This is a genomic window from Aliiglaciecola aliphaticivorans (genome assembly GCF_054782055.1).
The window spans coordinates 57,672-115,342 of the sequence record NZ_BAAGTF010000097.1 but is presented as its reverse complement, the minus strand read 5'-3'; the positions used below and the strand labels follow the sequence as shown (position 1 = coordinate 115,342).

Below are 57,671 nucleotides of genomic sequence, written 5' to 3'. Positions count from 1 at the left end.
AGTGCAATAATGCTCAGCCCCTTAAATGGAAAAGCCGCAAAAAGTTTAGAATTCTTAATCCAGGTGTGTCGCCAGCAATTAGACTATCAACAAGATTATCGTTTAAACGCCCTAGCACCAGTTCTAATTAGACAGCTACAAAATGAATTAACGCCTAATTCAAGGGAAGCTTCGGTACATGCACCTTTAGATAGCCAGGAAATAAAAGACTATTGGTTTAGTTTGATCGCACAATTTATTGCGGGTAAGCGCCCACTATATAGTGTTGAATTTGCAATATATAACTGGCTTAAAACGAATAAAATAAATTCACAACGCGTAGATAAACACTTGAAACAAGCTATTGCCTTTATTAATGATGTGATCATTGCAAAAGAATCTTATCCACAAATATGCAGGTTATACAAACTGGCAGGTAAGAAACAGATTGAGAGTCACCTGCGTGATCAACTGAGCGTATTGGTGGAAAAATATCCATATTAAATAAACCAAGATAACTCATCCCAAAGGAAAGCAATTTAGTACTTGGTATGACGCTTGCTGTTGTAAAAGCTTTTCTATTGCAAAAAGGTTTTTTCCCATATAAAAAAGGGCTCGATGTTGCTAGGCTGTACTGAAAGGTTATGCGAAAGACTATGTGGATACTGGATTAGAATAAATATGGCGAATTAATAAAGGTTAACAACAAATAAAAAAGGCTTCGATTAAGAAGCCTTTTAGATATTACGATATGAAGTAAGTCAAGTTAGACTTTGATACCGCGATTTTTCGCTTTTTCTTTGATATAAGGTTCCCAAGCTCTTGCTGTACGTTCCACGTTTTTATCTTTCTTCGCTTCACGAACATGAACCATTGCTTGACGGAAATTACCAGTATAAATATTTGCTTCCATCATCGCGATATGAATACGACCAGTCTGGTCTGCTCCAAAATCAAGCGCTTTCTGTAAAGCATTTATAGAACCTTTGTAATCTTCTGCTGCTAGCAACAAAATACCTTGCTTGCGATATAAATCGGCATCATTTTCTATCTTAGCTGCCTTTTCATAATAACTTGCCGCTGTCTTATACTCTCTAGCTTGATGATAAGAATTAGCCAGACTAGATAACGTCTGTTCAGTCTCTTCTATCAAACCCGACTTCATATGTTTTTCCAAAAGCACTGCTGCTCTATATGGAATCTCATTAGTCGCGTATAATTGAGACAATGCTTTTATCTCAGATTTCTTAGACAAATAACCCTGATTATATGCAATTTCAAATGTAGAGAGAGCTTTTTTGTAGTCCTCAACTAACATATAGAAAAAGCCTAATTGTGACCACCACTGTTTGTTGTCAGGAAATTTGCGAACTAACTCTTCAGCTACAGCCACAGTCTCCGGATACATTTTACGCTCGTAAAATGATTGCAATTTTAAAACATAAGGGTTTTTATTAGGTTTTTCATATAATGCAATTGCTTTATCAGCAGGCGGTACCATCTTTGGAAGATCTTTCAACTCGTAATAAGCTTGCGCCATACGAGTATAGATATCAGGATCTTCCTTACAAGTGAATTTCATCCACTCTTGATAATACTTAACTGCTTTTCCGTATTCCTTTTCTTGCATACTAAGGTCTGCAACTAGTCTTACGGTATTAGCATGTTCAGAATCATTTAGGGCTTTAGGGTTAACAGAACCTTCTAGATATTCAAGGGCTTTCGCGCCTTTGCCATCTTGTCCAGCTAACATCTTACCAATAAAATTATCAGCAAACGCACGATCATAACCGTCTTTAGCATCAACTTCATAAAGAATAGCTAATGCTTCATCGATAAGATCGTTGTTATACGCTTCGAGCGCCTTTTGAATCTTCTTACCAACGCGCTCACCAACGATGTTGGTTGTGCCACGCTTGTAATCTGCACAAGCAACGGGTGCCGACTGAGCTGCTGCTGAGTTTGATAGCAATGTAGCGGCACCTAGAGTTGCTATCGCAGTAACATTTAATACAAACTTTTTCATTAGCCTTGATCCAATTTAAAGTCCAATTGCACTTTCATATTGAACTGTTTTTCAGGTTTCCCATCGACGATTTTTGGCTTGTATTTCCATTTACGTAATGCGCGCTTAGCTTCACGGTCGAAGATACGTTTAGGATCTGCATCCAAAACATCTACATCTTCCACGCCACCTACCTCATTGATAGTGAAAGATAGTATTACCCATCCTTCTTTACCATCTCGTGCAGCTTGCACTGGGTATTTAGGTTCAATACGAACAATTGGAGTTGCTTCACCATCGCGTTGCATATTACCAACGCCACCAATATCAATTGACGCGCCACCAACATCTACAGCTGGCATATTAAAACTTACGCCATCAGCACTTGCATCTTCCACATCAGGTTCAACCGGCTGTATTTTAGGCGGTTGCTGAGGCGGAGGTGGAGGTGGAGGTGGAACACGTTGACGAGTCTGAGTTGATTCGTCTGGGTCCGACATTACGATATCAATAACAGGTGATTCAGGTACTTCACTTGCTGGTTGTGAAGAGTTTGCTACTAACTTAGCCATTACTACAAACAGGCCAAAAGCAATCACTGCACCAAGCAATATAGAGATAATTACTCGCATAATTAAGAAGCTCCTCTTGCTGCTACTGAGATTTGGTCGATACCTGCGGCTTTGATTTGATCCATCACTTTCACCACAATACCATGTTCAGCTTTTTCATCTGCTTGAATAATCACAACATCTGAAGGCTGTTCGGCCAAAAGCTTTTCAAGGTTCGCTTGAATAGATTCAACCTTAACTTCGCGCTTATCCATCCATATAACACCGTCTTCCGTAACAGCGATAAAGATATTAGCGTTTTTTGGTAAAAACGCTTGGCTAGCGCCGGGTTTATTTACTTGTATCCCTGCTTCCTTAACGAAAACAGTAGTTACAATGAAGAAGATAAGCATGATAAACACGATATCTAGCATCGGTGTCATATCAATCGCTGCATCTTCCTCTGGTGCACGTTCTTTACGAGCCATAAACTTCTCTCTTAATGGTGAGGAAGGCTGTCAATCAGCTTCTCTTTGGCGATTTTTACTTTTGATTCCAAACGAGAACTAAAGAAGACGCCAGACAAAGCTGCAACCATACCTGCCATAGTAGGAATTGTTGCCATTGAAATACCAGCAGCCATCAATCGAGCATTACCGGTTCCTTGTGTAGCCATAGTTTCAAATACGTTAATCATGCCCCAAACTGTACCTAGCAAACCAATTAACGGACACATTGCCACTAAGGTTTTAATCAGTAACATGTTACTGCCTAGTTTGTCTGAAGCTTGTGAAATCCAAGCATCACGGATTCTATGCGCATACCAGGAGGTGGTATCAGTTCTAGCATCCCAATCTTTGATGATGTTCTTTCTCATCTTAGGATACACAGAATTTAAAAACCAAAAGCGCTCTATCATTAACACCCACATGAGAAAGAGCGCTAAAGCGACGAGGTACAAAACCCCGCCTCCTGTCGCGATAAACTCCCTGACGGAATCCCATAATCCAATCAGGTCAGCCATATTATGCTTTCTCCGACTCTGCGTGAGCAGCTACGATGCCCGCAGTTTGTTCGTCAAGGATATGCACGATTGATTTACTACGACCAGCAACAATGCTGTGCATTAGAATTAGCGGAAGTGCCGCGATAATACCTTGAGCTGTTGTTACCAATGCCATTGAGATACTACCAGCCATCAATCTTGGGTCACCCGTACCGAACAACGTAATTTGTTGGAAGGTAGCGATCATACCAAGTACCGTACCTAGTAGACCTAGTAACGGAGCGATTGCAGCAAATATCTTAATGATGTTAATTCCACTTTCAATAGTAGGAAGTTCTTTAAGGATGGCTTCATCCAACTTCATTTCTAGATTTTCAGTGTCAGCAGTTTTATTTTCATTGTAAACCTTCAATACACGACCTAGAGGGTTAGACGATGAAGGTGAACCTGGATTGTTTAACTGTGAACGCATTTTGCCACTGATAAGGGTAAGGGTGATGATTTTATACAAACCAATTAACAGACCAATCACTAGCATTACTGTGATTGTATAACCAACTGGACCACCTGCATGGTAACGCTCTTCCCATGTTGCTTTCTGTTTCAATAGACCAAGAATAGCACCACTAGAAGGGTCAACAAACGTTGGAATAACACCTGAAGTAGACGCATATAATTCACGCGCAGTTTCAGCTTGGAATTCATCAGGTTGACGACCTAGAGGCTGAACTTTTTCTTCTTGATCATCATAAACTAAGTAACCTACTTCACCCACTAAGTTAAATGCACCTATGCGCACAACTTCTTGTTGTGAAGAACCACCTTCAAGGTTGATTACTTCAGTATTGAATCGAGCAATTTTACCTGACTCGGTCATTTCAGTTTGAAGAGCAATCCACATATCTTCTAATTCACGGATATTTGGAAGGCCCTCAGACTCCTCTGACATTCTTTTTAGGAATGCAGCACGACCAGGGAATTGTGCACTTACGATAGAGGTTGCGATACGACCATATGACTCAGATGCCGCTTGACGTACAACACCAAACATCTCACCAAGGTCACCCGTTGCCATATCTAGCTCGGTGCTTTTTTCAGTAAGGGTTACTTCGTTATCAGAAAATTGCTTGGCAAGACGATCACCACGAGCTTCTTCTGCTTTTAAGTTTGCCCTAGCGGTTCTAAGTAGCGCTTGTTTATCGGCACGAGCAGATTGGAATTCTGCTTCACGCTTCTTATCAAGTTTAGCTTCAGAAACACGATTCTGTTTCACTTCTTCTAACAATTGGTCAAGACTCGATTGAGCATGAGCGCCAGATGCTAAAAGGGTAACTGCTGTTGCAGCAAATACGGATTTAAATGTTAATTTCATTTCTTAATTACTCCGCAGCTGGAATGGGTAGTTTAACTAGATTAACTGGCAATTGTTTTCTTGCCATACGAACTGCAGCGATACTAGATTCAAGATATTCACTACCTAACTCTACCCAAGTGCGTTCAGCGGTATCCCACATCCAAGCATTCTTTTGGTCAAGAGATAGAGCAATTAATGCAGTACGACCAAGGTTAAAGAAGTCAACTGTAATATCAGTACCGTTATACGTCATGTTGCCTTGATAAGCGGAAATCTTTGAGCCGTAGTCCAACTCAATTTGGTAAGCTTCGATAACTTGGCGGAAACGCTCTGATACAGTTACATTTGAGTTACCCATTACATCGCGTAAACGCTCTACACGAGCACGGCGCTCTGCCATTTTAATTGGCACGTCGGCTTCGATGAATTTTTCAAGACTGTCGATCATTCTGAAAAGTAGAGGAACGATCCCACGCTTAGTTTCATCAATTTGGTCGATTTGTTTTTGTAGAGAATCGATACCGCGTTGTTGGTCAGCAACTAGAGTTGCAACATAATCATTGTAAACTTTCAGATTCTCTGTTTCGTCTACAACTGCACGATAATCTACTAAAAGTTCTTGTGATTGTTGAAAGAGATTATCAATTTTCTCTTGAGATTTTGCTGCAGCAACATGGATTTTAGCTTCTTCTTTATGAAGATCATTCAATGTATCTGCAGAGACTGCACTACTACCAAGTACAAATGCACCCATAACGGTAGAGGCAATAAGGGTTCTCTTGCTCATTTTGGACATAGTTCCCAACCAATTTTCTTGTTATGAATCCCAGTCAAGGTGAAAAGTTCCCTGACGAGGGGCTATATAATTATTTTTAGGATTATAGTGTTATTCCATAATCGATTTAACACTATTGCACTCGAATGGTCACACGGAAGTTATCGAGTTGTCAAGATATCGTGAGCCTCACTTTAGCATTTAATCGCTATCGGTAGTTTTTATAATCAAAGAAGGTTAAAAAATACTGATTGTCAATATAAATGAGACTTGAAGCAGTATTTTCATAATACATTTTCAGTGATGAATTCAACTATTTTATGAATAAAAATAATGTTTTTACGACAATTCATTCAAAATTAGCGACTAAGAGCTGGTATGACCATTTAGACAAAAGTATTTGATTTTAGTTTAGGTCACTTTTATCCTAAATGCACCATTCATTTTGACGAATTTAACGGCAACAAATCAAAGGCCACAGACATTCTTTCTTGGGAATCATCGAATGGTTCTGTTCCATGCCAAAAATACGAAGGGAATAAAACTAAATGACCTATTTCTGGCTTAATCCACTTTCTTGCTGTTAACGTGTTGGGCAGTTCAATACCTGGCTTCCCAAAATACAGCCAACCTTGTTTGCTTGTATCATCAATCACCGAAGGTAAACTGACATAAAATGCACTGCTTAACCAGCCTTTAGGATGCACGTGGGAAACATGGAAACCTTTGTTACTAAGTTTAACCGACCAATTCGCCGAAAAGTCGATGGCTTTTCCAGCGTGCTTGAAAAAAGGATGATTAGGATCTGGACTAAGCCCTGCTAATAATGAATCAATGGTCTTTTTAAGGGCTGCTCTTAATTCTTGAATAACCGGAATTTGATGGGCGAATAGATTTCCCATAGTTTGCGTACCATGACGCAAAGACTGATCCAAAGGGTTACGTTGGCTCACATGGATTTCGTTTAAGGCTGCACGCAACCCTAGACTAAATTGTTCGATATTTTTGTATTGCTTTGGTAATAATAATGGTTGCTCAAATACCATATTCTCGTAATCACAAAGCCGATCATATTCTGGACTTTGCAATTGTCTTAAAGCTGTTGTTTTCAATGCCCAAATCAACTGATCATCTGGGGCTACACGCAACATAGTATCAATTAGCGTATTCGCTTTTTGATTGTCACCTAAGGCTAGATAGGCTTTCGCTAATTTCTCATTTTCAGATTGCGACAAAGTGATATTTGAGGCAATTTTGTCCATATAAACGTCTACGATAGCCTCGTACCTATGCTCTTTTTCCCATAGAATTAACTGCAGGTTCTTAGCTACCGCTTTTTTGTTCTCATGGGTGTGAAGCTCATCCACTAGCTGTTTAGCCAGAGCCAGTTCATTAACTTTCACTAAACCAACAATGTAATCGACAATTAATTCGTCAGGCATTTTATCGATGGCCTGAGAACGATAATGAGACAAGTGATTGTCGTCATTCATCTCATACTTTAAGGCGCTAAGCAATTGATTGAGCTTACGATTTTGCGGCGACTTTTCAAGGCCTACCTTAAGAGTATCTAAGGCTTGACTAGGTAAATTCAGATCCAAATACACTAAGGCTAAATCTTCGTAAAACTCTGGATTATTCCCATCAATAGTGAGTCTTTTATGAAATAAATCGGCTGCCTGCTGGTACTGCCCCTGTTCCTTTTTCATCCAAGCCAGCTCAGATATAACGCGTAGGTTATTGGGTTCTGCTTTCTGAAGTGACACCAACAGGATTTCAGCTTTATCTATCTCATTGCGTTTCTGTAAAATACGGCTGCGCCCGAGCTTGGCATCAAGGGCATTGGGTTGCAAACTTTCACAGTTCAAAAACCCTTGCTCAGCCGAGTCTAAATCGTCTAAATAAAAATATGACTGACTCAACTTTAACCAAACCTGTGGGTTTTTATTATCAAATTTTAAACATTGTTTGAAGTAATTGATTGCTTGGTCAAATGCCTTAGAAAGGAAGGCTATTTTTCCTAGTGCATAGTATAGATCCGGTTGTTTTGGATTCAGTAACAAGGACTCTGAAAAATAACTTTTAGCTTCGGTATTATTACCCAAGCGTTCATAAGCAGACCCCATGGCTCTGGATAGACGAAAATCTTTGATGCCTACTTTTTTCAAAATCATGAAGTGATTTAAGGCTTGTTCGAATTGGCCTTTATGCATTAGCTGCATCGCCATGTTCAACCTTTGTTGCACGCTTAAATTTGGGTTTTGCATAAGAATCAGACAATAAAATCAGGTTACAAGTGGGTATGAACCAAGTTGCGAATCAAGGTAAGATACCACTTAATGAAATCCAACCCAAGATTAAATCTAGAGTCTATTTTGTCGCAAAGAATTCAACAACTATTACAAGACGCGCAGCAATTATTGGCCAGCGGTAAACTGACATCGAGCCGATTAGCAATAAATAAAATTTTGCGCAAAACTCCTCTGCATACAGATGCACTGATAATCAAATATCAAATTGAGGCTGCCGAAGGACAATTTGATGCCGCCTTCGATTTGTTAACCGCTTTGGTAGATGAACATGACTTAAGTGAACGGCAATTATTTATTGTGGCAGGACATTTAAATAAGTTAGAGCTGTATTTTTTATTGCATAAAGTGTTAAACAAACTCCTTGCTTTACATCCGCAAGATATGAAACTCAAATTCAATCAAAGTTTATGTTTAAGTAAAATAGGAAAAATTCAAGAATCACTCGACCTAGCCTTAATTTGCGAACAGAACAATTTTGATAACCCCTTACTACTATTAAACATTGGGCATCATTACAAAGCCTTTAGTAATACGCAAAAAGCGGCTGAGTATTATCAAAAATATATCATCCAAGCCCCCGCAAATAGCGGCTATGGATACTGGAGCTTAGCCGACCTGAAAAATTATATTTTCACCCTCCAAGAAATTGAAAATATGCAAACTAAGCTAGCAAAAATGTCTCAAGGCGAAGCTGAGAACAAACCCGAACTTATCGAATTTGCATTAAGTCATGCAAAAGAACAACAGAGGCAGTATTCCCAAGCCCTTGACTATATGCGTGCAGCCAACACCAAAGTTGCACAATCACGCCCCTTTCGGCAGCAGGGTTACCTGCAGTTAGTGGAGGAACTAAGTCGCTATGTGCCAAAACCAACTGATTCTAAAATTCCCCATGAGAATAAAGTCACTCCAATTTTCATAGTCGGTATGCCCCGTTCAGGTACCACCTTAACAGAACAAATTCTGGCGAGTCATTCTCAAGTAGCAGCTACAGACGAACTGCCTTATATTGAAAGAATTGCCATGCAACTAAGCCGCAAGCAAGGCTACTCCCAAAGCCTTTTAAACATGACCGCAGAACAAGGTTCGCGCTACTCTGCCTTTTATTTAAAACAAGCTAAAGCTTATTTAACCCAAGAGTCGCCTTTTTTAATTGATAAGAACCCCACCAATTATTTACATATTGGATTAATTTTAGCGTTATTCCCTAATGCAAAAATTATTAATTTAATTCGCGATCCTTTCGATAATGGGATGAGCGTATACAAACAACATTTTAGCCATGGAAATGATTTCAGTTTCAATTTAACCTCAATTGAAACTTATGTTGCTGGCTACGTGAAAATAATGGGGCATTGGAGTAAACAATTCCCCAAAAGTATTTATCATTTATTTTACGCTAATTTGGTATCTGAGCCACAAAAGACGATTACCCAACTACTCGAATTTTGTGGTTTAGCAGTAGAAAAAGAATGTTTCGAATTTTTCAAATCGGATAAACCAGTGTTAACCCCCAGCGCTAGCCAAGTTCGCCAACCCATTCATAAAAATGCCATTGGAAGTGCTGATGTATATGCCGAGCTTTTGCCTCAATTTAAACGACAAATGGACGAGTTAAAAATCCGTATACAACAAACAATGCGCTAAAGCCGTTAATTTAGCTTGCCATGACAGTGTTTAAATTTAAGCCCTGAGCCACAATAACAAATATCGTTTCTACCTAATTTACGATGTTTATCGGTACCAACTTGGGGCTTTTCCTGACTAACGGCGTTTGGCTCTTGCTTCTTGGTAGTCGCCACTGCTGGTTTGCTTTTTTTAGTGGTAATACCTTGAGTATTATCATGTTTAGCCAAGGGGTTGCCGAGATAACTATCTTTGACTTCCACATTTAACGCCGGATCAATCATACAATGCAAAAACATCCGTGTCGCTTGTGTTCCATTGGTGAGTTTTAAGCTACTTTCTAGGTGCATTACCTGCTCATAGGCAGTTTGTCGCAGCCCATGGTAAGCAGGCCATCCCTCTTCACTTAGACCATATAAACTCCACAGCTCCCGCCATTGATGACAAAATGACTTTACCTTACTAACCATTTCATCGGCCTGCTGACGCGGGTTCGACTCCATGGACAATATATCCGAAATAAGATCCTCAGCTAGCCCTTCCATTTCTCCTGGAGCAAGGACCAACGGCGTATTAAAACGTTCACATTTAAAGTCTGAATCACTATTGGGATCGAATGCCACATTCTGGATTTGTTGCGCACTAAAAGGCTCATTCAACCAAGGTACATGCCCACTTTCCACCTTATCCCAAAATCGACTTGAGCCGCAGATATCGATGACTAAATGCACTCTGAAAAGTTGACTGTTATTGTCAACCCGATGGTATTTCCACGAATCGAATATCCACGCCTCTCCGGCTTTCATATGTACTTGTTTATCACCACAATGAAATATCACATTGGGATCAGTGACAATGGGGATATGAATACGAACGCGTTTATACCAGTGGTAATTGATATCTGAATGCAAAGGCACTTCACTGCCACTTTCTAAGCCCATCAGTCGAGAACGGCCTATTACCTCTCCGAAACTCCCAATAACTTGTTTTAGATAGGGGGTTTGCTGCAATACGGATGTCGCCGCCATAGGGCCTTTAAACAAATTGTTAAACTGACCATTTAACGATACTAATGGAATCGATAAATTGCCTTTAAAACCTTCGTGATGGGGTGTCCACAAACTGCGTTCAAGTTGGTCAATCTCCATTTGCAGACGTTCTTGGTCAAAGTGTAAAGGAAGTTGAATGAATTCGTGTTTTAATTTCAAAGCTATCTTTCCATTATTGATATGTTCATTGTAAATGATTTAAACACTTATTTTACAATAAGACCGTGACATTGTTTGTATCTTTTACCCGAGCCACAAGGACATGGCGCGTTGCGAGAAACCTTAGAAGGTGCTTGCTTGCGATTTATCACACCAGTTGAAGTTTGCTGCACATTCCTGTCGAAATCCAAATCCACTAAATCAAGGGGCTTGTTTCCTCGACTGACAAGCAGGTTATTAATCTGTTCTAATGTATTTTCTACTAAGGGTAACTGTTCTAGCACTTCATCTTGATTCTGTTTCCACTTATCTTTGTTCGGGACAGATAAGGTGTATCGTGACAAAGGTAAACGTTGCAAACTCTGGGAAAATGCAGGTAACTCTGCAAATTTTAGTAATCGATTAACCTCACCCTCGGGCTGAGTAACCAAATCTTGGTAACTCACCACCGCATATTGCTTAGGCGGTAAGTTCTTAATGGAATCCAGTATAGCTTCATTGGCAGATTGCCATTGAAACCGAGCCAAAGCTGCTATGCTGGTAGACTTGTAGTCTTTCCAGCCGTCCGGCAATAAAAATGACCATTTAGAATTCGCAGCTGTAATCTCGGGGTAAGTGACAAAACGTCCCGAACGCCAGCCATCCATAATACTACTGATGTTTTCTCGAGGATCTCTTACTAAATATATGAATTTGGCATCTGGGAATACGGAAAGTAAAAATGGGATACGAAGGGCATTCTTTGGGGTTTTTTCAAGTAAACGGATTTGCCCATCAAGACTTGCGGTTGTTTGCCCATTGGCTTTTCTTGCTGCCTGGTAAAACCTTGTCTGTAAGGTTTTAATCGTCACGTCATCCCCATCATCACTATCTAATCTATTCGACACATAGCCTCTTGCCACTGTGCTTAACGCTGGAATATGTTCAATAATGTGGTGACTTTCTCCGCCAACGGTCCAAAGATCAGGGTGTTTGGCCAAAGTTTCAAATAATAAGGTGCTACCTGCTCTGGGCGCTGACAAGATAATTAAGGGTTCAATGAACTTACTTGTTTGCTTTAGTGCCACTGATGTATCGCCCTATCATTTTTCCATTTTCTACGATGTATTCATCGTTCACTACCTGCAAACCGTATTCAGCCAAAAGTTGAATGAACTCTTGATGCTTTGTCTTGTCCAGTGCGGCATTAACTAAATCTGAAAGTCGTTCAATTTGACCTTCCAATTCATGCAAAAATATTTTTAAATCGCTTTTCCGTTGCTTGATATCTAACTTGGTGTTCATCACATGTTTAAGAAACGCTGGAAAGTTTGTACCTTGTAAGCCTGTCGCATGTTGTGTTGCAATGGTGCCGATATCGGCGTTTAATTTATGCCTAAGTTGCTCGGTTAATGGCGATTGTTGACCATATTTCGCCAGCCCATTAAACAGTTTTCGAAGACTATCAATAACCTCACTGTTTAAAAGTGCTTTACCCGCTTCAAGCATCTGTATATTGGGTTTAACAATGGTTGATTCACTATCATGGAGAACAAATTCAAATCGACCAGTTGATTTTAAAACCCGCGCTACTTCCTCTATGCTTTTCGATAAACATGAATATTCAATGCCAAATTGGGACACGACACAGCCATAACTATCATTTTCAAACGGCAGCTTTTCAGCTGAGGTTTCTTCAACAAAGTGAACATTTTGTTTAGTTTGTAATGTCGCTGGTATATTTAGTTTGGCGCTGTCTAATCCAGTAAAAACAAGTTCAGAATTAACATTATTTCCTAAAGCGATAATAGAACCGTTGCCAGTACCAATATCCAACACTTTAGTTTGACTTTGTACTGTTGTGAACACTTTCTCCCAATGGGACTTTAATACTCCGGTATAATTTTCTGTAAAATCATTACCGAAAGACGTCAAATGGCCTTGCTGCCAATACTGGCTCCAATAACTTTCCAAGGATTGCCTCACTATAAAAGTTCAATAAAAAAGGCCGATATAAATCGGCCTTTTGCTATTAACGTTGTTTAACTAACGTATTGTTAATTATCGTATTAGAAACTAATTGTGTAGTTTATACGGTAATCACGACCAAAGTTGTTATACAAGTCTTGGTCATCCCAAGTACCAGTAGAAGACAACACTGGATCTTCGTCAGTTAGGTTGTTAACAGTTAAAGTAAGAGCACCGTACTTACCAGCATTATAGGTATAAGTAAGGTTATGGATTAACCAGCTATCTAGCTTACCAGACTGAACCCAAACACCGTCAGTCAATACTTCATTTTCTGAAGTGCTGTCAGTGTAGGTCATGTTCCAAGCCACTAGGTGGTCAGACAATGCCCAAGATAATGTAGCAACTGATTTAAACTCAGGCTGACCAGACCAACCTGAAGTATCAACAATCGCGCCACCTTCTTCTTCGTCATAAGACAAGATGAAGCTGTTAGTGTTAGATAGGCGGAAGTCACCCACTTCAGTTTCAAGCATTCCGGTAAAGGTTAAATCGATACCTTCAATTTCGAAACCAATACCGTTGAAGTAACCAGTACCTGCTTCTAGCAATGTGCCAGATGAAGCACGAATTAGGTAGAATGTATCATCTGATACATCAGAACCAGGTGCTTTAGCTGTGATGATACCAGCAGCTTCGTCAGACAATAGAGATTGTACTGTTTTAGTTTGGATTACGTTATCGATAGAAAGTTTGAAGTAATCAACTTTAATACCAAACTCTTCAGTCACATCCCAAACTACACCTAAGTTAGTGTAATCAGATTCTTCTGGACCTAAGTTAGGGTTTGATTTGTAGTAAGTGTCATACTGTCTTTCGTTCGTAGAACCAGAAGCATAATCGATTGCACCTTCAGCAGAGAAAGTAGTCGCTGCATTCAGTTCATCCAAACCTGGTGCGCGGAACGATTCTGAGTATGATGCACGAAGTACAACACCGTCAGCAACTTCCCAACGTGCTTTTACAGCAGGAGAAACGTTGTCACCGAAGTCTGAGTAATCATCGTAACGAACAGCAATGTTCACTTCTAAGTCATCAGTAACAGGTAGAGAAGATTCGAAGAAGAATGCTGTAACATCACGCATACCTTCCGCGCTGTTACCAGCAGAACCACCGATTAAGCCAGTTTCTGACTGACCGTCGTAAATATCTTCGTAAGTTTGCTCGAAGTATTCAGCACCAAAATAATGTGCAGCCATACCGCCACCTAACTCGAACATATCGAAGCCGATACCAGCGAAGTATTGGTCTAATGTTGAGCCAGAGTTTTGAAGAGTAGTTGCTTTCATATTTGCAATACCTTCATCAGAACCTAGGTCAATGCCATTAGCTTCGTTATAGGCTAAACCACCGTAACTTAAGTAGTACTCACCCACTGATTTGTTATCAGCGATGTTAGTGTGGTAGTAAACTTCCCAAGAAGCATCGTTCCAATCTAAGTTACCACGGAAACCAGTAGTATAATCTTGGTTGTAGTCGTCTACGTTACCGTCACGAGTACCAATACCAACCCAACGGAAGAAACCGTATGCGCCGTCAACACCGTAAGGGTTATTTTCGTTATCCGCACTCATGTTAACCCAAGGAGCAGCAGGAGGAGCGTAACGACCAAATGAACTGTTTTGAACAAACATTGCTTGACCAAACCATTCTACGTCTTCAGCAACTTCATAGTTAGCATTTACGTACAATGTATTACGGTCAACTGATGCTGTGTTGTATGAAACGTTAGCGAACGCATACATACAGTACGTTGAACCTGGGTTACCCCAGTCATTGTCAGCTGCAACTGTTTGGAAAGTATCTGAACCATATTCAGCTTCCAAGTCACCACACAAAGGAGAAGCTTGTGCGTCGGTGAAAGTTGGATCAGCAACAGTTGCACCATAGATAGACCAACCAGAGGTTTCGTCATATGCTTGGATTTCGCCGTCGCCATTAAAATCAGTCATGCTTGCAGCAGTATAGTCACGAGCACCGTCAGAAATACCTTTACGCTCTTGGTGATCGAATGCAAAGGTGATGTTACCTTTATCGTTAGACACACCGCCTACGATTGAGAATTCTTTAGAAGTTGTACCTTCGTCGTTATCACGGTGACCTAAACCACCAGAGAAAGTCAAACCTTCGTAGTTATCTTTAAGGATAACGTTAACAACACCAGCCATCGCATCAGAACCATAAACAGAAGAACCACCTTCAGTCATGATATCAATACGCTCTACAGCAGCAAAAGGAATGGCGTTAAGGTTAGCAGAAGCACCACCTAGCGTAGGTGAACCTGGGAAACGACGACCGTTCAATAGAACGAGTGTACGTTGAGAACCAGCACCACGAAGGTCAATGGTTGCTTGTGACTGAGCTGAGCTACCTGAACGCTCCGAGAAAGAACCGAACGAGTTCAAAGAACTGCTACGAAGTGCATCAGCAACTGAGAAATCACCTTCTAATTTAATATCAGCTGCGCTGATAGAAATTACTGGAGATGCGCCTTCAAGGTCAGAACGTTGGATACGTGAACCGGTTACAGAGATTTTCTCTACGCCAGCTGAATCTTGTGCAACAGCTGTTGCAGGAGCCAATACTGCAGTAGAAGCAGCACCGACAGCTAGAGCTAGACGAATTGACTTCGTTAACTTTGAATTTGTATACATGTATGTCTCCCTGGACCACTATTATATAGTGTTAGTTTTATCGCTTATGCGACTTTTTATTAGTAAGGTAGTGAACCTCGCATTGAATAATAAACACATCATAGTGCTGTGGTCAACTCGTTGTATTAGCCTATTCCATAAAAGTTCAATATATTTCATTAGGGAATAAGTAACTAAAAGTTTACGCTTTCAATTGAGTCTAAATCCAAATTAATTGCTTCTTCTGTTTACACGGAAAATTTTCATTTAGAAAAACCTCCGACCAGTAATAGGTTAATTGACCTGCCCTACCTCGCTACTGCGACTTAAAAACCCGTCAACACATCCTGTAACATATTGAAATTAAAATACATATTTTAAAACAGTCGAATTTAACTCATACCTTGGAATAGTCTTATTTAATTATAATAAACGGTTTTCAACACTCAAAAGATAAATCTCAACTCGTTCAGCCCCTTCAATACAAGGGTGTTAAAAGCTTGTTAAAATGCGCCCAGAATAATTGATAAATATCATTGATGTTTTTTTAAAGGCTAAATTACCCTGATTGCTGCTATTGACTATAAATCAATCAGCTCACTACTTTCACACTTAGCTGTTGGTATTATCAAACGATTCCACTAAGCTAATGTTTTGTACATAATATTAAATTGAGCGAGAGCCCGTATTAATGAAACTTGATGATGACATCCACAATTATTATGAACATCTTTTGTTAGAAAGAATTGAATCATTAAATTTGAATGATCGTAAGAATTCAGACTATATAGCAGACTTATGTTGTTTAGCTCTCAATCAGCTGCCACCTAGGTACATTCGTTTCGATGTCGATATGTCTTTTTACCTTCCGCAAAGTGAACGCCAGCAAATGGAAACTAAAGTAGATGAAGCAATCTCTAAAGCAATGAGCTATTTAGATGATCCAAAGCCAGAAGATGTTTAGGCGTAATTGGTTTAGAGTGGGTTTAGATATACTACTCGGGGAAGTGTAGATTGGGTGGCGGCCCCTCAGCCACATTCCGGCACATGAGTCGTCTGCTGCGGCTGCTCCCTTCCGGGCCTGACCGATTTCACAGAGTATCATTGCGGAAGGACCAAAAGGCCACCATAGAAACTCGAATTCAAGATCTTAACTAAGAGTCATTGAATCGGCGCGCATTATGACCAAAGCCGCATTAATATGCAAGGTTGAATTCACTTACTGCTGTCTAGTTGCTGAATTTTCATTCTACAACTAGACGAAACCTCAAAACACGCCGTATAAAATAATCTAGTTTAATAAAAAACGTTCTTCTGCCATACGGTTAGAAATCACATTAGTTGCCTGCTGCTCTGTTTCTGCGCGCTCATATATTTGCGTTAACGTATCCGCTATACCTTCTATATGGCTGCGCATTGCATCTGCAGTGCTCAGCATCCGTTGATGATAGATATCGATAACACCACCAGCATTGATAACATAATCAGGTGCATATAAGATGCCTTTGTCACGTAATAACGCCCCCATAGACTCTTGGGACAGTTGATTGTTAGCCGCCCCAGCAATCACTTTCACTCTTATTCTGCTTAAGGTCTGTTGATTAACGGAAGCGCCCATGGCACAAGGCGCATAAACATCCACATCAAGATCAAAGATGTCATCGGGTGCAACGGCTGTAGCAGCAAACTTTTCAACGGCTAGATTCACATTATCAGGATAAATATCGGTAACATATAATTTTGCGCCGTGTTGATGCAAATGTTCAGCCAAACGAAATCCTACATGCCCCATACCCTGAATTGCGACTTTAACCCCTTGCAAGTCTGAACCCAGTGCATATTTCACTGACGCTTGTAAACCCTTAAAGACACCATAAGCAGTTGAAGGAGCTGGATTGCCATCGGCTTCACCACCATCAACACGGTATTTTGCTTGAATTCCAGATACGTGTTCTGTGTTCTGGGCCATTAATTTAATATCCGTCACTGCAATCCCAGAATCTTCTGCTGTGATATAACGACCGCCCATTTGCTCCACAAAGGTGCCCATGGCCGCCATAAGCTCTGGACTTTTTTGGGTTCGCGGATCTCCAATAATGACAGCCTTACCGCCACCTAATTTAAGTTGCGCCATCGCTGCTTTATATGTCATTCCTTTTGACAACCTTAGCACATCATTGAGGGCTTCAGCACTGCTGGCATAAGGCCACATTCTGCACCCACCGAGTGATGGACCAAGATTGGTGTTATGCACTGCAATAATGGCTTGCAAACCTGTTTTTTGGTCATTAAAAAACGCCACTTGTTCATGGCCATCAAACTCTAAGTGATCGAACACTGACATGACTAAACCTTTTAATTAGATTGTTATTTTAAGCGTATAGTAACGCAAGGTTCTGAGGATATGTTTTGCTAAGAATTTTACGCAAATCGAAAACGCGCAATTGTGTAACGATTGAATTCCAACATTTAGGATAATTATCCTAGTATCTTTCCTTGAAAAAGATAGAGATTTTGCGCATGCTCCACTATTAAATAAAATAATCCATTTTTGACAAGATCATCTTATGAAGTTTGATAAATTTGACCGTGAAATTCTACGAGTTTTACAAAAAGACGCCACTGTATCCATGGCCGAACTAAGCCAAAAAGTGGGCTTGTCTCACACCCCCTGCTGGCGTCGCGTTAAACGTATGGAAGCTGAGGGTATTATTAAGCAGAAAGTGACTATTTTAGATAACAAAAAGCTCAACCTCGGTGTGTCGGTGTTTATTTATGTGACTTTGAAAAATCACGATGGTGAATCACTCAACGAATTTGAAGCATCTGTGCAAAGCATTGATGAAATCGTAGAGTGTCACACCACCAGTGGCGATAAAGATTATCTATTAAAAGTGATAGTCGAGAGTATTGAAGAATATGAGCATCTACTGAAAAGTAAGCTAACTAACTTACCCCTAGTAGATCATCTGAGCTCCACCTTTGCCCTTAAACAGGTTAAGAACACCACTGAGCTACCCATTAAAAATATATAACCTTAGGTCAAACTGCATCGACTTGATTTTCAGGTTTGGCATCAATAAACGCCTGTAGTTGATTACAATTGTCTGCGACACGTTGAATTAACGGAAATTGCGACATTTCTACGCCGAATCGCTCGGCGTTATAGACCTGAGGTATTAAACAGACGTCAGCCATACTGAGGTCAAAACCAAAACAATAATCGGCAACAGTATTTGTCAGCCTTTTTTCAATTCCTTTAAATCCTGTTTCAATCCAATGTCGACACCAATTAGCATTGTCTTCTTCGGTGGATTGAAAGGTAGTGTTAAGGTGGCGCAATATACGCAAGTTTGTAACCGGCTGCACATCACAAGCGATATCCTGAGCAAATGCACGTACTCTAGCCCTGTCTAAACGGTGGATAGGCACTAATTTTATCGGCTCTTCATAACGCTCATCAATATATTCAATGATCGCCATAGACTGATTGAGGAAAATATCTTCATCATCATCCACAAAAGTAGGCACCAAGTGTGCTGGATTAAGGGCACTATATTCATCACTGAATTGCGCGCCACCATTTTTTGCTAAATTGACCGGAACATAGGTGTAATCTAATTGCTTTATATTCAGTGCAATTCGAGCCCGATAGGAAGCTGAAGAACGCCAGTAACCGTGTAAATATAAACTCATTTTTTTGTCTCCATGAACTCAGTATATGCCATGTATCATCACACCTTGAGGTTAACCTAATTTGCCTTAACAATTTTTTGTTCGATACTGCCGAAGATAGAATTTCCCCCCTCGTCTTTCATTTCTATTTTAATCTGATCACCAAATTTCATAAACTCAGTACTAGGTTTACCGTCTCGAATTGTTTCGATCATTCTCACTTCAGCGATACAAGAATATCCTACCCCCCCTTCTTCAATGCTGGTTCCATATTCTGTACCTTGTTTGTTCGATACGGTACCTGAACCAATAATAGTACCGGCACCCAAATTACGGCTTTTGGCTGCATGGGCGACTAACTGGGAAAAGTCAAACGTCATATCGATACCTGCCTCAGGACAGCCAAATAGTTTATGGTTATATTCAGAGATCAACGGCAAATGCACTTTATTATCAATCCATTTATCGCCTAGCTCATCAGGGGTGACGGCCACAGGTGAAAAAGCAGAAGCGGGTTTGGATTGAAAAAAGCCAAAACCTTTAGCTAGCTCACCAGGAATTAAGCCCCTTAAAGAAACATCATTAACTAGCATAATTAATTTAATATGTTGGCCGCTATTCTCAGCTGATGTCCCCATAGGCACATCATCAGTAACTATGGCCACCTCAGCTTCAAAATCGATTCCCCATTGATCACTGGGTAACGCAACATTGTCAGTGGGGCCAATAAAGTCATCAGAACCACCTTGATAAATTAAGGGGTCGCTCCAAAAGCTGTCGGGAATTTCTGCACCTCTGGCTTTTCGAACCAATTCCACATGATTAACATAGGCGCTTCCGTCTGCCCATTGGTAGGCTCTTGGGAGGGGAGATTCACATTTTTTGCTGTCAAAAGACAATATGTCCTTGAGTGTTCCGGCATTCAATTGTTGGTACACTGATTCAAGTTTAGGGCTTGTCTGCGTCCAATTGTCTAAAGCTTGCTGCAAAGTGCTAGCAATATCAGTGACCAAAACACACTGAGTAAGGGATTTGTTTACTACCACTAACTGACCATCTCGGCTCGCGTTTTTATAACTTGCTAATTTCATGGCAATCCTTTGAAATATCTATTTAACTTGCCAACTATTTACATAGTCAGAATTTTCAACCAGAGGGGCAACTTCCGCCACTTGCAAAGCATCTCGCGTATCTAACATCACCGCCACTTCATCTGTGAAGGTCTTTTTATGAGCCTTACCCGCTGCAAAGGCTTTAGGGTGAGGTCCATGCGTAAATCCCGCTGGATGAAATGTGACCATGCCTTGTTCAATATTGTCACGGGAGAAAAAATCGCCTTGGTGATAAAACAAGACTTCATCATAATCGTCGTTATTATGATAAAACGGCACTTTCAATGCTCCGGGATCACTTTCAATCGGTCTGGGAACAAAGGTACAAATCACAAATCTATTAGCAACAAATGTGGTATGGGCAGACGGCGGCAAATGATATCGATGGCTCATTACTGGACGAATATCTCGCCAATTAATTCTCACCACACTCAAATCACCATGCCAGCCTATGGCATCTAAAGGATTAAACGGATAGGTAACCTCAGAGATTTGGTTGTGGCGTTTTATCTCCACTTGCCATCTCTGTTCACTGTATTGGGCTTTGAATTTTTCATTTATTTCAGGGACATCTAACATGCCTGCATCAAAAATAGCATGGGGACCTAGTATCCCTTTTTCAGGTAGTTGGTAGCTATCGTTGGTCGCTTCAATCATTAGAATTTGCATTTGAACACTAGGCTCTATTCGCCACAATGTCGAACGAGGGATCACCACGTAATCCCCTTCTTTTATGGATAAATGTCCATAATCGCAATACAACTGTCCTGCACCTTGATGAATAAACAATAATTCATCGCCATCAGCATTTCTGGCAAGTTTTTCCATTGGGGCATGACAATGCCAAATACGATATCGACAATGAACATTGAATAAGATATCAGGAACACTCCACGGAGAGTTACCGTTTATCGCCACATTTTTTTGTGGTAACAAATTTAAATCAAATGCCCTTGGTCGCAAAGGGCCTTGCCAATCTATCCACCCTGTTGGCGCATGGGTATGATGCAAGTGTGTGGCAGGTCCAAAAAATCCATTGCGGCCAATTTCGCGCTCGAAAATAGCTTGCTCAGGAAAATCAGCGTGGGCTTGTCGAGAGCTAGTGCCCGCTTGCTGAGGGAAATGAATCCATTTACGCATCAGACTTCTCGCCGTTATTTTCGATCACACCTCGTCTAATTTGATCTTGTTCAATTGACTCAAACAAGGCTTTGAAGTTGCCCTCCCCAAACCCTTCATTGCCTTTGCGTTGAATGATTTCGAAAAATACAGGGCCAATCACAGTGTCAGTAAATATTTGTAATAAAATACCGTCTTTCATTGGGGCACCATCAATTAACACTTTGAGCTCTTGTAAGGTGGCTAAATCTTCACCATGCCCTTCCACTCGTTTATCGACATTCTCATAATAGGTATCTGGGGTGTCCATAAATTTTAATCCACGGGCTTTCAAGGTACGCACTGTGTCGTAGATATCTTCCGTGGATAAAGCGATATGTTGAATTCCTTCCCCATTGTATTCACGGATAAATTCTTCGATTTGTGATTTATCATCTGATGATTCGTTAATGGGGATTCGAATTTTACCGCAGGGCGACGTCATGGCTTTGCTCACCAATCCGGTTAACTTGCCTTCAATATCGAAATAACGGATCTCCCGGAAGTTACCAATGCGCTCGTAAAAGTTTGCCCACACCGCCATATTTCCGCGTTTAACATTGTGAGTAAGATGATCAAGAACCGCTAAACCCGCATTGGCACTTTGCATCCGTTCTTGCCAGTCAGGATAAAATTTGAAATCAATACTATAGATTGATTCATCTCCATAACGATCAACAAAATACAAAGTACTTTCGCCAATGCCGTACACAGCAGGAATATTAAGCTCCATCGCGCCTAAATTACCGATAAATTGTTTAGCCCCATTTTTAACTGCATGTTGCAATGCTTTACCTGCATCCTTCACGCGAAAAGCCATCCCGCATACACTCGGCCCCCTTAATCGCGCAAATTCCTCGGCTTGGGAAGCCGGCTCAGCATTGACAATAAAATTGATGTCGCCTTGTTTGAACAGCCAAACGCGCTTGGAACGATGTTGGGCAACTTCTGCAAAACCCAGAGAGATAAATAGATCTTTAAGATCCTGAATACCCTTATCATCTGCAGCGGTATATTCCACGAATTCGAAGCCATCACATTGTAAAGGGTTATAGTGAATATCAGTTGTCATTGCTCTTTCTCACAAAAAATTAAACAAGTAGAAGGCTATACTTAAGCTTATTATTTGCCAGAACTGAAGAGTCCGCATTGGGATAGCAATTTACTGAAAACTACATTTTTTGTAACGTAATTTTTACATTTTGAAGGGGACATTAAAAAGCCGCTAAAAAGCGGCTGTTTGTGTCAACAATAATGAACATTGCTAAACATAACTGTATCTATATTTTTACAGTCTTCTTGTTGATCCCATACTCTCTTAATTTGTTGGCAATTGCGGTATGGCTTAAACCTAACTTTTTGGCAAGTTGACGAGTACTAGGGTAATAAGGGTAGAGACGTCTCAACAAACTTTTCTCGTAGCGTTTTACCTCTTCTTCTAATGAGCCCTCAAATTCCTCGGGTACGAAATTCAAATTGGTTGAACTACTGGGCAATTGAATATGCTCTTTACACATTTCATTGCCTTCAAGTAAAGACAATGCGCGATAAAGGGCGTTTTCAAGTTGTCTAACATTGCCTGGCCATGAATATGATTGTAGATAATCGACACAAGACTTACTTAATTTAGGTGCCCGACGACCGAGTTTCATGCAATGTTGCTTAATGAATCTATCAGCCAATGGGATAATATCGGATTTACGCTCACGCAATGCAGGTACGGTTAAACTCAACACATTGAGACGATAATAAAGATCTTCTCGAAACTGCCCCTCCTCTACCAGTTTGGCTAGATCTTTTTGGGTTGTGCAAACGATTCTTACATCTACTGTCACTTCGTTGCTGTCACCTACTCTACGGAAAGTACCATTTTGCAATACACGTAACAGTTTCGATTGAAGATGATCTGACATATCACCCACTTCGTCTAAGAAAAGGGTTCCACCTTTGGCTTGTTCTAGAATTCCAGCTTTACCTTCTGCTTGACCAAATTCACCAGGGGCGTAACCAAATAACTCGGTTTCAGCGACATTATCGGGCAAAGAAGCACAGTTGAGCGGTAAAAATTGCCCACTGGCTCTACGGCTAGCTTCATGACAGGCTCTGGCTAACATTTCTTTGCCCGTGCCCGTTTCACCAAATATCAAAATAGGCCCGTCTAATTCAGCCATACGAGTGGCTTCTTTGACGACCTTTTTCATGATGTTGCTGCTTGCTTGCACGGAAGCAAAACTATCGTTACTGATTTGATGAAAAACCGTCAGTTGCTGTTCTAATCTAAATTCAGATTTAAGCATCAGTAAAGCGCCAGCGAGAATAGACGAACCTCCCGCATCAGGGATCATGACGGGTAATATATCCGCTAAAAAATCCTGCTCTAAAAAACTCACTTTTTGAGTTTGTGCGGCTAATGGATTACCTTCAAACCATTTTTGAAAAGTAAACCCACGCACGTATTCGCTAATTTCTTCCCCTAGTAAACTTTCGGTACTTTGTTCAACACTGGCAGTAACCGCTTCGTTAACCAGTAAAATCCGTCCTCTGGTATCTAAAGAGAATATGGGATCAGGCAAAGTCTGTAACAGAGCACGAAGTTGATTTTGTTCCCTCTCAATTGGCATAAAAGGAGTCGTTTTAACATCTTCGATGCCTTTAATACGCCTAATTTCTGGCATAAACTGTTGAAAATCTTCAAATTTAATATTTGGGAAATTTAAAAATATTTTTCCAGCAATATCTATTTCAATACCACGTAAGTCAATTTCGTAATTGACTAATATGTCTAATACATCTTGAGCTATGCCCAATCTGTCCTGACAAATAATTTCCAATCGCATACTGTCACGATCCATTTCAAAAGGTGTAAAGATATTATTACAAATATTGAGGGTTGTCTTCAATTTCGCTGAGGTGATTAACCTAAATTTAAGACAAAATGAAAAAAACACGCTTTTTGCTTATAACCGCTTAAAACAAAAAGCCGTGTTTAGTCTAGGTGATAATTTTTACCTTTGCTCGTGAAATTAACTAACTAACTTATCCTTAGCTTCGAATAGCGGTGCTTTCAAACCCAATTTTTTAGCGGTATTCACCAAAGCCATAATGTCGAGTTGGGTTAACTCAAACAATTGCTCAAAGTGATTTAGGGTAAAATAGATTGGCTGCAAAATGTCAATCCGATAGGGTGTGCGCAATGCTTCAAGTGGAGACATTTTTTGTCTAATGGGTTTATCACTTTCTAACGCATAAATTGTCTCACTAGGAGAAGATAAGATCCCGCCACCATAAATACGCATTCCAGCAGAAGTATGCAGCAAACCGAATTCAACAGTAAACCAATATAAACGGGCTAAGTAGGCGCGATCTTGTTTACTGGCGGCTAATCCCAATTTACCGTAAGTATGGGTAAAGTGAGCAAATGAGGGATTTGTTAACAACGGGCAATGGCCGAATATCTCATGAAAAATATCCGGCTCTTGAAGATAATCAAAATCTTCTCGATTGCGGATAAAGGTTGCTACCGGAAACTTTTTATTCGCCAATAAAGTAAAAAATGCGTCGAAATTAATCAGAGAAGGCACTTGTTCTACTTGCCATCCCGTAGTCGAAGCAAGCACTTGATTAACTTCACCTAACTGCGGAACTCTAGCAGCAGGAAGATTAAGTAAATTTAAGCCCTCCATAAACTCATCACAAGCTCTATTTTGAATAATGTCTATTTGTCGTTGGTATAAGTCTTCCCATATAGAATTTTCAGTCTCCGACCAATCGACTAACCCATTTTCATCCATTTCACGGGAATAGTATTTTGTTGCTTTTGCCATTAGTATTCCTCGACTTCCAGTTATTCGAAAGTCTTATTCTGTGCACTTTAGCAGGTCTTTTTTTGCCGTTAACTAGCACTGCAGAAAAATTCCTGTTGCTAAATATCAATACCCTTAAGTCTACTTAAATCAACATAAAGGAACAGAAACTGAGGCATATACAACTTATCAAAAAATGTAACAATATTTTTACATCTATAGCTATTTTATTCGCATATTCAAAAACTTATGAAGTGACTTTTTTCAAATCGGCAAGCAATTGTTGGCTTAGTTTGGACAATCCAGGGGGTTTACTTGCAATCCAGGGTAATGGGCGACAGGCATGCATAGCTTTTATTCCGATTCGGGTAGTTAACACACCAGCACCTAGGCCTTGAGCGACCCTTGAAGATAACTTTCCGGTAACGCCAGCTCCTAGCGCATAATTCCCCGCGTCACTAATAATCTCTGCTGCGCCTGCAATCAACATCGACTTGAATACCCGTTTAATTAAACTAATTCTGCCCCAGTATCCTAGCTCAATACCATAACACTGACTTACTTGTTTGAGCATCACCAAATTGCGCCATAAAACAACTATCATATCCAGCAACGCAAACGGGCTGACGGCAATCATAGCGGCAGATGCAGAAGCATGTTTGGTCACACAGCCTAAAGCTTTTTCATCAACTTTTTGCAGTACTTTGTGCTCAAATAATTGTAGAACTTCACTATCAACATGATGGGCCTGCAAGGCATTTTTCCATTGACTAATTTCTGTTTGGTATTCTTCAGCGGGCAGATTTGCAATAAGTTTTTCACAAAAGCCTTCCGATTGGCCAATGGTGGGAGCATTAATCAATTGCTGAGCTTGTTGTTTAAATTCGTCATGGCGCTTCAGGTGAGCCAGACCTCGCCATTGGGAAAAGAGTTCTTTACCTGCCAGAATAACAATCAGTGAAAACAAGATAAGCCAAATAGCAGATAAGTAATCTTCAGATACAATTACTTCTCGAATAAACAAGGCCAACTCAACGCAGCCAAGTCCTAGCATCAACACTAACACCCAAAATAATTTAGAGCTTTTCGCACTTTTTACACTTGGAGGCGCTTCGAAGTCATCGTCGCGCTCTGCTACAGGCTCACTTTCTTGCCATTGGATATCGGTGGCTAACAGTGTCGCTGGCTTGATTTCATTCGCGTATTCTTGTTCGAGTTCTGTGGTACTATTTTCCTCGGCTTCTTCCAGAATTAAGCTAGATTGAATACTGTCTTCCATGGATTGTTTTGATTGATTCATTATTTCACTCCAGCTTGTCGCCCAGCACAAATTGTAAAACGTGATCTAAACGAATATGTGGAAAGGCTTGTTTATTATCATTTTTTGGCATGGGTCGAAAATTCGGAAAAGCAAACCCTTGATGCTGCCAAAATGATTGTTGTGGACATTCTTTAGGCACTTCGCCAGGAAACAAGGTCATCGACTTGCCTTCAATTGTTGTGCCCTTGAGCACCTGGACTGGCTCGCCGTTTAACATACTACTTCCAACTTGCGAGGTTCGAATGGCGCTAAAAGCAGTGGACTCGGTTTCGACTCCTTCATATTGAATATGTTGCCTAGCTTCATGGATCATGGACTCTAACAGCATCACTAAATTAGATTGTTGCTCAGGGGTAATATGATCGGATTTACTCGCAGCGAACATCAACCTGTCGATATTAGGCGAAAATATCCGTTTCAAAATATTGCTAGTGCCATAGTGAAAACTGCCCAATAACCAATTAATGGCTTTGCGCAAATCATTGAAACTATGGGCTCCCATATTTAGCGCAGATAAACAATCGACTAAGATAATTTGCCGGTCAAAGCGTTTAAAGTGCTTTTTATAAAATGGTTTAATCACTTTCTTTTGGTATTGCTCAAATCGACTGGTTAACAAATCTAACAATTCACTGTTTTGACCTTCATTGCGATTCTCTGATACCAATTTAAGCTGAGTTGGCGTCAATGGAAAAAACTGCAACACCGGCGCCCCTACCAATTCCCCGGGAAGTACAAAACGCCCCGGTTGAATTAGCTGGAACCCCTGCTCTTTGCAATCATGCAGGAATTGGGTAAACACCTCAGAAATATGCTGAATTTGCATTTCATCTGGCGTATCACTGACATCCAAAGTCGCTAACTCAGATTTAAATTTTTCAGCCAATGAACTCTTGATTGGATCATGCAAATCGTCCCAAAAATTTTGGCACCACTGCAAGTAATCCAGTTCTAATAAGGGTAAATCGAGCAGCCATTCACCGGGGTAATCGGTAATATCAAGGGTCAGAGTACTGTACTCTGAAACCAATCTACGCAGACGTGATTGATTACGATATTTAATCAACAGTCGCACCTGAGAAACGCCGTTGGTAGACGCTGGCCAACATGGCGGTTGGCTATTAAGACTCTCTAGCCCTTGTTCATATGCAAATCGAGCGACAGTCACATCGGGTTGTACATCACGCTTAACACCGATTAGGCGGTTTTCTGATACCACTGAAAAAAATGGTAGTTCAGCTGAATCTCGCGCGTTCAACAATTGATTAACTAACGAAGTAATAAATGCTGTTTTGCCACTTTTACTTAGACCCGTAACCGCCAGACTAACGTGATGATCCATCAAACGGTGTCCTAGTACTTTAGCTTGGTCTTGAAAGCGTTGCATCGAAGCGTTTTGGGTTAGTTTAGATAACAATCAAATGACTCCTGAAATCACAAAACAGATTAGCGGGGATGTAGTGTAAAGAATATTACCTGTGTTTGATTGAGAAACAACCATTGTCCCTATCGCTATTTGCTCTATACCAGACAATTACACGTCGGATAATTTAACTGCACCTGAAGAAAAAGATTCATAGTGCAGCAAAGATAGGAACGTCCAAATTGTTCACTCAATATTTGACTAAAGTTTATTAATTTCTCTATTTAACTGAAATTCAGACGATGTCACATAGGTTTCAATCTTTCTCAACCGAGCTTCAGTACGCAAATACTGTTGCTTGATGTCGTAAAAAGCTTGTTTAGGTGGTTCTCCTGCCTGCCAAACCTTTGCCTTCACTGAAACTTTTTTATCTGCATCGTCTATATCATTATGCCAACCTTTAACGCCAGATTTACCGTGGAAGTGGTGTTGGCTGTGGACAGCATGCTTAGATTCAGGTGTTTTTTTGTCTAAAATGAACCAAGCAGCGATATAAAATACGGGAATAAATGGCCCAGCTAGTAACAACATTGCAGCGACGGCCGCAATGCGAACTAACCATGTCTCTATGCCAAAGTAGTCAGCAATCCCTGCACAGACTCCGGCTATTTTTCCATTTTCCGAATCCCGTTGTAATTGCTTGCGTGCTGTCATGACTTATTTCTCCAATCAGGTGATTCAGCATCCAAAATCGCTTCTAATGTCTGAATACGATCTGCCATTAACTCAGCTTTGTTGGATAACTCCTGTAATGACTTATATTCTTCTTCAGATAATCCTTGGCTGACCTGCTTTTTACTTCGATAATGCAATATCAACCAAATAGGTGCGACAATTATCATGAAAATAATAGTAGGCACACCTACAGTTACAATCAATATATCTTCCACAGTATTACTCCTTCCTGGCTACTACTTTTATTTTTTAGCTTTTGTATTTTTTGTCTGTACTTTTTTCTTAAGTGCCGCCAGCTCATCATCAATCACATCGTCTGATTCCAAATCGGCAAATTCATCCGCTAAGGTTTTCTTGCCTAAATCATAGGCATCAACTTGTGATTCTAAATCATCAATTTTACGCTCGTATTGCTCAAAACGTCCCATCGCGGCATCGACTTTACTACTATCTAAAGTGCGTTTCACCTCTAGGCGAGAACTCACCGTCTTCTGACGCATAATAATGGTTTTCTGACGAGCTTTAGCATCTGCCAACTTGTCTTGTAATTGACCAATCTCACCTTGCAACTTACTGATTTGTTCATCAATTAAAGTCAATTCCTTTGCAAGAGATTCACTGTGTTCAACACATTTTTTCTTCTCTTGTAAGGCTGCTCTTGCCAGATCTTCACGATCTTTGCTCAACGCTAATTCTGCTTTTGCTTGCCAATCCTCTGCCTCACCCGTCAATTTGGTGATTTGCGAGCTAATGTCCTTTTTGTTGGCTAAGGTTTTAGCTGAGGCAGAACGCACTTCAACTAATGTATCTTCCATTTCTTGAATAATCAGGCGAACCATTTTTTCTGGATCTTCAGCCTTATCAAGTAATGAATTAATGTTTGAGTTCACTATGTCTGTAAAACGCGAGAAGATACCCATAATCTTTTCCTCTACTTCAAGTTATCGAATAATTAAATGCTTTTGGCATTTGCTGTGTTTACTTATTCAATATACAGGCCAACTAATTAATTCAGATTAAGTTTATGATTTTTAAATAAAAATAATTTTATTCCTTAACATTGTGATTTTAGCGTATTATGATATCAACCACATATTAGCGGATTAGACCACTTTTTATTTTGATGCACACATTAATAGGTTAACGGTATTGCTGTTATCTCTCCCTAAGCCTGTGTACATCGTCGAATAGAGTCAACTAATCAGCACAACTTTCAAACAGAGGACATCTGTCAATGAGCCGATTCCGTCAACAAGACAATCTGCTGGGACAATCAAACAGCTTCCTTGAAGTGCTTGAACAAATCTCACAAATTGCGCCCCTGAACAAACCCGTTTTAATTATTGGTGAACGAGGAACGGGGAAAGAACTGGTTGCCGCCCGACTACATTATTTATCTAAACGTTGGGAACAAAACTATTTAAAGCTCAATTGTGCAGCCCTGAGTGAAAGTCTATTAGAAACCGAACTTTTTGGATATGAAGCGGGTGCATTTACCGGCGCACAAAAGCGTCGTGAAGGTCGTTTCGAGGTGGCAAACAATGGCACCCTATTTTTAGACGAGCTCGCTAATACCTCTGGGCTGATCCAAGAAAAACTGCTCAGGGTTATAGAGTATGGTGAATTTGAACGAGTAGGTGGCTCACGCTCGGTAAAAGTAGATGTGAGAATTGTAGCGGCAACTAACGAAGACCTCCCTTCTTTAGCTGAATCGGGAGAATTCAGACCGGATTTGCTAGACCGTCTAGCTTTCGATGTTATTACCCTTCCCCCGCTACGGGAACGCTTAGATGATATTATGATGCTGGCCGAGCATTTTGCTATCAACATGGCTCGTGAATTGGAAATGGAGTTATTTAGTGGCTTTACTGAAAAAGCCAAACGCACGTTACTTGAATATGAATGGCCAGGTAACATTCGTGAATTGAAAAATGTTGTAGAACGGGCAGTATATCGCAGTAATAATCCCCATGTACCTGTTCATCAAATCATCATAGATCCCTTTGAATCAATGTATCGGCCTACAGGCAGAATCAAAACTCAAGACAGAATTACAGCAGTCGCACCTGTGCCCGCGGTAACTCAGCCCACTCAGCAAGACAGTTCACACAGCACTGATCAACCCAATGTAGCTAAAGAAGATTTAAAAGCCGTGCAGTTCCCTGTTGATTTGAAAACCTTATCTCAAGATTTTGAAATTGATCTGATAAAACAAGCCTTGTCAGATAGCCAATTTAATCAAAAAAAGACCGCAGAGAAACTATCTTTGACGTATCATCAATTACGTGGTTATTTAAAAAAGTATAATTTGTTGGACAGTTCCCCAGAAGATATAGAAGATTAAGGTGATGCACTTTAAAAACGCTAATCAATTGGTTCGTACCATTATTGCCGGATGCTCTGCCGTCGCTGCGCTAGCGTTAAGCGGGTGTTTTGACACAACCTTAGAATCATCACCTGTGACGGGAGTCATATATTGCTCTGAAGGCAACCCCACAAGCTTTAATCCACAACTGGATACTTCCAGCACAACCTCTGATGCCTCTTCCCATCAAATATACGATCGATTGCTTAATTTTGATCCCCAATCAGGAAAGATTGTTCCTGCTCTAGCCAGTAGTTGGCTGATTAGTAACGATGGTTTAACCTACACTTTTCAGCTCCGAAGAGGCGTGAAGTTTCACAACACCGAGTATTTTGCGCCTTCAAGAACCTTTAACGCTGATGATGTTATTTTCAGTATCGAACGCTGGCGAGACAAGATCCATCCCTTTCATTATGTATCTGGCGGTAGTTACCCGTTTTTCACAAGTATTGGATTAGATGATTTAATTTCAAAGGTCAACCGCATAAATGGTTACCGAGTAGAAATCACCTTGTCTCGTCCTGATAGTTCTTTTTTAGCCAATCTAGCCACTGATTTTGCGGTAATATTATCGGCAGAGTACGCCCAAAAGCTAACGCAAAGCAAAATGAAAGACCGAATTGATAATTACCCCATTGGTACAGGCCCCTTTAAATTCAAAGAGTATAAAAAAGACCATTATATTCGTTATCAAAAGCACCAAGACTATTGGCTACATGATAAGGCGCCGCAAAAACTCATCTTTGATATAACCACCACCAGCTCTCTCAGACTTGCCAAATTAATGACTGGAGAATGTGATGCCATTGCGTTCCCAGCCCACAGTGAACTCGACACTATTCGTGAAAGAGAAGATCTAACCTTAGACGGTCGACCAGGCCTGAATGTGGGGTTTTGGGCATTTAATACCTCAAAATATCCTTTTGATAACCCTAAAGTAAGGCGTGCATTGGCAATGGCTATCGATAAAAACACCTTACTTGAAGCGGTTTACTATGGCAGTGCGGTAAGTGCAAAAAGTTTGTTACCAGAGTCTTCGTGGGCCTATCAGTCTGATACAACTGAAACCAATTACAATCCGGTGCTTGCACGCAAGCTTTTGAGAGAAAGTGGTATAGACGAGGGCTTTACCATTAATATTTGGGCCATGCCAGTAGAAAGGGCCTATAACCCAAATGCTCGGAAAATGGCTGAATTAATGCAAAACTACCTCATTCAGGTGGGTATTCAGGTTAACATTGTCAGCTATGAGTGGACAACTTTCCGAGAAAAACTCAAAGAAGGTCTGCATGACTCGGTACTCATCGGCTGGTCAGCGGATAACGGCGATCCCGATAATTTTTATCGCCCTTTGCTATCTTGTTCAGCGATAGAATCAGGCACTAACAGAGCCATGTGGTGTTCGCAAGAATATGACTCCCTCATTAATCAAGCGTTGCAATACTCGGAAATAGAGCAAAGAATTGAATATTATAAATTGGCAAATAAATTAATTGCCGAACAAATGCCTTTGGTACCATTGGCTCATGCCTATCGCTATCGAGCCCATCGACGGGATCTAAGTGGCTTAGTTATAAATCCATTCGGTGCGATTCGCTTTGGGGATGTTGAGAAACAATGATGTTGATTCAAATCATTCGAAAATTCAATTTGCTCATACTTACCCTTTTTGTGTTAAGCATATTGTCTTTTTCGTTAGTTTATTTATTTCCTGGCGATCCCTTAGTTAACTTAACGGGTCTAAAAGACGTCTCGCCAGAAACCCGTCAATATCTCATAGAACTCCATGGTTTCGATGGTTCATACATTTATCAATATTGGTTGTATTTAAATAATCTTGTAGAAGGGCAATGGGGACTGAGCTTTAGTTCAGATAAGCCGCTTTGGGAAGAGATCTCGCAAACCTTGCCCGCCAGCATGGAATTGAGCGCCTATGCATTATTGTTGTCACTCATTATTGGTGTGCCTGCAGGCTTCCTAGCCGGATTTCAACATTACAAACAATCCGACTACAGCTTGTTGGCAGCAAGTGTTATTGGCTATTCCATGCCTGTGTTTTGGTTATCACTGATTATGATCTTGGTATTTTCGTTGCAACTTGGCTGGTTTCCATTGTCGGGTAGGATCAGTTTATTGTTTGATATTCCCCACCAAACCGGTTTTACGTTCATCGATATTTTTTTAAGTGACTTCGAGTTTAAAGATGCCGCAGCTATGAGTGCGCTGCAACATTTGATTTTACCAACCTTATCTTTAACTATAGTGACTGCGTCGATTATATTCAGGATCACACGTCGCTCAGTTATTGATGTTATGGCTAGCCAATATATTTTAACGGCTTACACCCGAGGGTTGAGTAGTTTACAAGTGGTTTTTCGACACGGGGTTAGAAATGCACTTATTCCTATAATTCCTATATTCGGGATGCAATTTGCCGTACTGCTTACCAATGCCATGATAGTTGAGGTTATCTTTTCGTGGCCTGGCATCGGAAACTGGTTAATTCAAGCAATTTACCAACGTGATTATCCAGCTATACGCGCAGGAATGCTGGCAGTATCGACAATAGTGATAATTGTCACTGTCTGTACCGACCTGTTTGCAAAACTCCTTAACCCAGCACTGACGGGAGAACGTCGTGCCCAAATTTGATATTTACCAAGAAGAATTCCATCCCTCTCCACTGATACACACTTGGTGGGAGTTTCGTAAGAGCCATGTGGCCGTTCTGGGGCTATGGATTCTGGCATTTTTTGTCTTTCTAGTGGTGTTTGGGCCAATTATTGCGCCTTTTGATCCGGTTTTGCAAAACCCGAATGCATTTTTAGTTAAACCATCTTGGGATGTAAATGGCTCTATTCGCTATCTATTTGGTACCGATAGTTTAGGCAGAGATCTTCTTTCGCGCTTGATTTATGGCTGCAGAATGACCCTTGGAATAAGTTTATTGTTAGTTTTATTAGCCATGTTGGTGGGCGTGGCATTAGGCGCTATGGCCGGATTAACGCGCGGTGTGCGCTCGAGTGTATTGAACCATTTATTAGATTCTATTCTAGCCATACCCACCTTGCTTATCGCCATTGTCATTGTGGGTATTTTAGGCGTAGGCTTAGTCAACAGTATGTGGGCCATCAGTTTAGCGCTTATTCCACAGTTTGTGCATAACACCCGAGAAGTGGTAAGAACCGAAATGGCCAAAGAATATATTTTAGCGTCTAAATTAGACGGCGCGAAGAACACCTACCTTTTCTTCTATTGCATATTGCCAAACATGTACGAAATGTTGGTGGTGCAAGGCACTATGGCTCTGTCGATTGCTATTTTGGATATTAGCGCACTAGGATTTTTAGGGCTCGGTGCTCAAGCCCCAGCGCCTGAATTAGGAACAATGCTATCAGAGGGGTTGCGCGTGGCTTACAAATCACCCTGGAGCATTGCACTGCCGGGATGCGCAATATTTTTGATGGTGCTTTCAGTAAATGTAGTAGGCGATGGACTTCGTTCTGCTCTTCGAAATAGGCTGCAACGTTAATGGCTTTGCTAGACATTAAAAATCTAACTTTGGAGATTAACGGGTCGACTGGTTGGATAAAAGCCCTAGATAAAGTGAACTTACGTATCGAAGAAGGTGAAATTCGTGCCTTGGTTGGCGAATCTGGGTCTGGCAAGAGTTTAATTGTAAGAGCTGTGGTGGGAGCAATTCCTGAAAACTGGCGATTGACTGCTGATAGGTTGACATGGAAAGGGCGAGATTTACTTAAAATTAGTCAATCTGAAAGACGTAAAATCATGCGCAGTGAAATAGCCGTCATTTTTCAAAACCCGGTAGCTTCACTCGATCCCTCATCAACCCTTGGTGAACAGCTGATAGAAAGTATCCCAGGCCACATTTTAAAGGGAAAATGGTTTTGGCAAAGAAGTAAACACAAGCAGCAAATTGCCATTAAACTACTGCATAAAGTTGGTATTAAAGATCATAAAAAGTACTTGAAAGCTTACCCCAACCAAATTGCCGATGATATTGGCCAAAAATTTTTAATCGCCTGCGCTTTAGTCTCTTCCCCTCAGCTTTTAATTGCCGACGATCCAACACGGGGCATGGAAATCACCACCAAAATTCAAATATTAAAATTGCTTTCTCAACTGAATAAAACACGGAATTTAAGTATATTATTTGTCAGTCACGATTTGCTTGCCATTTCCAGCATGGCGAATAAGATGACCGTTTTATATTGTGGTCAAACCGTTGAAGATGGCAAAATGGAACAACTACGTAAGCGCCCCTTGCATCCATACACCAAAGCACTGTTAGACAGCGCGCCTAGTTTCAGGAAAGATTTACCGCCTAAATCCCCCCTTTCGACCCTTGATGGTACTATCCCCACACTACAACACTTACCCATAGGTTGTCGGTTGGGGCCACGTTGCCCTCGAGCACAAAGAGAATGTGTGAAAGTACCCGAACTCAGATACGTACAAGATCATTTTTACAGTTGCCACTTTCCTTTAATACGAGAAAAAGAATGACAGCTTTACTAAAGGTTGAAAACCTCGAGTACTACCAAAAACCGACAATGAGTTTGTTTAAGAAACAATCTGGATTCAAATTGAGTAAAATTAATTTCGAACTGAATACCGGAGAAACCTTAGCCATACTTGGCGAAAATGGTTCGGGCAAATCATTGTTAGGCAAACTTTTAGTCGGAGCAGAAAAGCCTACCGCAGGTCATATATACCTAAATGACCAGAAACTATCGCCGTATAATTTGCGACAACGCTGTCTCAATATTCGAATGATTTTTCAACACAGTAATGAGTCGTTAAACCCAGGCATCAATATCGCTAAAATTTTAGAAGGACCTTTAATTCTTAACACCAAATTAAATGCCTCGGAGCGTTTACAGAAAATAGAAGAAACCTTGAAGCTAGTAGGTTTATTGCCAGACCATATGTTTTTTTACCGACATATGTTATCTGACGGTCAACGACAGCGCCTGGCGTTAGCTAAAGCTTTGATTCTGGATCCACAAGTTATTGTCGCCGATGAACCTTTTGCAGCCTTGGATCCATCGGTTCGTTCGCAAACGATAAATCTCATTATGAAACTACAAAAAGATTTAGGATTAGGGTTTATCTTTATTTCCCACAATTTAGGCATTATCAGGCATATCAGTGACCGTGTTTTAATACTGCAAAACGGCGATCTGGTGGAAGCAGGTAAAACCGATGTAGTTTTTAATTGGCCGAAAAGTAAATACACCGAGAAACTAGTCAAATCCCACCAATCTCTAATTACACCCAATTAATGTTAGGCATTAAAAAACCCGTAGTGATCAACAGCTACGGGTTTAAATTTTTGCTTTAGTTTTTTGTTGGAGTGGCGTTTAACCAACTAAAGCTAGCAATATGCCTGCAGCAACAGCCGATCCTAATACGCCCGCTACGTTGGGCCCCATTGCATGCATCAGCAAAAAGTTATGGGGGTTGGCTTGCAGGCCTACTTTATTCACAACTCGAGCAGCCATAGGGACAGCTGAAACCCCTGCAGCGCCAATTAATGGGTTAATATCAGCCTTACTATACTTGTTCATTAATTTAGCCATTAAGACGCCTGTGGCCGTTCCTATGGCGAATGCTACCGCACCTAAAGCTAGTATTCCCAAGGTTTCTGCTTTCAAAAACTTATCAGCAGACAACTTAGAGCCTACCGCCAAACCTAAAAAGATAGTAACGATATTAATTAATTCGTTTTGCGCAGTATTACTAAGACGGTCAACTACCCCGCACTCTTTCATTAAATTACCTAAACAGAACATACCGACTAAAGGCGTGGCTGTGGGTAAAAATAGGATAGTCATCAGCAGTACAGCCAATGGAAAAACGATTTTTTCTCGTTTTGACACTATACGTAACTGCCCCATCTGAATTTTTCGTTCTTCTGGATTGGTCAACGCTTTCATTATTGGCGGTTGAATAATAGGTACGAGTGCCATGTAAGAATACGCAGCAACCGCTATGGTACCTAATAATTCAGGGGCTAATTTTGAAGCTAAGAAAATAGCAGTTGGGCCGTCAGCGCCGCCAATGATCGCAATGGCAGCGGCATCTTTTAAAGTAAACTCAAGACCAGGTACAAAATTAAGTAGTATTGCTCCTAAAAGAGTCGCAAAAATACCAAACTGTGCCGCAGCTCCTAGTAACAGCATACGGGGATTGGCAATAAGCGCACTAAAGTCGGTCATTGCCCCCACGCCCATGAAAATAAGCAGTGGGAAAACGCCCGTATCGATACCGACAGCATAAATGTAATGGAGTAAACCACCGGCTTCACTGAAACCAGCTAAAGGTATGTTAGTTAGTAATGCACCAAAACCAATTGGTAACAATAGTAAAGGTTCAAATTTCTTAACAATGGCCAGATAAAGCAGTAGTAGGCCAACCACCATCATGATCACCTGCCCTGCTTGGAAATGCGCAAGGGCTGTGCTTTGCCATAGGATTTCTAACTTCTCCATGAAATTATCCTACGCTCAGTAAAGGCTGACCTGATTGAACGGCTTCGCCTTCGGCCACAAACACTTCGGTAATCGTGCCACTATCGGTAGCTCGAATCTCGGTTTCCATTTTCATTGCTTCCATAATGATGACCACATCACCTTCGCTGATATCGTCTCCTTCACGAACTAAAACTTTGAAAATATTACCCGCTAAAGGTGCATTTAACTCAGCCCCTTGGACAGGGTATAAAGTTGGAATAGGAGCTTCAGCACTTGTTACTGAAGAAAGCTGGCCGCTCGGAGCGACTTCAACTTCATAGGACTTACCATCAACCCGAACTGAATAACTTTCGGCTTTTCCTTCAGCTGGTGCAGCTGCAACAGAAGTGGCTTGAGGTTTAGCTTCAGATTCACCTGTAGGAGCAGGCTCAAATGCGTCAGGATTCCCTCTGTTTTGCAAAAACTTAAGCCCAATTTGTGGAAACAATGCATAGGTCAACACATCATCTACTTGTTCATCTGCTAAAGTAATATTTTGCTGTTGTGCAATATCAGTCAATTCTGTAGTCAATGCAGCTAATTCAGGTTCAATCAAATCAGCTGGTCGACAAGTAATGGGCTCTTGCCCATCAAGTACTCGAGCTTGCAGTTCTGCATTCACTGGTGCAGCGGTTGCGCCATACTCACCTTTGAGTACCCCTGCCGTTTCCTTAGTAATACTCTTGTATCGCTCGCCAGTAAGGACATTTAATACTGATTGCGAGCCGACAATTTGCGACGTTGGTGTGACTAATGGAATGAAACCAAGATCTTCTCTCACTTTAGGGATCTCTTTAAGTACCTCATCCATTTTATCTTCTGCGCCTTGCTCACGGAGTTGGTTTTCCATGTTGGTCAACATCCCGCCCGGCACTTGAGCAATGAGGATTCGCGCATCCACCCCTTTCAAGCTACCTTCAAATTTCGCGTACTTTTTACGGACTTCTCTAAAGTAACTCGCGATTTCAGCCATTAAATGTAAATCTAGCCCCGTATCTCTATCGGTACCTTCAACTATCGACATTACGGTTTCCGTGGCACTGTGTCCGTAAGTCATACTCATGGACGATACAGCGCAATCAACCATATCGATGCCAGCATCAATGGCTTTTTGATAAGTGGCCGTACTTAAACCTGTAGTTGCATGACATTGCATAGCAATGGGCACACTGATTATCTCTTTCAAACGAGTGATCAGTTCTTCACATTCATAAGGCTTTAGTAAGCCCGCCATGTCTTTAATACATAGGGAATGAATTCCCATATCTTCCAACGATTTAGCCATATCTAGCCAGCGTTCAAGAGTATGCACTGGGCTCACCGTGTAAGAAATTGTTCCTTGTGCATGAGCCCCTACGGAAACCACAGACTTAATCGCAGTTTGCAAATTTCGCGTGTCATTCATTGCATCGAAAATACGAAAAACATCGACTCCGTTGGTATGAGCACGTTCCACAAACTTCTCGACTACATCATCTGCATAGTGACGATAGCCTAAAAGGTTTTGACCTCGTAAGAGCATTTGCTGAGGTGTATTGGGCATTGCTTTTTTTAATTGACGGATACGGTCCCAAGGATCTTCGCCAAGATATCGAATACAAGAGTCGAAAGTAGCGCCTCCCCATGATTCCATAGACCAAAAGCCAACTTTATCTAATTTCTCAGCGATGGGTAACATATCGTCCAAACGCATTCTCGTGGCTAATAAAGATTGATGTGCATCACGCAGTACCAATTCAGTTATTTTAAGGGGGTTACTCATGGAGGCTCCTAAAAGATCGATTTATTTCGATTATCTATTCTTTCGATATTGATGAACTGCCGCAGCTATGGCTGCCACTGGCACAGAAGAACTTGATTTATCAGTAGTGACTTTCCTTTGGGTCCTTACGGTGGTCGCAGGGACGACTTCTTCAGGAAGTCTACGGTTAATCGCAGCGATTAAATTTACTGCACCGATAAGTAGCGTTAGAAAGACAAACACCACAACCATGCCCACCACCATCAAATTGGCAGCTTCAATCAGTAATTCAGAAATGGACGTTTGCATATAATTCACACTTTAGTTATTTAGGTAAGGATAAGTATCACCTAAGCATTGAAAACTCAACCAAAATCCACAAAGGGAACGTCAATTTAACGGTAATTATTCATTTATTTTGAATTTTTACCCAAACCACTCCAAGTTGTTAATGTGGGTTTAAGCAATGACTAATTACTGTTATAGCTAAGTTAATTTTAATGCAAAGGCAGGCTATCATATCAATCGTATGGTTTAGATTAATATTATTTATTGGTAATTACTTATAAATTTTTAATTTAGTTTAATCTTCAGGCATAAAAAAACCGCTTTAGAAAAGCGGTTTTTTCTAATCGTTCTAGACGATTTTTGCGAACCCCCTTCGGAGATTCTCATAATATGGCGCGTGTGGAAGGATGATTTCAGGCATCCTGCCTTACACCCCTCCGGGGCCATGCTGCGCATGTTCAAAATCGTTCCCGACGATTTTGTCGAACCTCCTTCGGAGATTCTTATAATATGGCGCGTGTGGAAGGATTCGAACCTCCGACCGCCTGGTTCGTAGCCAGGTACTCTATCCAGCTGAGCTACACACGCGTGGTTTCTAACTTAAACTTTACTAACTAGTTGTCAGAAGGTAAAGCATCCTTCTAACAATTTCGAAACTCCTTCGGAGATTCTCATAATATGGCGCGTGTGGAAGGATGATTTCAGGCATCCTGCCTTACACCCTTTGGGCCATGCTGCGCATGTTCAAAATCGTTCCCGACGATTTTGTCGAACCTCCTCCGGAGATTCTCATAATATGGCGCGTGTGGAAGGATTCGAACCTCCGACCGCCTGGTTCGTAGCCAGGTACTCTATCCAGCTGAGCTACACACGCGTAAAACATTTAGTAACCATTCCTCAAAAGAAATGGCGGAGAGAGAGGGATTCGAACCCTCGATAGGGCTATAAACCCTATACTCCCTTAGCAGGGGAGCGCCTTCAGCCACTCGGCCACCTCTCCAAATGTGGGAGCGAAGTTTACTGAATCAGCAAAGGAAGTCAAACCTTTTTTTACACTTTACTACCCGTATGCTGGGATTTTAAACGATCGGCCTAAAACTACAATGTTATGCTGACTTTTTAAGCGATTTTTTGGGTTTACACTTACCTTTACTACTATTCAAATAATAAAAATAATTAAAAAAAATGCAAAAAAAAAGCTGGTGAACCAGCCTTTTTTAAACTTTTTGCTTAGCTTTACTCAACATCTTCACTCGAATTGCCAGAACGCTCTGTTGCCGTTCCATTTTTTTCTGCTTGAATACGCATGTAAATTTCTTCTCGATGCACAGATACTTCTTTAGGAGCATTGACCCCTATTCTTACCTGATTCCCTTTAACACCCAATACGGTTACGGTGACTTCATCACCTACCATCAAGGTCTCACCTACACGACGGGTTAAAATTAGCATTCTATTGCTCCTTTTGCGTTATACCACAATGTTCCCTAGTTAAAATTAGCGTATTTACCAGCTCTTTCCAGAAAATACACAATTAGCACTCCTTGTTTTTGTCGTCACTTACAAAAACTGTCTAATAATACTTATAAGCGTTCTTCTAACCAACTATGTACAGAGTTGATAGCTGTATCCAGGTTTTCAGGCTGACTTCCTCCGGCTTGCGCCATATCGGGTCTACCCCCACCTTTTCCGCCTACTTGACTGGCAACATAATTAACTAATTCGCCAGCTTTAACTTTACCAACCAGATCTTTAGTTACGCCGACAATAACACTCACTTTGTTGTCTGCCGGCAATCCTAGAACTATGACTCCACTACCGATTTGATTCTTCAAATCATCGACCATTGTACGCAAAGTTTTAGATTCTACCCCTTCAACTTTAGTAGAAAGGACTTTTACCCCTTTCACATCAGTGGTCTGAGATGCTAAATCACTTCCAGCTTGAGCAGCCATCTTCTGCTTAAGCTTAGACAATTCCTTTTCTAACTCTTTGGCATGTTCAACAACAGTGGTAAGTCTACCTTCCAGATTTACAGCATCTGTCTTTAATAGACCCGAGACCTTACTAATTAATTTCCCTTGATCTTGTACATATTTTAATGCCGCTTGACCGGTAATGGCTTCAATTCTTCGCACACCTGAGGCAATGCCACTTTCGCTGACGATTTTAAATAAGCCGATGTCGCCGGTTTGATTGACATGAGTACCACCACAAAGTTCCATAGAGAATGGCCCCATACTGACAACACGCACATCATCGTCGTATTTTTCACCAAATAACGCCATTGCTCCGGCGTTTTTAGCTTCCTCTAATCCCATCAGTTTAGTATTTAAACGGTGGTTAAGGCGAATTTGATCATTTACTAGGGTTTCAATATCCTCAAGTTGCTGCGCGGTCACCCCCTCAATATGGGAAAAATCGAAACGTAAGCGTTCAGCATCCACTAATGAACCTTTTTGGTTAACATGCTCACCTAGAATAGTTTTTAAGGCTGCATGCATTAAGTGGGTTGCGCTGTGATTAAGTTTGATAGCAGTTCGACGTTGCCCGTCTACTTGTGCTTCAACCATATCACCCAAGCTAATATCACTTTGAGCAATCCCCTTGTGAGCAACGGCATCATTGAGTTTCACTGTGTCTGTAACTTTAAATTCAGTGGACACACCTTTGAGTATCCCTGTGTCGCCAACTTGACCGCCTGATTCCGCATAAAATGGGGTTTTGCTCAACACGACAATGCCAGACTCCCCTGCTTTGAGTTGCTCAACAGCGCCTTTTTCACCGAACAGTTCCGTCACTTCTGCCTTGTCCGTTTCTAACTCGTAGCCACTGAATTCACTGACTGTTTTAGCATGCAAGGTGTCATTGTAGTCTTTACCAAAATTACTCGCTTGTTGAGCCCGTTCACGTTGTTGAGCCATTGCACGATCAAAGCCCTCTTGATCGATGGTAAAGCCTTTTTCGCGGGCCACATCATTGGTTAAATCCGCAGGGAAACCATAAGTATCATATAGTTTGAATGCTAACTCCCCGGGTACCACTTCGCCTTGCAGCTCAGACAGCGCCTCATTAAGTATGGTCATACCTCGTTCTAGAGTGCGTGAAAACTGTTCTTCTTCAACCCGCAACACTTTTTCAAGAACCGGCTTTTGAGCGATAAGTTCTGGGTAGGCTTCGCCCATTTGTACACCCAACTCATCAATCAATTTATAAAAGAACACGTCTTTTGCGCCTAGCTGATATCCGTGTCTCACCGCCCGACGAATGATTCTGCGAAGTACATAACCCCGGCCTTCATTGGATGGCATTACACCATCACAAACTAAAAATGCACAAGAACGTATGTGATCTGCGATCACCCGTAAGGACTTATCTTCTAAATCCTTTGTCCCTACAATTTTAGCAGCCGCTGCAATAAGCTCCTGAAAAATATCAATTTCGTAATTACTATGCACGTTTTGCATGATCGCTGAGATGCGTTCTAGCCCCATCCCAGTATCAATTGATGGCTTAGGTAATGGATGCATCACGCCGTCGGCAGTGCGATTAAACTGCATGAAAACGAGGTTCCAAATTTCGATGAAACGGTCACCATCTTCTTCAGGTGAACCAGGAGGCCCCCCCCAAATATGTTCACCATGATCGTAAAATATTTCTGAACAAGGTCCACAAGGGCCTGTATCCCCCATTGACCAAAAATTATCTGAGGTAGCGATACGAATAATCTTTTCTGCAGGAATACCAATTTCTTTATTCCAAATATCAAACGCTTCATCATCTTCGTGATAAATAGTAACCAGTAACTTTTCTTTGGGCAGCCCCAAAACATCGGTAAGAAAGTTCCATGCATAATGAATGGCTTTTTGCTTAAAATAATCGCCAAAACTAAAGTTGCCCATCATTTCAAAAAATGTGTGGTGACGAGCCGTATAACCTACATTTTCGAGATCATTGTGCTTTCCTCCAGCACGAACACAGCGCTGTGAAGAAACCGCTTTGTTGTATTTGCGGGTTTCAGTGCCAAGGAACACGTCTTTGAATTGATTCATTCCGGCATTGGTAAACAAAAGCGTAGGGTCATCCGCCGGGACCAATGAAGAACTGGGTACAATTTGATGACCTAAATTGGCATAATAATCCAAAAAGGCACTTCTAATTTCAGCGGTAGTTTTACTCATTCATTTTCCTGATTTTAAAGTTAGTTCCGACAAGTACTAAGACTTGCTAGTAAAGGGCTATAGGCGGCGAACGATAGCATAGATTAGGGAAGCTTGTTAAGCCGTGAATTCGTTACGCCCCGTAGTTATTTCTTATTCATCTAATTCGCTGTTTAATGCAACTCGAATTTGTTCATGGTTAAACCCTCGATATTGCAGAAATCGCATACGTTTTTGTTTATCCTGCCAATCCTGTATTGGTTTATTAGCGTATTTTTTACGATATGCTTGAATGGCTGTCTCAGCAAAGTCTGTTTCACAGTCTGCCAAAGCTGTTGACAGGGCACTATCATCAATATTATGTTGTTGTAGCTCGACTTGGATACGCTGTAAGCCCTGCCCTTTAAGCACGCGATTGCGTATAAAGGCCTCGACAAAACGTTTATCACTTTGAATATCTTTTTCAGCAAACAAATCGATTTGCTGTTTTACTAAATTTCTATCAAGCCCTTTTAACGTTAGCTTGGTAACTAATTCATGTCGGCTATGTTCTCGACGAGCTAACAGACGAGTAATAGAATGATTGATGATCTTCACATCATTGTCTGACATATTAATAGCCTATCAACTTGATTCATTGGAACCTTTGCTTTGTTTTTTCAATTTATCCATTCAACCCACGCTATACCTAAACAGATCTGGGATGATTTAAATCAAAATCAAGCGCTGTTTTGTAATTATGCATTTTTAACCGCTTTAGAAGAGTCTGGTTCTGTAGGCGGTGATACAGGTTGGTTACCCCATCATTTGGTAGCTTATCAGGACGACAAGGTTATCGGTATCCTACCAATGTACGAAAAAAGCCATAGTTATGGTGAATATGTATTCGATTTTGCATGGGCAGAAGCTTATCAGCGATATAATAAACAATATTACCCCAAATTAATTTGTGCAATTCCTTTTACCCCGGTTACCGGTATACGTTTGTTATCAGATAATACAATAGACGCCAGGGCTTTATTGAGCCAAATGTATGAGTTTATCAAACAGCAATTGCCAGCCCTCAATTTGTCTTCAATCCATTTTCTTTTTCCAGCCCAAGACGTGAGTCAACAATTACAAGGATTAGGTGCTGTACAAAGAAAAAGTGTCCAATTCCAGTGGTTTAACCGAGACTACCAAAATTTCCATGAGTTTTTGGCCACTTTCACAGCTAGACGTCGAAAAAGTGTGCGTAAAGAAAGACAAAAAATCGCACAACAAGGGTTAACCATTAAACGTTTTCACGGTGACGTGCTAACCTCAGTCGAGATGGATTTCTTTTACCATTGCTACTGCCAAACCTATTTGAAACGCAGCGGTCATAGTGGTTATTTAAGCAAATCATTCTTTTCAAAAATTCTCGCCACTATGGCAGATAAAATCTTATTAGTTATCGCTTCGCAACAAGATACACCGGTGGCTGGAGCACTCTATTTATACGATCAACAACAGCTTTGTGGACGCTATTGGGGTGCCATGGAAGAATTTGATGGTTTGCACTTTGAGTGTTGTTATTACCAAGGCATTGAATTTTGTATTGAGAAAAAAATCACCAGCTTTAATCCTGGAACTCAAGGTGAGCATAAAATTTTAAGAGGTTTCGAACCCATATTTTGTTACTCGAACCACTGGTTGCACGATCCTTCTTTCCAAGATGCGGTATCACGCTTTGTGGAGCAAGAAAGTCCAGGGATAGAAGCCTATAAAAATAGCGCTGCTGAAGTCTTACCGTTTAAAAAAGCACAAGATTAAGCTGACAGTTGAAACTCATGTTATTTACGCCACACTAATAAATGGTTGTTAGCGGGCAATTGAATTGTTTCAACCAAGCTTAGTGGTTTAGCCCAGGTCTGTAATTCAACGATCTCTCTGATACCACCGTACCCTCTTTCCCGCAAGCTTTGATCAAATTGGTCATTGCTTGCGCTGGTAAACTTGCCGTCAAATTTAAATGGGCCATATTGGCAAAACACGCCATTATCAGGCAAATTATGTGCGATGGTTTCCATCATCATTTGTGCTTCGTGGGGCTGCATAATATGAGTAGTGTTGGCACTAAACACACCATCAATATCACTAAACGACCAACTATCTCTGCCAATAAAAAACTCAACTGGAGGCAATACATTGGAGCATTCCGATTCTTCTAACCAAGCATTAATGTTGTCATGATTGCCTGGAATATCGGTGGGCTGCCAAGTTAAATGTGGCAATGCGGGAGCAAAATAGGCTGCATGTTGCCCCGTACCCGAACCGATTTCCACTATCTTATTTTGATCAGCAAAATGCGTTCGTAACTGCGCCAGGATAGGTGTTTTATTATTCTCACAAGCTTGGGAAAAATCTTTGTTATTGACCATCGGGCACCTGTAAATTGTCAGATTAACCGTTTAAATTCGGCGCAAGCCACTTCTGAGCATATTCCAATGTCCAGCCTTTACGTTGAGCATAATCCTCAAGCTGATCTTGTTGAATTTGTGCCACAGCAAAATAGCGCGCATCAGGGTGAGAGAAATACCATCCAGATACAGCAGCTCCTGGCCACATTGCGTATGATTCAGTCAATTTCATACCGGTTGCATTTTCAGCGTCTAATAAATCCCAAATAACCTGCTTTTCAGTATGCTCAGGGCATGCAGCATAACCAGGCGCAGGGCGAATCCCCTGATACTTTTCGCGGATTAAATCGTCATTAGTTAGTTGTTCATCTGCGGCGTAACCCCAGATTTCTTTTCTGACTTTTGCATGCAAATACTCAGCAAAGGCTTCCGCCAAACGATCGGCAATAGCTTTTACCATAATACCGTTATAGTCATCACCATCATCAATATAGGCTTGAGCGAGCTCATCTTCCCCTATACCGGCTGTGACAGCAAAAGCGCCAATATAATCGGCTTTTTTACTGGCTTTGGGTGCAATATAATCACTTAAACAGTAATTAAAGCCTTTTGGTTTTTCGGTTTGTTGGCGCAAATGATGGGCTACCTGAATCGTGCTCTGGCGGCTATCATCGGCATAAATTTCCACGTCATCACCTACGCGGTTCGCGGCGAAAATACCGACGACCCCTTTCGCTGATAAACGCCCTGAATCACAAAGTTTCTGCAGCATTGTGGTTGCATCATGAAACAACTTTTTGGCTTCTTCACCCACCACTTCATCATCTAAAATCCGTGGATATTTACCCGCTAATGACCATGTTAGGAAAAATGGAGTCCAATCGATGTAATCAACCAATTCCGATAACTCAACACTTACCGTTTGCACCCCTAGTGATTTAGGTACTGGTGGATGATATACCTGCCAATCACAATCAAAACGATTCTCGCGCGCGGCGTCTAAACTGATTGGTTTCGAACGCGGCTTTTTACGAGCGTGCTGTTCTCGGACTACATCATATTCTTTTTGCAGTTGTGCGACGTATTCAGGCCTAAATTCATCAGAAATCAGTTTTTGACAAACCCCAACCGCTCGGCTGGCATTAGGAACATATACCACGGGTCCATGATAGTTTTGTTCAATTTTTACTGCAGTATGGGCTTTTGAAGTGGTAGCGCCGCCAATGAGTAAAGGCAAGTTCAACTCTAAACGCTGCATTTCTTTAGCAACGTGCACCATTTCATCTAAAGAAGGCGTAATTAAACCTGACAGGCCAATCATGTCGACTTTTTCATCTTTGGCCACCTGCATAATTTTAGCCGCGGGCACCATGACGCCTAAATCGATAATTTCATAGTTATTACATTGCAGAACGACACCCACAATATTTTTACCAATATCGTGCACATCACCTTTTACCGTAGCTAATAATATTTTACCGTTGCTACTGCTTTGGTCTTTTTCCAACTCGATATAAGGTTCAAGGTAGGCCACGGCTTTTTTCATGACCCGAGCAGATTTTACCACTTGGGGTAAGAACATCTTACCTTCGCCAAATAAATCCCCCACTACGTTCATGCCATCCATCAATGGACCTTCAATCACGTGCAAGGGTTTTTCAGCTTCTAAGCGCGCAGCTTCAGTATCTTCGACAATGAAGTCTGTAATACCTTTAACTAAAGCGTGCTCTAAACGTTTATTAACAGGATAGTCTCGCCATTCAAGGTTTTCTTTAACAACGGCTTTGCCGTCACCTTGATATTTTGGTGCCAGTGCCAATAGATTATCAGTGGCATCTGGATGACGGTTTAGAATCACGTCTTCAACCGCGTCTTTTAATTCCTTGGGAATATTGTCGTAAACTTCTAGCTGACCAGCGTTAACAATGGCCATATCCATACCGGCCTTAATGGCATAGTACAAAAATACCGAGTGCATGGCCTCACGGACCGGATTATTTCCCCGAAATGAAAAGGATATATTCGATAAACCACCGGATACATGACAATGAGGTAAATTTTGTTTTATTTGACGAGTCGCTTCGATGAAATCAACCGCATAGTTGTTGTGCTCTTCAATTCCTGTTGCAACGGCAAAAATATTCGGGTCAAAAATAATATCTTCAGGTGGAAAGCCTATTTTTTCGGTGAGTAGTTTGTAACTGCGCTCACATATCTCGTATTTTCGTGCTTGTGTATCGGCTTGTCCTTGCTCATCAAACGCCATGACCACAGTTGCAGCACCATATCGTTTCAGCAATTTAGCTTGCTTTAAGAAGGGCTCTTCGCCTTCTTTTAAACTGATTGAGTTAACAATGGCTTTACCCTGAACGCACTTTAACCCAGCTTCGATGACCGTCCATTTAGAGGAGTCAATCATAATGGGCACACGAGAAATATCGGGTTCAGAGGCAATTAGACTTAAAAAGCGCACCATGGCAGCTTCTGAATCTAACATGGCTTCATCCATGTTGATATCGATGACTTGGGCACCGTTTTCGACCTGCTGACGAGCCACATCTAATGCTGCTTCATAGTTATCTTCGAGGATCAGACGTTTAAACATTGCTGAACCTGTTACGTTGGTGCGTTCACCTACGTTAACAAAGGTCGCGCTAGAATTTTGTTGTTCTTGAGACACGAAAAGCTCCTGTTAATGCACGAAGGGTTCTAAACCAGACAAGCGCATTCTAACTTCTTTTTTAACTGGGACTCGAGGCGCAATGCCCGCGACGACTTTGGCAATTTCAGCAATGTGCTCAGGTGTACTACCACAACATCCGCCGACAATATTTACCAGTCCTGATTTCGCCCACTCTTCAATATGTTCAGCCATTTCATCAGCTTCCATATCGTATTCACCAAACTCATTGGGTAAACCTGCATTAGGATGCGCAGATACCAAACATTCTGCTTGGTTGGCAATTTCTTCTACATATTGACGCAATAAATCAGGCCCAAGGGCACAGTTAAGGCCAAATGACACTGGGTTGATATGTCGTAGTGAATAGTAAAACGCTTCCGCGGTTTGACCCGATAAAGTGCGGCCAGAAGCATCGGTAATAGTCCCTGAAATCATAACGGGTAAAGCGATACCCAATTCGTCAAACACGCTATCTACTGCGAAGGCAGCCGCTTTAGCGTTCAATGTATCGAAAATAGTTTCGATTAGAATGATGTCTGCGCCCCCCTCAATCAAACCGTGAGTCGCTTCAGAATAAGCCTCCACTAGCTGATCAAAATTAACATTACGTTTGCCCGGATCATTCACATCGGGAGAAATTGAAGCGGTTCTGTTTGTAGGCCCCAAAACGCCCGCCACAAAACGCGGTTTATCGGGCGTTTTAGCCGTGTATTCATCCGCCGCTTTGCGTGCTAACTTGGTTGCTTCTATATTAATTTCTTTCGCCAGTGATTGCATATCGTAATCGGCCATGGCGATAGTCGTGGCATTAAAGGTGTTGGTTTCGATGATATCAGCGCCAGCTTCAAAGTATTGGCAGTGAATATCATAGATAATTTGCGGTTGGCTTAGCACCAATAAGTCATTGTTACCTTTAACATCGCAGTGCCAATCAACAAATCGATCACCGCGGTAATCTTCTTCTTCCAGTTTATGCCGCTGAATCATTGTTCCCATTGCGCCGTCAAGAACAAGAATTCGCTCTTTGGCAATAGAGTACAGTTTATCGGTGTTATTTTGCGCCACGCAATTACCTCTTATTTTTTACTTGGAAGATCTGCAAGATCAAATGGTGTTGTCTGATAAACATAGTAGTTTAACCAGTTTGTAAACAGAAGCGAACCATGGGAGCGCCATGTTACATGATAGGGCTGACTAGGATCATCATTTTCGTAATAATTTTCTGGAACCTTAGGGCTCGAACCATTGTTAAGATCTCGCTTAAACTCCTGATCCAAAGTTTCAGGATCATATTCTGGATGCCCAGTTACACACACCATACGCTTATCTTTAGAGGCAACAATATAAGCGCCGGTTTTTTCCGAACTGGCCAATACATTAAGACCTTCAACACTTTTATAGATATCGATGGGAATTTCCCCAAAACGAGAATGAGGGGCGTTAAATTGCGGATCGAAACCACGCATCAGAGCGTCGTGAGGTTCATTAACATTATGGGTATAAACACCAGATAATTTATCGTCTCTAAGTCGACGGTTATGACCATAAAAATGAAACATAGCCGCATGAGCAGCCCAACAGGAATACAACGTAGACTGCGCATGGCGCTGAGTCCACTCCATAATAGTGGTAATTTTATCCCAGTATTTCACTGCTGAATAATCAAGATGCGCAAGGGGTGCGCCTGTAATAATGAAACCATCGTAATTTTTATGGGCAACATCATCAAACGCTAAATAAAACGCATCCATGTGCGCTTTAGGCGTATTTTTAGGTGCCTGATTGTCAATCCGAATAAGATCAATATTAATTTGCAAAGGCGTATTGGAAAGCAGACGCAGAATCTGTACTTCAGTTTCAATCTTATTCGGCATTAAATTCAAAATCCCCACTTCAAGAGGACGAATGTCTTGCTTAGCAGCGGCTTCGCTATCCATAACGAATATATTTTCCGCGTTCAAGACCCCTTGGGCGGGCAGATCACTAGGTATTCGAATAGGCATAAGTTCTCCAATGTGGTGGTAAGGAAACAAATTTCGCTCATTCACACCCAAAAGTCAACATCTTTACGTCTAGACGTCTAAACGTTTATCCGGCCTTATAAGTTTACACCTTAAAATTTACGTTTTTCACATCAACTTTAACTGCATATTTCTCCTTAGCATTATGAGCATGGTTAACGGAACAGTGGCGCAAGTTATTCACCCCTAGCGATTAATGCGATTGATTTGCATTGTTTAAAAATATCCATTTTAGGTTGATACACACTACTTTGGACATTGGCTAAGCCTAACAAGGTGTCAAAAATATTGTCTTGTGAAAATTCTGAACTCAGCTTTTCAGAAACACAGTCTGTAAAATCAGTATTTGACAGTTCTGTACTCCAATACAACATAGGCACATGGATTTGCTCCTCAGGAGCGATACTGTATGGAAAGCCATGCAGAAATAGTCCTTTTTCCCCCAGTGACTCACCATGGTCTGAGATGTATAACATGGATTTATTAGCCACACCGCTCTGCAGCAAAACGTCGATTACCTGACTCAGAACAAAGTCGGTATAAGCAATAGTATTGTCATAGGTATTTCTTAATTGCTCTGTGCTACAACGTTGAATATCACTTTGCGGACAATCTGGCATAAAACGTTTAAAGCTGTCTGGATAGCGTCGGAAGTAGGTAGGCCCATGAGATCCTATCATATGCAAAACTATGAGTTGATTGCCTGATTCTTGCTGGCTAATTTGTTGTTGCAATTTTTCGATAAGAATTTCATCAAAACAATAATCACCATCACACAACGGTGAGTCTTGAGTTGGATCAAAGCGGATTTCACTCACTCTTTCACATACCCCTTTACAAGTACTGTTATTATCAATCCAAGTGACGTCCACGCCTGCTCGATGAATTATATCTAAAGCATTATCTTGGCTACTCGCCACTCGACTTTCATATTTGCTTCGTGGTAAACGAGAAAACATACATGGCACAGACACTGCGGTAGCAGTGCCGCAAGAGCTAACCTGTTTGAAACTGAGTATTGGGGTTTGCGCCAAAAACTTATTGGTATTGCGAGTATAACCATTTAAAGAAAAATTCTGGGCGCGAGCAGTCTCACCTACCACCATGACGGTTAAATTTTGATAACGTTGTTTTACTGGAACAAGCTTGGGTGACTTATCCAATACTTTAAATGGTAGAGGAGGATAAAAATAGTTGTCTCGTAAAAACCTAAATCCAGCATCATAAAATGCAAAAGGCACAATATACTTAACTAAAATATGATTATTTCTGCCGACGGCTGCATAGTCTTTATATAAGAAAGTGAAAATTGATGCAGTTACTGTTAACGCAACCATATTAATGACTAGCACACTTTTTATTCGACTTTTTAAATCACCAATCATCCTTGCTTTATAAATCAATATTGCCGGTATCAGACCCAATAGAATAAAATAGATAAGAAAACTAAAATTAAAATAAGACGAGACTTCACGGGAATTAGTCTCAGCAATATTTTGAATCATACTTTTATCAAAAATTACACCGTACTGAATAGTTGCATAAAATAATAGACAAGCAAGCAACAAAGTGACGGCTGACACTGTTCTTGGGAAAAATACACCACCTAAAATACTAATCACGATTATAGTTAAGCAAAACAGCAGTAGAATAACTGATGCGTAGAAAGCCCACTGAGACAAGTTGTTAGGTTCAATGGCTTCAAATACGCCATTTAGAAAACAATAGTTAAAGATTAAGACGATAAATAGCGAGCTGATGGCTATAATTTGTGCAGCAGTATATTCACGATGTATAACGTTTAAAATTACATTCATTTTGTTTCATTGGTTGTTTATCACCCACTCATTATAAGAGCCTAAGCTTAGCTGAAACTGAAGGTAACCCTATGTTTTACAAAAATTTATTTAGATATCAGTGATTGTCAATTTAGTTATAACGCGTTACCCAATAAGTTGAAATTTCTGTTGTTATTGATACAAATTTGAAGCTCTAAGAGACACTTACGGTTTAGGAATATAATGATATTCAGTGATGCTATTCGTTGCCTCCGGGCATTCAACTTTGCGGCTAGCGATATTGAGTAAAACCCAGTCAGTTCGGTGGACAACCCCAAGGTGCATGACTTTATTTTTATCAAAACAAAGCCCCTCAACTAACTCAAAACTTAACAATATAAATCGATCTTTGCGCTTTCCAATCCATTGGAAAGCAGCTTTTACTTGCTCTGCGTTATCGGTGTGATAACCAAAATGAGTAATAGGATAAGGAGAGAATAGAACAAATTGTTCGGCAAAATCTACTAGCCCGATTTCAGCGTTTTGCGGAACAGTATGTTGCATTTGTTGAAATATTTTTTTGGGCGTTTTAACCATTTCTAATAGTCCGTATCCCATGGTGCAGTAAATAATCCATAATACCGAGATAAATAGTGGCCAACTCCGCCACTGTTGTTGTTTTACTGTAATAAGTGCCCCAACAAGTCCAGCGAGTCCAATAGTCATAAAAAGGTACCAAGGTGAAATATTGTATTTACTCACTAGCTTTTGGGTAAAACTGGCATTGCTTAATCCAGCCAATGCGAAAGTTAATAACCCTAGAGATATACAAGTCACCAATACCCATAAAATCCAATTGACTGCCCGTCGTTGTAGAATTTGTCGCACATAAGGTGCACTTATTAAGGCGAATATTGGTAATGCCGGCAATACATATACACCTCTTTTACCGGGGCTGATACTGAAGAACACCAACACCAATACAATCCAAGTTAGTGGTAAAAGTATACGTGCATCTTGCTTTTTGATTGCATTTATCCAATTGGGAATTAACCATGGAATAAGAATACTAAGGGGTAACCAAAAGATAGGGATTACGGAAACGAAATAATACCAAAATGGTTTAATATGATGCCAAGAATCAGCATAACGCGTGACGGTTTGTTTAAACAGAATGTTATCGCGATACTGCTCTAATAATGGATTTTGGCTTAATTCAACTAGTGACAACATAGGGACAAACCATAAACCTATTGCACACAACATTACCACTAACCCCAACAACCACTTAACAATAGACTCTTTATTTGGCTTGAGTATTGACCGAGAGTGACAAGTAGAACGCATAACGAAATACGGAATTAGCATCAATACAGGTAAAAAGCCTACGCCTTTGGTAATTACACCAATCCCCATAAAAAAACAGGCTAAATAGAACCATCGCCATTTTGCATCAAGTAACAAAAACCTTAGGAGCCCATAACAACCTAAGGTGATCCAAGCACAAACCATTGCATCAATTTGCGCACTTTTAGCTTGCAGCATGAATTGAAAGCTAAACACTAGTAATAGACCTGCTATAAAACCAGTTTCTGGATTCCATAGCTTACGTCCAATATCAAATACTAAATAAATAGTCAGTAATGAGCACAGCGCAGAAGGCAATAAGAAAGCGATGTTTAGAGAACCAAACAATGCGTAAAAAAGCGCAATTGACCACATAAATACAGGAGGTTTATCCGGATAATACTCACCAGCTCTTGCGGGAAAAAACCATTGTCCAGTTTCCACCATTTCTTTAGCAATTTGCGCAAAACGAGGTTCATCTGCAGGCCATGGATCGCGAAAACCCAATCCAATAAAAATGAGTATTATCGACATGAGCAAGAGCACGCCCAAAAGCTGCAGTTCGCGCGCATGTTTTTGAGAAGATAAATGGAACTGAATTAAATGAGTAATCATGTCACTATTTATGACCGCTCGTGGGAGCAAATTGAACAGTGTTTTGTGCACCGGTGTTAGTGGTTAAGTACTTATCAGCCTTAAACTTTTTATAGATATAAAGACTTAACAAACTGGATATGGCGAGAAATACAACACTGATAGTGATTTTCCAATAAGATTGCACCACAACGCCCTTTCCCATAAGAGTAAAAATAGCCATCTGAGGGATGTAACCAAACATAGAACCCATCACAAATGGCCAAATTTTAATGGTGGTTACTCCCGCCGTTATATTGGTAATGAGGTTATTGCCAACTGGCAACAACCTAACAATAATTGTTTTTATAAAAACTTGATTAGTCAAAAACCGATTGAGACCGATCACTTTGTTTGGGAAAAAGTGCGTGACCACAGGTTTGGCATAAAAACGAGAAAGAAGCATGGTGAGTAAACAACTCAACGTAATCGTAAACGTCGAATAAACTACACCTTCAGCAAAGCCAAAGGCATAGCCGCTTAGAAAAGCGATGAATTGTCGAGGAGCGCCCAAAGACGCCAGTAAACCGCTAACTAAGATAAAGTTAATAATCCCCTGCCATCCATTGTCTCGAGTGTGAGCATCTATCCACGATTGATTAAATGTATTAATCGATGGGATCTGAGCTAATAGCTCACTACCAATTAAACAAATCAATAATAAAGGTATTAGACGTACAAAAACGTTGAGAAACAACTTCAAAATTTATTGCTCATGAGTTGTTTCAAGTAAAGCAATTTTACCTCGTCGTTGTAGCCACATCACACCGAGAAGATCGACAATTCCCACTCGCAGCCTTCCCAACATATTATACTTGGAAGCGCCAAATTGACGATCTCTATGGCTGACTTCTACAACCACAATTTTCCCTCCAAGACGGCGGACTAAGGCTGGAAGAAACCGGTGCATATGATCAAAGTAAGGGAGCTGTAAAAAGGTATCCTTGGGAAAGACTTTTAAACCGCAACCGGTATCAGGTGTGTTGTCACCGAGAATTCGACTGCGCACCTTGTTAGCGATTTTAGACTGTATGCGTTTCCAAGCAGTATCTTTACGAGACTTACGATAACCGGCAATACAATAATGCGAACCCACTGGAAATTTTTGTGCTTCTTTTAATAGGTTAGGAATATCAGCCGGATCATTTTGACCATCGGCATCTAAGGTAACTATTAGGTTTCCTTCAGCAAAAGTAACACCGGTATGAATCGCTTTACTTTGCCCTACAGAATACCTGTGACGGATGGGTCTTACTTGCGGAAAATCACTTGAAGCGGCTAAACACAAGTTACTATAGGTATTATCATCGCTGCCATCATCAACATAGACTATTTCAAATTTTTTGTTGCTATTTAGAACAGCAACAATCTCTTGTATCAGAGGAAAGATATTGTCTTGTTCATTTTTTGCGGGGATAACTACAGAAATATCCACAATATCAACTCTCCCAAACCTATTACTTTAAACTCTCAGCAATATATCCGAGTAAGCTTAAGGTTAACTGAAGACTAATATTATTTGTGTCAGTATCTGTGTAGATATCTTAAAAAGATGAGAACTTGATCAGCCCCTTTAAGGGAAATATCGTTGTTGTAATTATTTTTCTTCATCACGTAAAGTTAATACTTCAACACCTGATGATGTGACTAACACAGTGTGTTCCCACTGTGCTGATAATTTGCGATCCTTTGTGACAACTGTCCATCCATCTCTTTTTTGCTTGGTTTTATAAGTACCTTGATTGATCATAGGTTCAATAGTGAACGTCATTCCTTCTTTCAAAACCATACCAGAGTTGGACTTACCTACATGCAAAACCTGAGGCTCTTCATGCATTTCGCGACCAATACCATGACCACAATAATCCCGTACCACACTAAACCCTAACTTTTCGGCATAGGTTTGAATTGCATGACCGATATCACCAAGAGTCTTGCCAGGTTTAACCGACTTTATTCCTTGCCACATTGCTTGATAACTCCCATCAACGAGCTTTTTAGCAATTGGCGATACATTTCCAATCATATAGGTTTTACTGCTATCAGCAATGTAACCGTTTTTTTCTAGGGTAATGTCTATGTTAACGATGTCGCCTTCTTTCAGCTTTTTACCTATGGAAGGTACACCGTGACATACCACCTCATTAATAGATGAATTTAATGTATATTGATAGCCATATTGACCTTTGCTTGCTGGCCTTGATTGCAGGGAATTGACAATATAGTCTTCCACGAAGTCATTGACCTGCATAGTTGTCACGCCAGCTTTAATAAAATTGTCTAAAACAGCAAATACACTAGCTAATAATCTGCCAGAATTACGCATTAATTGGATTTCTTCTGGCGATTTAATATGTACATTATTCATTAACTAATTTCACCGTGGTGACATTTTGACTACGCATTTCACGCTGCAGAATTTGTTCATAGGTCAAGGTGGGGTTTTGCTCAGCTAGTCTGCCAATTTTCAACCAAAACTCAGCCTGTGAATTGATTGACCTTTCCATTACTGCACTATTTTTGCGCACTTCTTCATGAAGTTCGTTTGAAATTTTGACTATGCCCATTACCACCCTATATATACGTTATGCTACAAAACATAGTATATCGTATATTTTTTGGAAAAGGTAAGTGAAAATGTTAAGTAAAATGAAACATAAACTAGCGGATCAGGAAAAATTCAAGTTCTTGGTTTTCATACAGGCTTTTGAAAGCAAGCCTCTAATGTAATGACTTGCGTGAAATAAAAGGTGAAAATATGCCGTCAATAATTTCCTCGGTCGGAACTTGCATACCATGCACTCTTATATAAGTACGTAGTCCTGAAAAGTTGATCTGCACATGCCGAGCAAGTTCTTTGCTGTCAAAACGGTTACTTAGCTCGTTTAAAGACTGAGCTTCAATAATCAGTGACTCGAAACTGCTTTCCATCGCTTTTAATGAAGATCTCGCCTGTTCTAATAACTCGGCATTGGCATCGGTCAACTCAGCTATGGTTTTAGCGAGTAAACACATGCAACTAGGGGAAAACATTTGATTTTGTGTTACTCGAGTCAACATAAATAATTTAAGTGCCGCTAAGGGAGAGGAGGCTTTACTGCGACATTGTCGTAAA

At 40.8% G+C, this 57,671-nt stretch carries 51 protein-coding genes, 3 tRNA genes and 1 other RNA gene (2 of these 55 cut by a window edge); 11 read left to right on the top strand and 44 right to left on the bottom strand.

The window, feature by feature from the left end; all coding sequences use genetic code 11:
- Positions 1-483, top strand: partial view of a tRNA(Met) cytidine acetyltransferase TmcA domain-containing protein gene (locus tag ACYVIL_RS22280; RefSeq protein WP_460315126.1) — the 3' end only. It extends 1,755 nt beyond the left edge of the window; 483 of the gene's 2,238 nt are visible here — the last part of the coding sequence; its start codon lies beyond the left edge, outside the window; it ends in the stop codon at positions 481-483.
- 262 nt (positions 484-745) lie between these two features.
- Here ACYVIL_RS22280 and ACYVIL_RS22275 read toward each other — a convergent pair whose 3' ends face one another.
- From ACYVIL_RS22275 to ACYVIL_RS22245, 7 genes are all read right to left on the bottom strand, one after another.
- On the bottom strand, positions 746-2,005 hold the full coding sequence (locus tag ACYVIL_RS22275; protein WP_460315124.1) for a tetratricopeptide repeat protein: 1,260 nt from the start codon (positions 2,003-2,005) through the stop codon (positions 746-748).
- The gene (locus tag ACYVIL_RS22270; protein WP_460315169.1) at positions 2,005-2,619 is read right to left on the bottom strand and encodes an energy transducer TonB; all 615 of its coding nucleotides are present in this window, start codon (positions 2,617-2,619) and stop codon (positions 2,005-2,007) included. Before ACYVIL_RS22270 ends, ACYVIL_RS22275 begins: the two co-directional genes overlap by 1 nt.
- The gene (locus ACYVIL_RS22265) at positions 2,619-3,023 is read right to left on the bottom strand and encodes an ExbD/TolR family protein (RefSeq protein ID WP_303477528.1); all 405 of its coding nucleotides are present in this window, start codon (positions 3,021-3,023) and stop codon (positions 2,619-2,621) included. The genes ACYVIL_RS22270 and ACYVIL_RS22265 overlap by 1 nt, the downstream gene beginning before the upstream one ends.
- 11 nt (positions 3,024-3,034) lie before the next feature.
- Entirely contained in the window at positions 3,035-3,559 is a 525-nt protein-coding gene (locus ACYVIL_RS22260) for a MotA/TolQ/ExbB proton channel family protein (RefSeq protein WP_216050122.1), read from the bottom strand.
- Between the two features lies 1 nt (position 3,560).
- On the bottom strand, positions 3,561-4,913 hold the full coding sequence (locus ACYVIL_RS22255) for a MotA/TolQ/ExbB proton channel family protein (protein ID WP_460315121.1): 1,353 nt from the start codon (positions 4,911-4,913) through the stop codon (positions 3,561-3,563).
- Between the two features lie 7 nt (positions 4,914-4,920).
- Entirely contained in the window at positions 4,921-5,682 is a 762-nt protein-coding gene (locus ACYVIL_RS22250) for a DUF3450 domain-containing protein (RefSeq protein WP_303477533.1), read from the bottom strand.
- A gap of 428 nt (positions 5,683-6,110) precedes the next feature.
- Complete coding sequence (locus tag ACYVIL_RS22245) at positions 6,111-7,898, bottom strand: 2OG-Fe(II) oxygenase family protein (protein ID WP_460315118.1); 1,788 nt, start codon at positions 7,896-7,898, stop codon at positions 6,111-6,113.
- Between the two features lie 111 nt (positions 7,899-8,009).
- Between ACYVIL_RS22245 and ACYVIL_RS22240 the strand changes: the two genes are divergently transcribed.
- Entirely contained in the window at positions 8,010-9,629 is a 1,620-nt protein-coding gene (locus ACYVIL_RS22240; protein WP_460315116.1) for a sulfotransferase family protein, read from the top strand.
- Between the two features lie 5 nt (positions 9,630-9,634).
- Here ACYVIL_RS22240 and ACYVIL_RS22235 read toward each other — a convergent pair whose 3' ends face one another.
- From ACYVIL_RS22235 to ACYVIL_RS22220, 4 genes are all read right to left on the bottom strand, one after another.
- Positions 9,635-10,816: an aspartyl/asparaginyl beta-hydroxylase domain-containing protein gene (locus ACYVIL_RS22235; protein WP_460315114.1), complete on the bottom strand. Its 1,182-nt coding sequence runs from the start codon at positions 10,814-10,816 to the stop codon at positions 9,635-9,637.
- A gap of 47 nt (positions 10,817-10,863) precedes the next feature.
- On the bottom strand, positions 10,864-11,883 hold the full coding sequence (locus ACYVIL_RS22230; RefSeq protein ID WP_460315112.1) for a sulfotransferase: 1,020 nt from the start codon (positions 11,881-11,883) through the stop codon (positions 10,864-10,866).
- Positions 11,861-12,769 (bottom strand): class I SAM-dependent methyltransferase, encoded by a 909-nt coding sequence (locus tag ACYVIL_RS22225; RefSeq protein WP_460315110.1) that lies wholly within the window; start codon positions 12,767-12,769, stop codon positions 11,861-11,863. Before ACYVIL_RS22225 ends, ACYVIL_RS22230 begins: the two co-directional genes overlap by 23 nt.
- Positions 12,770-12,864: 95 nt before the next feature.
- Positions 12,865-15,477 carry a TonB-dependent receptor domain-containing protein gene (locus ACYVIL_RS22220; RefSeq protein ID WP_460315108.1) on the bottom strand — a complete coding sequence of 871 codons (2,613 nt, stop codon included), beginning with the start codon at positions 15,475-15,477 and terminating at the stop codon, positions 12,865-12,867.
- Positions 15,478-16,147: 670 nt separating this feature from the next.
- Here ACYVIL_RS22220 and ACYVIL_RS22215 point away from each other — a divergent pair.
- Positions 16,148-16,420, top strand: a complete 273-nt coding sequence (locus ACYVIL_RS22215; protein ID WP_460315106.1) for a late competence development ComFB family protein — start codon at positions 16,148-16,150, stop codon at positions 16,418-16,420.
- 60 nt (positions 16,421-16,480) lie between these two features.
- Here ACYVIL_RS22215 and ffs read toward each other — a convergent pair.
- Positions 16,481-16,577: signal recognition particle sRNA small type (gene ffs / locus ACYVIL_RS22210), an RNA gene on the bottom strand.
- A gap of 170 nt (positions 16,578-16,747) precedes the next feature.
- Positions 16,748-17,800 (bottom strand): Glu/Leu/Phe/Val dehydrogenase dimerization domain-containing protein, encoded by a 1,053-nt coding sequence (locus ACYVIL_RS22205; protein WP_460315104.1) that lies wholly within the window; start codon positions 17,798-17,800, stop codon positions 16,748-16,750.
- A gap of 223 nt (positions 17,801-18,023) precedes the next feature.
- Here ACYVIL_RS22205 and ACYVIL_RS22200 point away from each other — a divergent pair, with 223 nt between their 5' ends.
- Entirely contained in the window at positions 18,024-18,491 is a 468-nt protein-coding gene (locus ACYVIL_RS22200; protein ID WP_303477450.1) for an Lrp/AsnC family transcriptional regulator, read from the top strand.
- Between the two features lie 7 nt (positions 18,492-18,498).
- Here the strand turns inward: ACYVIL_RS22200 and maiA are convergent, their stop codons facing one another.
- The 11 genes from maiA to pspA form a co-directional block, all read right to left on the bottom strand.
- Positions 18,499-19,152, bottom strand: coding sequence for a maleylacetoacetate isomerase (gene maiA / locus ACYVIL_RS22195; RefSeq protein WP_460315101.1), 654 nt, complete (start codon positions 19,150-19,152; stop codon positions 18,499-18,501).
- Positions 19,153-19,208: 56 nt separating this feature from the next.
- On the bottom strand, positions 19,209-20,222 hold the full coding sequence (locus ACYVIL_RS22190; RefSeq protein WP_460315099.1) for a fumarylacetoacetate hydrolase family protein: 1,014 nt from the start codon (positions 20,220-20,222) through the stop codon (positions 19,209-19,211).
- An 18-nt stretch (positions 20,223-20,240) separates the two neighbouring features.
- Positions 20,241-21,383, bottom strand: a complete 1,143-nt coding sequence (locus tag ACYVIL_RS22185; protein WP_460315097.1) for a homogentisate 1,2-dioxygenase — start codon at positions 21,381-21,383, stop codon at positions 20,241-20,243.
- Positions 21,376-22,473: a 4-hydroxyphenylpyruvate dioxygenase gene (gene hppD / locus ACYVIL_RS22180; protein ID WP_303477461.1), complete on the bottom strand. Its 1,098-nt coding sequence runs from the start codon at positions 22,471-22,473 to the stop codon at positions 21,376-21,378. The genes ACYVIL_RS22185 and hppD overlap by 8 nt, the downstream gene beginning before the upstream one ends.
- A gap of 208 nt (positions 22,474-22,681) precedes the next feature.
- On the bottom strand, positions 22,682-24,238 hold the full coding sequence (tyrR, locus tag ACYVIL_RS22175; protein ID WP_303477464.1) for a transcriptional regulator TyrR: 1,557 nt from the start codon (positions 24,236-24,238) through the stop codon (positions 22,682-22,684).
- A 186-nt stretch (positions 24,239-24,424) separates the two neighbouring features.
- Positions 24,425-25,225: a phenylalanine 4-monooxygenase gene (gene phhA, locus ACYVIL_RS22170; RefSeq protein ID WP_460315095.1), complete on the bottom strand. Its 801-nt coding sequence runs from the start codon at positions 25,223-25,225 to the stop codon at positions 24,425-24,427.
- Positions 25,226-25,451: 226 nt separating this feature from the next.
- The gene (locus ACYVIL_RS22165) at positions 25,452-26,504 is read right to left on the bottom strand and encodes a YcjF family protein (protein ID WP_460315093.1); all 1,053 of its coding nucleotides are present in this window, start codon (positions 26,502-26,504) and stop codon (positions 25,452-25,454) included.
- A gap of 4 nt (positions 26,505-26,508) precedes the next feature.
- Positions 26,509-27,942 carry a YcjX family GTP-binding protein gene (locus ACYVIL_RS22160; protein ID WP_303477470.1) on the bottom strand — a complete coding sequence of 478 codons (1,434 nt, stop codon included), beginning with the start codon at positions 27,940-27,942 and terminating at the stop codon, positions 26,509-26,511.
- Positions 27,943-28,149: 207 nt separating this feature from the next.
- Complete coding sequence (gene pspC, locus ACYVIL_RS22155) at positions 28,150-28,602, bottom strand: envelope stress response membrane protein PspC (protein ID WP_303477472.1); 453 nt, start codon at positions 28,600-28,602, stop codon at positions 28,150-28,152.
- On the bottom strand, positions 28,599-28,838 hold the full coding sequence (gene pspB, locus ACYVIL_RS22150) for an envelope stress response membrane protein PspB (RefSeq protein WP_303477473.1): 240 nt from the start codon (positions 28,836-28,838) through the stop codon (positions 28,599-28,601). Before pspB ends, pspC begins: the two co-directional genes overlap by 4 nt.
- Before the next feature lie 27 nt (positions 28,839-28,865).
- On the bottom strand, positions 28,866-29,543 hold the full coding sequence (pspA, locus tag ACYVIL_RS22145; protein ID WP_303477475.1) for a phage shock protein PspA: 678 nt from the start codon (positions 29,541-29,543) through the stop codon (positions 28,866-28,868).
- A gap of 314 nt (positions 29,544-29,857) precedes the next feature.
- On the opposite strand from pspA, the gene pspF reads away from it, so the two are divergent.
- Genes pspF through ACYVIL_RS22115 form a run of 6 tightly spaced genes read left to right on the top strand, consistent with a single transcriptional unit; the run spans position 29,858 to position 36,294 of the window.
- Entirely contained in the window at positions 29,858-30,967 is a 1,110-nt protein-coding gene (gene pspF, locus ACYVIL_RS22140) for a phage shock protein operon transcriptional activator (RefSeq protein ID WP_303477477.1), read from the top strand.
- 4 nt (positions 30,968-30,971) lie between these two features.
- Positions 30,972-32,609: an ABC transporter substrate-binding protein SapA gene (gene sapA, locus ACYVIL_RS22135; protein ID WP_303477480.1), complete on the top strand. Its 1,638-nt coding sequence runs from the start codon at positions 30,972-30,974 to the stop codon at positions 32,607-32,609.
- Entirely contained in the window at positions 32,609-33,640 is a 1,032-nt protein-coding gene (locus ACYVIL_RS22130) for an ABC transporter permease (RefSeq protein WP_460315167.1), read from the top strand. The genes sapA and ACYVIL_RS22130 overlap by 1 nt, the downstream gene beginning before the upstream one ends.
- On the top strand, positions 33,627-34,520 hold the full coding sequence (locus ACYVIL_RS22125) for an ABC transporter permease subunit (RefSeq protein WP_303477484.1): 894 nt from the start codon (positions 33,627-33,629) through the stop codon (positions 34,518-34,520). The genes ACYVIL_RS22130 and ACYVIL_RS22125 overlap by 14 nt, the downstream gene beginning before the upstream one ends.
- Positions 34,520-35,515: a peptide ABC transporter ATP-binding protein gene (locus ACYVIL_RS22120; protein ID WP_303477486.1), complete on the top strand. Its 996-nt coding sequence runs from the start codon at positions 34,520-34,522 to the stop codon at positions 35,513-35,515. Before ACYVIL_RS22125 ends, ACYVIL_RS22120 begins: the two co-directional genes overlap by 1 nt.
- Positions 35,512-36,294: an ATP-binding cassette domain-containing protein gene (locus ACYVIL_RS22115; protein WP_303477489.1), complete on the top strand. Its 783-nt coding sequence runs from the start codon at positions 35,512-35,514 to the stop codon at positions 36,292-36,294. The genes ACYVIL_RS22120 and ACYVIL_RS22115 overlap by 4 nt, the downstream gene beginning before the upstream one ends.
- A 78-nt stretch (positions 36,295-36,372) precedes the next feature.
- On the opposite strand, the gene ACYVIL_RS22110 is transcribed toward ACYVIL_RS22115, so the two are convergent.
- From ACYVIL_RS22110 to ACYVIL_RS22070, 9 genes are all read right to left on the bottom strand, one after another.
- The gene (locus ACYVIL_RS22110) at positions 36,373-37,503 is read right to left on the bottom strand and encodes a sodium ion-translocating decarboxylase subunit beta (RefSeq protein ID WP_303477492.1); all 1,131 of its coding nucleotides are present in this window, start codon (positions 37,501-37,503) and stop codon (positions 36,373-36,375) included.
- A 4-nt stretch (positions 37,504-37,507) separates the two neighbouring features.
- The gene (oadA, locus tag ACYVIL_RS22105) at positions 37,508-39,286 is read right to left on the bottom strand and encodes a sodium-extruding oxaloacetate decarboxylase subunit alpha (RefSeq protein WP_460315087.1); all 1,779 of its coding nucleotides are present in this window, start codon (positions 39,284-39,286) and stop codon (positions 37,508-37,510) included.
- A 30-nt stretch (positions 39,287-39,316) separates the two neighbouring features.
- Positions 39,317-39,574 (bottom strand): OadG family transporter subunit, encoded by a 258-nt coding sequence (locus tag ACYVIL_RS22100; RefSeq protein ID WP_303477497.1) that lies wholly within the window; start codon positions 39,572-39,574, stop codon positions 39,317-39,319.
- Positions 39,575-40,064: 490 nt separating this feature from the next.
- Positions 40,065-40,141 (bottom strand) — tRNA-Arg (locus ACYVIL_RS22095).
- A gap of 209 nt (positions 40,142-40,350) precedes the next feature.
- Positions 40,351-40,427 (bottom strand) — tRNA-Arg (locus tag ACYVIL_RS22090).
- A 33-nt stretch (positions 40,428-40,460) separates the two neighbouring features.
- Positions 40,461-40,553 (bottom strand) — tRNA-Ser (locus ACYVIL_RS22085).
- Between the two features lie 236 nt (positions 40,554-40,789).
- Positions 40,790-41,005: a carbon storage regulator CsrA gene (csrA, locus tag ACYVIL_RS22080; RefSeq protein ID WP_303474265.1), complete on the bottom strand. Its 216-nt coding sequence runs from the start codon at positions 41,003-41,005 to the stop codon at positions 40,790-40,792.
- Positions 41,006-41,136: 131 nt separating this feature from the next.
- Positions 41,137-43,734 (bottom strand): alanine--tRNA ligase, encoded by a 2,598-nt coding sequence (gene alaS / locus ACYVIL_RS22075; RefSeq protein WP_460315084.1) that lies wholly within the window; start codon positions 43,732-43,734, stop codon positions 41,137-41,139.
- 132 nt (positions 43,735-43,866) lie between these two features.
- Positions 43,867-44,325 carry a regulatory protein RecX gene (locus ACYVIL_RS22070; RefSeq protein ID WP_303474267.1) on the bottom strand — a complete coding sequence of 153 codons (459 nt, stop codon included), beginning with the start codon at positions 44,323-44,325 and terminating at the stop codon, positions 43,867-43,869.
- 39 nt (positions 44,326-44,364) lie between these two features.
- Here ACYVIL_RS22070 and ACYVIL_RS22065 point away from each other — a divergent pair, with 39 nt between their 5' ends.
- On the top strand, positions 44,365-45,507 hold the full coding sequence (locus ACYVIL_RS22065) for a GNAT family N-acetyltransferase (RefSeq protein ID WP_460315081.1): 1,143 nt from the start codon (positions 44,365-44,367) through the stop codon (positions 45,505-45,507).
- Between the two features lie 20 nt (positions 45,508-45,527).
- On the opposite strand, the gene ACYVIL_RS22060 is transcribed toward ACYVIL_RS22065, so the two are convergent.
- The 11 genes from ACYVIL_RS22060 to ACYVIL_RS22010 all read right to left on the bottom strand — a co-directional run.
- Positions 45,528-46,115 (bottom strand): DUF938 domain-containing protein, encoded by a 588-nt coding sequence (locus ACYVIL_RS22060; RefSeq protein ID WP_460315079.1) that lies wholly within the window; start codon positions 46,113-46,115, stop codon positions 45,528-45,530.
- A gap of 22 nt (positions 46,116-46,137) precedes the next feature.
- Positions 46,138-48,774 (bottom strand): methionine synthase, encoded by a 2,637-nt coding sequence (metH, locus tag ACYVIL_RS22055; RefSeq protein WP_460315077.1) that lies wholly within the window; start codon positions 48,772-48,774, stop codon positions 46,138-46,140.
- Between the two features lie 12 nt (positions 48,775-48,786).
- Positions 48,787-49,842 carry a homocysteine S-methyltransferase family protein gene (locus ACYVIL_RS22050; RefSeq protein WP_303474272.1) on the bottom strand — a complete coding sequence of 352 codons (1,056 nt, stop codon included), beginning with the start codon at positions 49,840-49,842 and terminating at the stop codon, positions 48,787-48,789.
- 11 nt (positions 49,843-49,853) lie between these two features.
- A complete protein-coding gene (locus tag ACYVIL_RS22045; RefSeq protein ID WP_303474273.1) occupies positions 49,854-50,780 on the bottom strand; it encodes a homoserine O-succinyltransferase in 927 nt (308 codons plus the stop codon).
- A 194-nt stretch (positions 50,781-50,974) separates the two neighbouring features.
- Positions 50,975-52,615, bottom strand: a complete 1,641-nt coding sequence (locus ACYVIL_RS22040; protein ID WP_460315074.1) for a phosphoethanolamine transferase — start codon at positions 52,613-52,615, stop codon at positions 50,975-50,977.
- Between the two features lie 186 nt (positions 52,616-52,801).
- Complete coding sequence (locus tag ACYVIL_RS22035) at positions 52,802-54,457, bottom strand: ArnT family glycosyltransferase (RefSeq protein WP_460315072.1); 1,656 nt, start codon at positions 54,455-54,457, stop codon at positions 52,802-52,804.
- An 85-nt stretch (positions 54,458-54,542) separates the two neighbouring features.
- Positions 54,543-55,259: a TVP38/TMEM64 family protein gene (locus ACYVIL_RS22030; protein WP_460315070.1), complete on the bottom strand. Its 717-nt coding sequence runs from the start codon at positions 55,257-55,259 to the stop codon at positions 54,543-54,545.
- 3 nt (positions 55,260-55,262) lie between these two features.
- Positions 55,263-55,991 (bottom strand): glycosyltransferase, encoded by a 729-nt coding sequence (locus tag ACYVIL_RS22025; RefSeq protein ID WP_460315068.1) that lies wholly within the window; start codon positions 55,989-55,991, stop codon positions 55,263-55,265.
- Positions 55,992-56,153: 162 nt separating this feature from the next.
- Complete coding sequence (gene map / locus ACYVIL_RS22020) at positions 56,154-56,924, bottom strand: type I methionyl aminopeptidase (RefSeq protein WP_460315066.1); 771 nt, start codon at positions 56,922-56,924, stop codon at positions 56,154-56,156.
- On the bottom strand, positions 56,917-57,123 hold the full coding sequence (locus ACYVIL_RS22015; RefSeq protein ID WP_216050079.1) for a ParD-like family protein: 207 nt from the start codon (positions 57,121-57,123) through the stop codon (positions 56,917-56,919). Before ACYVIL_RS22015 ends, map begins: the two co-directional genes overlap by 8 nt.
- Before the next feature lie 154 nt (positions 57,124-57,277).
- A protein-coding gene (locus ACYVIL_RS22010) for a TetR/AcrR family transcriptional regulator (protein ID WP_460315063.1) crosses the window boundary here: on the bottom strand, positions 57,278-57,671 show its 3' portion. Its footprint extends 206 nt past the window's final position; the window shows 394 of its 600 coding nt (coding positions 207-600); its start codon lies beyond the right edge, outside the window; its stop codon occupies positions 57,278-57,280.

Coding starts and splice junctions, on each gene's coding strand:
- ACYVIL_RS22275 (WP_460315124.1), bottom strand. CDS start 2,005: ATGAAAAAGTTTGTATTAAATGTTACTGCGATAGCAACTCTAGGTGCC.
- ACYVIL_RS22265 (WP_303477528.1), bottom strand. CDS start 3,023: ATGGCTCGTAAAGAACGTGCACCAGAGGAAGATGCAGCGATTGATATG.
- ACYVIL_RS22260 (WP_216050122.1), bottom strand. CDS start 3,559: ATGGCTGACCTGATTGGATTATGGGATTCCGTCAGGGAGTTTATCGCG.
- ACYVIL_RS22255 (WP_460315121.1), bottom strand. CDS start 4,913: ATGAAATTAACATTTAAATCCGTATTTGCTGCAACAGCAGTTACCCTT.
- ACYVIL_RS22250 (WP_303477533.1), bottom strand. CDS start 5,682: ATGAGCAAGAGAACCCTTATTGCCTCTACCGTTATGGGTGCATTTGTA.
- ACYVIL_RS22245 (WP_460315118.1), bottom strand. CDS start 7,898: ATGGCGATGCAGCTAATGCATAAAGGCCAATTCGAACAAGCCTTAAAT.
- ACYVIL_RS22240 (WP_460315116.1), top strand. CDS start 8,010: ATGAAATCCAACCCAAGATTAAATCTAGAGTCTATTTTGTCGCAAAGA.
- ACYVIL_RS22220 (WP_460315108.1), bottom strand. CDS start 15,477: ATGTATACAAATTCAAAGTTAACGAAGTCAATTCGTCTAGCTCTAGCT.
- ACYVIL_RS22215 (WP_460315106.1), top strand. CDS start 16,148: ATGAAACTTGATGATGACATCCACAATTATTATGAACATCTTTTGTTA.
- ACYVIL_RS22205 (WP_460315104.1), bottom strand. CDS start 17,800: ATGTCAGTGTTCGATCACTTAGAGTTTGATGGCCATGAACAAGTGGCG.
- ACYVIL_RS22200 (WP_303477450.1), top strand. CDS start 18,024: ATGAAGTTTGATAAATTTGACCGTGAAATTCTACGAGTTTTACAAAAA.
- maiA (WP_460315101.1), bottom strand. CDS start 19,152: ATGAGTTTATATTTACACGGTTACTGGCGTTCTTCAGCTTCCTATCGG.
- ACYVIL_RS22190 (WP_460315099.1), bottom strand. CDS start 20,222: ATGAAATTAGCAAGTTATAAAAACGCGAGCCGAGATGGTCAGTTAGTG.
- ACYVIL_RS22185 (WP_460315097.1), bottom strand. CDS start 21,383: ATGCGTAAATGGATTCATTTCCCTCAGCAAGCGGGCACTAGCTCTCGA.
- hppD (WP_303477461.1), bottom strand. CDS start 22,473: ATGACAACTGATATTCACTATAACCCTTTACAATGTGATGGCTTCGAA.
- tyrR (WP_303477464.1), bottom strand. CDS start 24,238: ATGCGATTGGAAATTATTTGTCAGGACAGATTGGGCATAGCTCAAGAT.
- phhA (WP_460315095.1), bottom strand. CDS start 25,225: ATGGCAAAAGCAACAAAATACTATTCCCGTGAAATGGATGAAAATGGG.
- ACYVIL_RS22165 (WP_460315093.1), bottom strand. CDS start 26,504: ATGAATCAATCAAAACAATCCATGGAAGACAGTATTCAATCTAGCTTA.
- pspC (WP_303477472.1), bottom strand. CDS start 28,602: ATGACAGCACGCAAGCAATTACAACGGGATTCGGAAAATGGAAAAATA.
- pspA (WP_303477475.1), bottom strand. CDS start 29,543: ATGGGTATCTTCTCGCGTTTTACAGACATAGTGAACTCAAACATTAAT.
- pspF (WP_303477477.1), top strand. CDS start 29,858: ATGAGCCGATTCCGTCAACAAGACAATCTGCTGGGACAATCAAACAGC.
- sapA (WP_303477480.1), top strand. CDS start 30,972: ATGCACTTTAAAAACGCTAATCAATTGGTTCGTACCATTATTGCCGGA.
- ACYVIL_RS22130 (WP_460315167.1), top strand. CDS start 32,609: ATGTTGATTCAAATCATTCGAAAATTCAATTTGCTCATACTTACCCTT.
- ACYVIL_RS22120 (WP_303477486.1), top strand. CDS start 34,520: ATGGCTTTGCTAGACATTAAAAATCTAACTTTGGAGATTAACGGGTCG.
- ACYVIL_RS22115 (WP_303477489.1), top strand. CDS start 35,512: ATGACAGCTTTACTAAAGGTTGAAAACCTCGAGTACTACCAAAAACCG.
- ACYVIL_RS22110 (WP_303477492.1), bottom strand. CDS start 37,503: ATGGAGAAGTTAGAAATCCTATGGCAAAGCACAGCCCTTGCGCATTTC.
- oadA (WP_460315087.1), bottom strand. CDS start 39,286: ATGAGTAACCCCCTTAAAATAACTGAATTGGTACTGCGTGATGCACAT.
- ACYVIL_RS22100 (WP_303477497.1), bottom strand. CDS start 39,574: ATGCAAACGTCCATTTCTGAATTACTGATTGAAGCTGCCAATTTGATG.
- csrA (WP_303474265.1), bottom strand. CDS start 41,005: ATGCTAATTTTAACCCGTCGTGTAGGTGAGACCTTGATGGTAGGTGAT.
- alaS (WP_460315084.1), bottom strand. CDS start 43,734: ATGAGTAAAACTACCGCTGAAATTAGAAGTGCCTTTTTGGATTATTAT.
- ACYVIL_RS22070 (WP_303474267.1), bottom strand. CDS start 44,325: ATGTCAGACAATGATGTGAAGATCATCAATCATTCTATTACTCGTCTG.
- ACYVIL_RS22060 (WP_460315079.1), bottom strand. CDS start 46,115: ATGGTCAATAACAAAGATTTTTCCCAAGCTTGTGAGAATAATAAAACA.
- ACYVIL_RS22045 (WP_303474273.1), bottom strand. CDS start 50,780: ATGCCTATTCGAATACCTAGTGATCTGCCCGCCCAAGGGGTCTTGAAC.
- ACYVIL_RS22040 (WP_460315074.1), bottom strand. CDS start 52,615: ATGAATGTAATTTTAAACGTTATACATCGTGAATATACTGCTGCACAA.
- ACYVIL_RS22035 (WP_460315072.1), bottom strand. CDS start 54,457: ATGTCGATAATACTCATTTTTATTGGATTGGGTTTTCGCGATCCATGG.
- map (WP_460315066.1), bottom strand. CDS start 56,924: ATGAATAATGTACATATTAAATCGCCAGAAGAAATCCAATTAATGCGT.
- ACYVIL_RS22015 (WP_216050079.1), bottom strand. CDS start 57,123: ATGGGCATAGTCAAAATTTCAAACGAACTTCATGAAGAAGTGCGCAAA.